This window comes from Streptomyces sp. NPDC031049 (assembly GCF_055571015.1).
In genome coordinates, this window is record NZ_JBVIGC010000006.1 from 19,764 (window position 1) to 76,392 (window position 56,629).

The following is a 56,629-nucleotide window of genomic DNA, read 5'->3' on the forward strand; positions in this document are numbered from 1 at the left end:
CTCATGGATACCGCCCCCCTACCAGAATTCTCTCCCCTCCATCGGGTTGCTCCGTTCAGGGCGCAACACCGTGCGCCGCCTCCCACCCCCCCTCCCCCCCCCCCCCCCAGCGCCGTGTGCGGTGGTGTCCGTTCGGGTGGTGCCGGGTGGCGGGTCAGCGCGCCGCGCCGGCCGCGGCCGGCGCCGCGGTCAGCGCGGCGGCGACGCGGGCGACCCGCGCCCCGAGGTGGAGGGCGGTCTGCGCGTCGGCCTTGGACACCTCCTCCGGGCCGCGGTCGGTGTCCACCTGGGCACCGGTGCCGAGGGTGATGCCGAGCCGGTTCAGATCGTGGACGGAGGCGGTGCTGGAACTCCAGCCGGGCAGCAGGTCGAGGCTGACCCAGTGCATGCCGTGCTGCGCGGCGAAGACCGAGAAGTACTGCAAGGTGTGCAGCTTGTCCCCGCTCATCGACCCGGAGACGGTGAACCCGGAGGCCACCTTCCCGGTCCAGGCCCGCCTGGCCCAGCGGCCCGACGTCGACTCGGCGAACACGTGGAACGCCGCCGACGCGGTGCCCAGGTAGGTCGGGGCGCCGAAGACGATGGCGTCCGCGGCGTCGAGGGCGGCCCACTGCTCGTCCGTGATCGTGTCGACGCGGACCGGCACGGCCGTGGCACCCGCCTCGGCCACTCCGTCGCCCACGGCCTCGGCGAGCACGGCGGTGTGTCCATAGCCGGAGTGGTAGGCGACGGCCACGGTCGTGTCGGTGGTCATGACTCTCCTCCCGAGGAGCGGTGTCGGCGCCGCGGGCCGGTCAGGGCCGGGCCGGCAGCACCTCGTCCAGTTCGGACTCCAGGCGGTCCAGGTCGCGTTCGTGTCCGTGGGCGGCGATGTGCCCGTCCGGCCGGACCAGGTGGTAGTGGGCCTCCGGGCAGGCACCGAAGGGCGCCAGTTCCCGACGGCTCAGCCGCAGCACCCGCAACCGCCCGCGGCGCGCCGCGATCCGCTCGACCTCCTCCAGCCACGCCGCGTGCCGTCCGGTGGGCGGGGTGACCACCACCAGCGTCCACGCGGACGGGTCGGCCGCCGGGCCGCTCATGGTGTGCGCCAGCGCGACCTGCCGGGGGAAGACCGAGCCGACGCGCAGGCCGCCGGGGAGCCGGCCGCGCAGCGCGCACCGGTGCCGCCGGGAGGGGAGCTGGGTGGCGCGGACCACCTCGTAGGCGAGCCGGCGGCCCGCGAGCACGGGTGCGTAGAACCGGGTGACGGCGCCGGTGCGGTCGGCGAGGCGGAACAGGGCGTCACGGGTGATCACTTTGGCTCGGCTTCCCGCCATCCAGGCACGCGTCTGCATGTCGGTGTCGCGCACGATGCGCCGGGTGATGTGGGTGCGCTCGGCGCCGTAGTCGCGCAGCAGCGAGGACGGCGAGTCGCCGTGGATCACCGCGGCGAGCTTCCAGGCCAGGTTGTGGGCGTCCTGGAGGCCGTTGTTCATGCCCTGGCCGCCCGCGGGGCTGTGCACGTGCGCCGCGTCGCCCATGAGGAAGATCCGGCCGCGCTGGAAGTCGGTGGCGCGCCGGGCGTGCACCCGGAAGACGGTCTGCCAGACCGGGTCGGTGAGCCTGATGCCGCGCGGGCCGCGCTCGTCGACCAGCTTCTGCATCATCCCGACGCCGACCTCCTGGCCCGCGCTGGGCAGCACGCACAGGAAGCGGAAGACGCCGTCCGGCATCGGCACGATGACCAGCGTGCCCGACGGGGCCTGGTAGTAGCGGATCTCGTTGGCCGGCAGATGCCCCTCGATCCGGGTGTCGACCAGGGCGAACGCCATCTCGTAGGTGCTGCCCTCGAACCCGGTGCCCAGCTGGCCGCGCACCGCGCTGCCCGCTCCGTCGGCGCCGATGAGGAAGGGCACGCGGACGCGTTCGACGACGCCGTCCTGGTGCTCGAGGACGGCGGTGACCCCGTCGGTGGCGTCGATGCGGCCGGAGTAGTCGACGTCGTCGACGGCGAGCAGCCGCACGCCGCGCTCGACCTTCCCGCCCAGCGCGTGGAAGCGCTCGGTCAGCAGCCGCTCGGTCTCGTACTGGGGCAGGCTGAGGGCCGCGTACTCGGCGGGGATCGGGAAGGAGGCGAGCGGGCGGCGGTCGGAGAAGTAGCTCCAGGTGTCGACGCGGACGGAGGCCGCGCGCAGCCCGTCACCGACGCCCAGGTCGTCGAGCACGTCGACGGCGCGGGGCCACAGCGACAGCGCCTTGGGGACCGCCATCGGTTCCAGGTCGCGGTCGATCACCCGGATCTTGACGCCGCGGCGCAGCAGTTCGCAGCCGGCGAGCAGACCGGTGGGCCCGGCGCCGACGACGAGGACGTCCACGTCGCCCGCCGAACGGGCCCGGTCCGTCGTGGCGGTCATGCGGCACGCTCCGCGCGTTCGCTGAGCCGGCGGGCGAGCTCGATCCGCTGCACCTTCATCGTGGCGGTGCGCGGCAGTTCGCTCAGCGGCAGCTGGACGGGGTCGGCGAGCTGCGGGAAGTCGGCCACGGCGGAGCGCCAGCGCTCCGGGTCCAGCGGCTCGTTGCGCCGGGTGCACACCACCGGCAGCGGCTCCTTGTCGGGGCCGGGCACCAGGACCAGCTCGGAGAGTTCCTCCAGTCGGCCGAGGACGGTGTCCTCCACCTCCAGGGTGCTGTCGATGCCGGGGATGACGTCGACCTCGCGGTCCAGGAGGTGGACGCAGCCCAGGGAGGTGCGGTAGCCGACGTCGCCGGTGCGCCACCAGTCGCCGTGGCACTCCTTGGCGTAGCGCTCCTCCTCCGCGTAGTAGCTCACCGCGCGCCCGTCGCTCTGCACCTCGATGAGGCCGGGGTTCTTCTTGGTGGGGCGCCTGCCGTCGCGGCTGACGATCCGCAGCCGGGTGATGCCGGGGATGGTGAAGCCCAGGCAGCGGCCGTCGGCCTTGTGGATGTTCTTGCGGGTGTACCAGCGGCCCACCAGCGGCCCGCACTCGCTCTGCCCGTAGAACTGGAAGAACAGCGGGTTGGAGCGCCGGGAGGCGGACAGCAGCTTGCCTATGGTCGGCGGGTGGAGGGCGTCGAACGTGCCGTTGAAGTACTTCACGTTGGACAGCGGTCCGCGCGGGTCGTCGGCCAGTTCCTCCCACTCCATGAAGGAGTTGGGGTGCGTCTCCACGAAGCCGGGCCGGGTGCGGACGAACACGTCGGCGGCGTGCTCGGGCGAGCCGTCGTCCAGGACGACCACCGGCATGCCCTTGGACAGGGCGACGGCGAGCGCCATGTACATCCGGGAGTGGACGTAGGAGAGGTGCACCGCGTACGTCTCGCGGGTGCGGATGAGGGAGGCGAGGCCCGTCTGGGGGCGCAGGCGGCCCTGGAGCGAGCGGGCGGTGTGCACGACCAGCTTGGGCACGCCGGTGGTGCCGGAGGTGTGGGTCATCAGCGCCGGGTGGTCGGCGTGCAGCAGCACCGGTTCGCGGCGCGGGGAGCCGGCGAGGTCGGCGAGGCAGATGCCGCCCTCGCCGCCGCGGTCGACGGTGACGACCCGGCCGGCCGTCTCGTACAGGGGCAGTCCGGCGAGGTCACCGCTCAGCTTGTCGTCGTCGGTGATCAGGTGGGGCCGGTCCAGCCGGCGCAGCAGCGCGTCCACGGTGGCGCCGTCCAGCGCCGGGGAGAGCAGGGCCGGGACGGCGCCGATGCGGGAGGCGGCGCACGCCAGCAGGTAGATGTCGAAGTTCTGCGCCTTGTAGAGGGCGACGTGCTCGCTGGGGCGGACGCCCGCGGCCCACAGCCGGGCCGCCAGGTCGTCGACGAAGCCGGCGAGTTCGGTGACGGTGAACCGGCGCCCGGCCTCCGGCAGGGCGTGCAGGTCGTGGTCGAGGGTGATGGGCGTGTCGGGGTGGGCGGAGGCGGCCTGCTGGGGAACGCTCCCCAGGTACAGGCCCTTGCGCGGGGCCGGGGTGCGGAACATCGCTGACGTCTCCTTGGCGTCAAAGGGTGACGGGGTCCTTGGGACGTGCTTCGGCGCCGGCCGCGGCGAGCGCCGCCAGCAGCAGCGGCTCCTCGTGCTCGCGGACCGTGATTCCGAAGACGTCGCGCAGCACGGGCCCCAGTTCCTCGGGGGCCAGCCGCCGCTGCTCGTGGCGGCCGTCGGGATGCTGCGTGGTCAGATCCAGGTTGTACAGGGCGTGGCGCAGGTGCTCGTCGCCGCGCTGGGCGAGCAGCTTGCCGACGAACGCGGACCTGGGGTGGCTCGCCGTGTAGTGGTTGGAGGTCTCGAAGTCGATCGGGAAGTGGCGTTCCAGGCGCAGCGAGAAGACGTCGAACCAGCCGTCGGGGCGGCGGGAGCGCAGCACCCACTCGTCGTCCTCGGCGTCGACCCGCCAGGTCCAGTCGCCGACGGTCAGCCGGGCCCCGTCCTCCAGGGGGATGGGTTCGATGAGTCCCTCGTCGCCGAATCCGGCGTCGGCGAGCAGACGCCGGCCGTCGACGTCGACCAGCACGACCGCGTGGCTGCGCGCCCGCACCCGGTCGCTGCCGCGGCGGATCCGGGCCAGGTGCCGGGTGACGGTGAAGCCGAGGCGCTCCAGGGCCGCGGCGAACAGCAGGTTCTGCTCGAAGCAGTAGCCGCCGCGGCGCTCGTCGACGAGCTTGCGTTGCAGGCTGGGCAGGTCGAGGCGGACGCCGCGGCCGAGGAAGAGGTCGAGGTTGGTGAAGCAGATCGTCGACATGTGCGCGCGGTGCAGGCGGCGCAGGACGTCCGTGCCGGCGGTGCGGGGGCCGTGGTGGCCGACGCGCCGCAGGTAGGCGTCGAGGTCGAGGGAGGCGACGTCCCAGTCGGCGGCGCCTGCCGCGGTGCGCTCGGCGGGCGGGGCCTGGTGCATGAGTTCACCTTTCATCGGCGTGCTCCGGTGCCGGTCGGCGGTGTGCGGCGGCGTGGTCCGCGCCGCGGGTGAGGGCGTGCCGCCGGGCCGCGTGGTCGGCCCGGAGCACCAGGCCGACACAGACCGCGAGGGCGGCGGCGGTGACCAGGGCGACGGAGGGCAGGTCGCCCACGGCGAGCGGCAGTTGGGCCCCGGCGCCGGCGCCCAGGTTCAGGACGAACCCGTAGACGGCGATCGCGGTCGCCCGGGCGCCCTGGGCGCTCGCGCCGATGGCCTGCACGACGGCGGGGCCGACGGTGGAGATGGCCAGGACGAACACGAACAGGGCGGCGCCCAGGCCGACGGTGTTGTCACCGGCGAACGCGGCGGCGACCAGTCCGGCCGCGGCGACGACGAGGGAGCCGGCGGCCCGGTGCAGGGCGGGGACGCGGCCCAGCGCCGGGGCGATCAGCACGGCGATGATCATGGCGGGCAGTGCGCTGGCGCGCAGGGCGAGCAGCGCGCCGGGGTCGCCGACGAGGTCGTCCGGTCCGTAGAGCTGGACCCCGGAGTAGACCGTGGTGAGGCTGCCCACCAGGGGCACGGTGACGACGAACAGCGGCAGCAGGCGGGCCGACTTCAGCACGCCGAGGCCGGCGCCGGCGGCCGCGCCGTCCCGGCGGGCGCGGTACGGCGGGTCGGGCAGCATGACCCGGCGGATCGCGAAGGCTCCGGCGGCGAGCAGCGGCGCGGAGACGAGGAACACCGCTTCCCAGCCGAGGGCGGAGCCGATGAGCTGGCCCTGGACCTGGCCGAGGACCACGGTGGCGCCGGAGGCGCAGTTGACGGTCGTCAGGGCCAGGGGCAGCCGGTGCGGCGGCACGTGCTCGCCCAGGTAGGCGTACGACATCGGGACGAAGGAACCGGCCACGGCGCCCTGCACGGCCCGCAGCGCGGCGCCCCAGGCCAGGTCGGGGGCGAGCGGCACGAGGGCGGTCGCGACGGCCATGGCGGCGACGCAGCCGGCCAGGAGGGTGCGGCGGCCGAAGCGGTCGGACAACGGGCCGCTGGCCAGGGAGCCGCAGGCGTAGGCGACGGCGAAGGCCGAGGTGGCCCAGGTCGCCGACTCCTGCGGCACGCCCCAGGCCCGGCCCAGCTCGGGCAGCAGCGGGATGGTGACGAAGGTCTGGCCGACGACCAGGACCGCGACCACCGACATCATGGCGACGGTGGCGGCGAACGGCGCCTGCGCGCCCTTGGTGTGGTGAGCGTGGGACATGGACCGCTACGCCTCTCTCCTCCGTGCGCGGGGCACGTCCGGGCGGAAGTGGGACGGTGCCGCGCCGCCCGGCCACGGGGGGGGACCGGGCGGCACGGCGGGCTGTGCGGACGACGCGCCCGAAGGGACCGGCCGGAGCACCGGCCGGGGTCAGGCGGAGCACCGGCCGGGACCAGGCGGAGGACCGGCCGGGGTCGGGCGGAGGTCAGGCCGCGGCGAAGCCGCGCTTGAGGGCGTCGGCGACGGCCACGGTCCGGCGGGCCTGGAACTCGATCGCCGCCAGGTTGTTCGGGTCGACGTTGTCGGGCTGGTTGCCGGAGACGCTGCTCGCCCCGTACGGGTTGCCGTTGGCCGGCTCGAACTGGACCGGGTCGGCGAAGCCGGGGGGAACGATGATCGCGCCCCAGTGGTAGAAGGTGTTGTTCAGGGCGAGCAGGGTGCTCTCCTGCCCTCCGTGGTCGCTGGACGTGGAGGTGAACGAGGACACCACCTTGTTGACCAGCTTGCCCTGGAACCAGATGCCGCCGGTGGTGTCCAGGAACTGCTTGAGCTGGGCCGCGGGCAGGCCGAAGCGGGTCGGGGTGCCGAACAGCACGGCGTCGGCCCACTCCAGGTCCTCCAGGGCGGCCTCGGGGACGTTCCGGGTGGCGGCGGCGTGCGCGGCCCAGAACTCGTTCTGCGCGATGGCCGACTCGGGTGCCAGCTCGGCGACCTTGCGCAGCCGCACGTCCGCGCCGGCCTTCTCGGCGGCGTCGGCAGCGGTCTGGGCGAGCCGGTGCACATTGCCGGTGGACGAGTAGTAGATGACGGCGACATTGGTCATGGTGGGTGAGGCTCCCTCGATGGGTTGACGCCGGCCTCGACGCCGGTGACCGGCGCCCTGAGGGCCGCAGGTGGCCTCATCGTGCGGACGCCGCCGCCGCCCGGCAAAGCGGGTTCCCCGAGTCCGTCAGGTCCCGCGCGCCGGCCCGGCGCGGCCCGCACCGCATGCGCCGAGGCAGCGGGCCGGACCACGAAGTCGCAGGCGGGACCGCGACTTGACGGACGCTTGGCCCGTTCGTTGACCGCCCGGTGGCGGCTCAGCACGCTCGGGCCGAGCCACTCCCCCGCCGGCCGCCCTCGTGTGCGGCCCCGAGGCGTGCGGCTTTGCGCGCCGCTCCCGACGGTCAGTGCCGACCGGACGAGTCGAGCGGCGAGGCGCATGTCCGGATACCGAACGGAGACCCTCGTGAACGGTAGTCATGTCGAACTGTGCATAGTGGGGGCCGGCCCGCGCGGACTCTCCGTCCTCGAACGGCTGCTGGCCAACGAACGGCACGAACGGCGCCACCGCTCCCTCACGGTGCACGTGGTCGACCCGCACGCCCCCGGCGCCGGTGCCGTGTGGCGCTGCGACCAGTCCCGGCAGTTGCTGATGAACACCGTCGCCTCGCAGATCACGGTCTTCACCGACGACAGCTCCCGGATCGACGGGCCGATCGAGCCCGGGCCCAGCCTCCACGAGTGGGCGCAGTCGCTCGCGCTGCTCGCCGGTGCGCGGGAGTACAGCTCCGCGACCCGGCGCGAGGCGGCGTCGCTCGGCCCCGACTCCTATCCCACCCGGGCGCTGTACGGCGAGTACCTGCACGACTGCTTCCGGCGCCTGATCGAGCGGGCACCGGAGCACGTGACGGTCCGGGTGCACCGCTCCCGGGCGGTGGCCATGTCCGACGTGCACGGCGTGCCGGGCGGACCCCAGGGCGTGCGGCTGGAGGACGGCACCCGGCTCAACGCGCTCGACGGGGTGGTCCTGGCGCTCGGGCACGTGCCGGCCCGGCTGTCGGCGCGTGAGGAGCGGGCCGCGTCCCTGGCGCGGATCCACCACCTCACCTACATCACCCCGGTCAACCCCGCCGACGTGGACCTCGGCGGCATCCGGCCGGAGCAGAACGTGCTGCTGCGCGGCCTCGGCCTCAACTTCTTCGACTACATGGCCCTGTTCACCGCCGGCCGCGGCGGCACCTTCGTCCGCGAGGGCGAGCGGCTGGTCTACCGTCCGTCGGGCCGGGAGCCGAAGCTGTACGCGTTCTCCCGGCGCGGCATCCCCTACCACGCGCGCGGCGAGAACGAGAAGGGCCCGCACGGCCGCCACCGGCCCCGGCTGCTCACCCCGGAGTTCATCGCCGGCCTGCGGCGGCGCCGCGACCGGGGCGAGCCGGTGTCGTTCGGCGCCGACCTGTGGCCGCTGATCTCCCGCGAGGTGGAGAGCGTGTACTACGGCACGCTGCTGCGCTCCCGCGGCGACGACGCGCACGCCGCGTTCACCGACCGGTTCCTGGCCCTGCCGCCGGACGCCGACCCGGCCGGGCTGCTCGGGGAGTACGGCATCGCGCCGGACGAGCGCTGGGACTGGGAGCGGCTGTCGCGGCCGTACGGCGGGCGGACGTTCACCGACCGCGCGGACTTCAGGAGCTGGCTGCTCGGCCATCTCGCCGAGGACGTGCGGGCGGCCCGCCAGGGCAACGTCAGCGGTCCGCTGAAGGCGGCGCTCGACGTGCTGCGCGACCTGCGCAACGAGATACGGCTCGCGGTGGACCACGGCGGGCTCGACGGCGAGTCGCACCGCGACGACCTCGAGGGCTGGTACACGCCGCTCAACGCGTTCCTGTCGATCGGCCCGCCCGTCTCGCGCATCGAGGAGATGGCGGCGCTGATCGAGGCCGGTGTGCTCACCCTGACCGGTCCGGGGACGCAGGTGCGCATCGATCCCACCACCCCGCAGTTCGTCGCGCAGTCGCCGGTGGTCCCCGGGGAGCCGGTGCCCGCCACGGTCCTCATCGAGGCCCGGCTGCCCGAGCCGGACCTGCGGCGCACCGCCGACCCGCTGCTCCAGCACCTGCTCAACACCGACCAGGCCGCCCCCTACCGCATCCGCAGCGCGTTCGCCCCCGCCTACGAGACCGGTGGCCTGGCCGTCACGGAGCGGCCCTACCGGCTGCTCGACGGCCGCGGCCAGGCCCACCCGCGCCGCTTCGCCTACGGGGTGCCCACCGAGTCGGTGCACTGGGTCACGGCCGCCGGGATCCGTCCGGGGGTGGACTCCGTGACGCTCGCCGACTCCGACGCCATCGCCCGCGCCGCCCTGCGCCTGCCCCCGGTGGCCCATGTGCCGGCCGGGGTGCGTCCCACGGTGAACGACGCGGAGCTGCCGGGGGTGGTCGTGTGAGCACGCCCACGGGATACGACACGGGGCTGCTGGCGCCGGTGCGCGCGGGCACCGCCGTGGAGGCCGCCGTCCGTGACGAGGCGTGGCTCCAGGCGATGCTGGACGCGGAGGCGGCGCTGGCACGGGCGCAGGCGCGGCTGGGCACGGTGCCCGCCGAGGCCGCGGCCGTGATCACCGAGACGGCGCGTGCCGAGCTGTTCGACGCGCGGGAGCTGGCGCTCGCCTCGCGGGAGACGGCCAATCCGGTGGTGGGCCTGGTGCGGGCGCTGACCGGCCGGGTCGCCGAGCGGGACCCGGCCGCCGCCGAGTACGTGCACCGCGGCTCCACCAGCCAGGACGTCTTCGACACCGGGGCGATGCTGGTCGCCGCGCGGGCCCTGCGGATCGTACGGACCGATCTGGCCGAGGTGGCCGAGGCGCTCGGCGCGCTGGCCGGACACCACCGCCGGACGCCGATGGCCGGTCGCACGCTGGCCCTGCACGCGGTTCCGACGACGTTCGGCCTGAAGGCGGCGGGCTGGCGCGAGCTGGTGCTCGCCGCTCACCGGCGGCTGACCCGCCTCCTGGACGGCGGGCTGCCGGTGTCCCTGGGCGGCGCCGCCGGGACGCTGGCCGGGTATCTGGAGTACGCGGCCCTCGACAGCGACGGCGTGCTGGACCGGGAGGCGTACGCCGACCGGCTCGTGGACGCGTTCGCCGAGGAGACGGGGCTCGCGCGTCCGGTGCTGCCCTGGCACGCCCTGCGCACGCCGATGGCCGACCTCGCGGCGGCGCTCGCCTTCACGGCCGGTGCCCTGGGGAAGATCGCCGTCGACGTGCAGTCGCTGGCCCGCACCGAGACCGCCGAGGTGAGCGAGCCGGGGGCGGCGGGCCGGGGCGGTTCCTCGGCGATGCCCCACAAGCGCAACCCGGTGCTCGCCACGCTGCTGCGGGCCGCCGCCCTCCAGGTGCCGGCGATGTCCGGCGCGCTGACGCAGTGCCTGGTCACCGAGGACGAACGCTCGGCCGGGGTGTGGCACGCGGAGTGGCTGCTGCTGCGCGAGTGCCTGCGGCTGACCGGCGGAGCGGCGCACACCGCGGTGGAGCTCGCCCGCGGGCTGCGGGTGGACGAGGCACGGATGCGGGCCAACCTCGGCATGACGGGCAGTCAGGTGGTGTCGGAGAGGATCGCGGCCGTCCTCACGCCCGAGATCGGCAAGGCGGCCGCCCGGCGGCTGCTCACCGAGGCCTCCCGGCAGGCGCGGCGCACCGCACGGCCGCTGGCCGACGTCCTCGCCGCGACCCCCGCGCTGGCCGGCCGCCTGTGCCCGTCCGAACTGGCCGAGCTGTGCGACCCGGTGGGCTACACCGGGGCCGCGCCGCACCTCACCGACCGCGCGCTGCGCGGCCCCGGCGCGAACGGGGCGTCGTGATGGCGGGCAAGGGTACGGCGGCGTCCGGCGCTCTCTCGCGCGGCGGGCGGTGGATCACGCACTGGGACCCCGAGGACGAGGCGTTCTGGGAGCGCGAGGGCCGCTTCGTGGCCCGGCGCAACCTGCTGTTCTCGGTGCTGTCGGAGCACGTCGGCTTCTCGGTGTGGAGCATGTGGTCGGTGCTGGTGCTCTTCATGTCGCCCGACATCGGTTTCACCTTCACACCGTCCGAGAAGTTCCTGCTCGTGGTGGTGCCGACCCTGGTCGGGGCGGCGCTCAGACTGCCCTACAGCACGGCCGTGGCCCGGTTCGGCGGCCGCAACTGGACGGTGTTCGCCTCGTCCGTGCTGCTGGTGCCCGCGGGGCTGGCGGCGTTCTTCGTGCAGCGCCCCCAGACCCCGCTGTGGGTGTTCCTGCTCATCGGGGCGCTGGCGGGGCTGGGCGGGGGCAACTTCGCGTCGTCCATGACCAACATCACGGCGTTCTACCCGCAGCGGCATCAGGGCTGGGCGCTCGGCGTCAACGCGGGCGGCGGCAACCTGGGGGTGGCCGTGGTGCAGTTGCTCGGCCTGCTGGTCATCGCCACGGCCGGCGACGCCCATCCCTCCTACGTGGCGGCCGTGTACCTGCCGCTGATCGTGCTCGTGTCGCTGGGCGCGGCGCTGCGCATGGACAACCTGCCCATCCCGCCGGCCGCGCCGGGGGTGCTGCGGGAGGCCGCCGCGCACCGGCACACCTGGTGGATCTCGCTGCTGTACGTCGGCACCTTCGGCTCGTTCATCGGATACGGGTTCGCGTTCGGGCTGGTGTTGCAGAGCGAGTTCGGGGCGAGCGCGCTCCAGGCGGCGTCCTACACCTTCCTGGGTCCGCTGCTCGGCTCGCTGGCCCGGCCGTTCGGGGGCAGGATGGCCGACCGCTGGGGCGGCGCGCGGGTGACCTTCGTGACCTTCACGGCCATGGCGGCCGGCACCTCGGTGCTGCTCGTCGCCTCGGCCACCACGTCCTTCCCGCTGTTCGTGGCCGCATTCACGGCGCTGTTCGTGCTCAGCGGGCTCGGCAACGGCTCGACGTACAAGATGATCCCCGCGCAGCACGCCGCCGAGGCCGAGCAGGCCATCGCGGCCGGCGCGGACGCCACGGAGGCGTTCGCCCGGGCCCGCAGGCTCTCCGGCGCGCTGATCGCCGTCGCGGGGGCCGTGGGCGCGCTCGGCGGGGTCGGCATCAACCTCGCGTTCCGCACCGCCTACGGCACCTCCGGCTCGGGGACGGTGGCGTTCGCCGCGTTCCTCGGCTACTACGTGCTCTGCCTCGCCCTGACCTGGCGGGTGTACCTGCGCCGCCGGGACGACGAGAGGGCCGCCGGGGTCGAACCGGTGCGGCCCAAGACCGCTGGACGGGTGTGACATGGAACCCCGACACACCGGCGCCCCCGCCGGCACCGCCACCCACTGCCCGTACTGCGCGCTTCAGTGCGGGACGCGGCTGAGCGGCGTCCGCGGCGCCGTCGAGGTGCGTCCCGACCCGGACTTCCCCGTCAACCGGGGCGGCCTGTGCCAGAAGGGCTGGACCGCGCCGGACGTGCTGGACGTCCCGGACCGTCTCACCTCCCCGCTGGTGCGCGGCGCCGACGGTCGGCTCGCCCCGGCCGGCTGGGACGAGGCGCTGGACCTGGTCGCGCGGCGGCTGCGGGAGATCCGTGCCGCCCACGGACCCGACGCGCTCGCGGTCTTCGGCGGTGGCGGGCTCACCAACGAGAAGGCCTACACCCTGGGCAAGTTCGCCCGGCTGGCGCTCGGCACCAGCCAGATCGACTACAACGGCCGCTTCTGCATGGCCTCGGCCGCGGCGGCGCAGATCGCCGCCTTCGGCGTGGACCGCGGCCTGCCGTTCCCGGTCACGGACCTCGGCGACGCCGACGTGGTGCTGCTCGCCGGAGCCAACCCGGCCGAGACGATGCCGCCGCTGCTGCGCCACCTGGACCGGCCGGACCTGATCGTCGCCGACCCCCGGCGCACCCGTACCGCCGCCCGCGCGGCGCTGCACCTCCAGCCGACGCCGGGCACGGACCTCGCCCTGGCCCTGGGGCTGCTGCACATCGCGGTCACCGACGGTGTCGTCGACAAGGCGTACGTCGACGGGCGCACCACCGGGTTCGACGCCGCCTGGGCCCGTGCGGTCGCCTGGTGGCCGGAGCGCGTGGAGGCCGTGACCGGGGTCGCGGTGTCCGAGCTGCGCGCCGCCGTCCGGATGCTGGCGGGCGCCGAGCGCGCCTACGTCCTGACCGGGCGGGGCGCCGAGCAGCACAGCAAGGGCAGCGACACGGTGGCGGCGTTCATCAATCTGTCCCTCGCCCTGGGGCTGCCGGGACGCGTCGGCAGCGGCTTCGGCACCCTGACCGGCCAGGGCAACGGCCAGGGCGGACGGGAACTGGGGCAGAAGGCCGACCAGTTGCCCGGCTACCGCTCGCTGACCGACCCGGCGGCCAGGGAGCACCTGGCCCGGGTGTGGGGCGTGCCCCCCGGCCGGCTGCCCGGTCCCGGGCGCAGCGCCTACGAACTGCTCGACGCGATCGGCGAGGACGACGGCCCGCGGGCGCTGCTGGTCGCCGGCTCCAACCCGGTGGTGTCCGCGCCCGACGCGGGCCGGGTGACCGAGCGCCTCGGCCGGCTCGACCTGCTGGTGGTGGCCGACTTCGTGCCGTCCGAGACGGCCCGGATGGCCGACGTGGTGCTGCCCGTGACGCAGTGGGCGGAGGAGGAGGGCACCCTCACCAGCCTGGAGGGGCGGGTGCTGCGCCGCCGCAGGCTGCTCGACCCGCCGCCGGGCGTGCGCAGCGACCTGGAGGTGCTGCACGGGCTGGCGGTCCGCCTGGGCGAGCCCGCGGCACGCTATCCGCGCGCGCCCCGGGAGGTCTTCGAGGAGCTGCGCGAGGCGACCCGGGGCGGACCCGCCGACTACTCGGGCGTCAGCTACGAACGCCTCGACTCCGGCGCGCGGTTGTACTGGCCCTGCCCCGAGGGGAGCGACGGCACGCCGCGGATGTTCCTGGACCGGTTCGCGCACCCCGACGGCAGGGCGCGGTTCGCGCCGGTGGAGCACCGGGACTCGGCGGAGCTGCCGGGTCCCGGCTTTCCGCTGTACGCGACGACCGGGCGAGTGCTCGCCCAGTACCAGTCCGGGGCGCAGACCCGCAGGGTGGCCCGGCTGGCCGAGGCCGCCCCGGAGCCGTTCGTCGAGATGCACCCCGACACCGCGGCCCGGTGCGGGCTCGCCGACGGGCAGCCGGCCGTGGTGCGTTCGGCGCGCGGCGCGATGGTCGCGCGGGTGCGCCTCGACCCCTCGCTGCGCACGGACACCGTCTTCGTGCCGTTCCACTTCCCGGGCGCGGGGCGCGCCAACCTGGTCACGCACCCGGCGCTCGACCCGCGCAGCCGCATGCCGGAGTTCAAGGTGTGCGCGGTCCGCGTGGAGGCGGCGTCGTGAGCGCCCCGGAGGCCGGGCGGATCGTCGTCGTCGGCTACGGACCGGCCGCCCACCGGCTGGTGGAACGGCTCGGCCGGCACGGTCACCGCGGTCGGGTCACCGTCCTCGGCGACGAACCGACGGGAGCCTACAGCCGGCCGCTGCTGACCTCGGTGCTGGACGGCACCCTCACCGCCGGGGCGCTCGCCCTGCCGGCCCCGCCCGACGGCACGCGTCTGCGCCTCGGGGTCACGGCCACGGCCGTCGACCGGCGCCGGCGCCTGGTGTACGGCAGCGACGGGCACCGCTATCCCTACGACCGTCTCGTCCTGGCCACGGGCGCCGCTCCCCTGGTGCCCGACCTGCCCTGGGCACGCGGCGGTGACGGGCGGCTCGCCCCCGGCGTCCGCACGCTCCGGACGCCGGCCCAGTGCGCGGACCTGGCGTCGGATGACCCGGTCGCGGTGGTGGGCGGGGGGCCGCTGGCCCTGGAAGCCGCGCTCGCCCTGCGCCGCCGCGGCCGGGACGTCACCCTCGTGCACCGGGGCCCCCACCCGCTGGACCGCCGGCTGGAGCCCCGGGCGGGCGAACTGCTGTCGGCGCGGCTGCGGGCGCTGGACGTGGATCTGTGCACCGGCCGGACGGCCGAGGCCTACCGCGGCGGCAAGCTCCGCCTCGACGACGGCCGCCGGGTCGCCGCCGGTGACGTCCTGCTGTGCACCGGCGTGGCGCCGCGCACCGCGCTCGCCCGGTCCGCGGGACTCCTGGTGCGCAGGGGCGTCGTGGTCGACGAGGAACTGCGCACCAGCGACCCGCGCATCCACGCGCTCGGCGACTGCGCCGAACCGCCCGGCGGGGCCGGGCCGCACGGCGGGGCCGGGCCGCACGGCGGGGCCGGGCCGCACGGCGGGCACACCGCCGCCTGGGAACAGGCCGAGGTGCTGGCCGTGCTGCTGACCGGCGGGCGGGCCCGCTACACCGCCACCGGGCCCGTCGTACGTCTGAAGGCGCCCGAGCTGGACCTGGTGTGGCTCGGCACGGCGGACGGGGCCGAGGAGACGGTGGTGTTCGGTGACGCCGCACGCCGCCGCTACGGCCGTCTTTCGCTGTGCGACGGCCGCGTCCGAGGTGCGGTGCTGCTGGGGCTCGGGCGCGCCATCGCGACGGTGGTGCGGCTGTACCGGCGCGCCGAGCCGGTACCCGCCGACCGGCTGGCCCTGCTGCTCGGCGCACCGCCCGAGTACGCCGGCGAACGGCTGCCCGGCGATGCCGTCGTGTGTCACTGCAACAACGTCACGGGCGCGGGCCTGGCCGCCGCCTGGCGGGCGGGTGCCCGCACCGTGGCCGAGCTGGCCGCCGCCACCCGGGCGACCACCGGCTGCGGCGGCTGCGCCGGCGAGGTGCGCGGCTGGTGTTCGGCGTACGCGCGCCGTGAGGAGCTGCGAGAGGTGTCCCGATGAGCGGCGTTCTGGTCGTGGTCGGCCACGGTATGGCGGGCCACCGGCTGGTGCGGGAGGTACGCGCCCGTGATCCGCGGGGCGCCTGGCGGGTGGTGGTCCTGGCGGAGGAGCCGGTGGCCGCCTACGACCGCGTCGCCCTGTCCGCCCACGCGCGCGGCACGCCGGCCGCCCGGCTGGCGCTGCCCGGCTCCGACTTCGCCGACGACGAGCGGGTGGAGCTGCGGCTGTCCACGCCGGTCGTGCACATCGACCGGGCCGCCGCCACGGTGCGGTGCGCCGACGGCACACGGGTGGACTACGACGCGCTGGTGCTCGCCACCGGGTCGCGGCCGTTCGTCCCGCCGGTGCCCGGCCACGGCCTGCCCGGCTGCCACGTGTACCGCACCCTGGACGACGTCACCGCGATCCGCGCCGCCGCCCGGCCGGGACGCACGGCCGTGGTCGTCGGCGGCGGTCTGCTCGGCCTGGAGGCCGCGGGCGCGCTGGACGCGCTGGGGATGCGGGCGCACGTGGTGGAGGCGGCGCCGTGGCTGATGCCGCTCCAGCTGGACGAGGGCGGCGGTGCCGTGCTCGGGCGGCTGCTGGCCCGGCGCGGGGTGCGGGCCCACTGCGGTGCCGGGCTGCGGTCGGTCGACGCGGGCGCGGACGGCTCGGTGCGGTCGGTGACGCTCGCCGACGGCAGGGTCGTCGGCACGGACCTGGTGGTGTTCGCCGCCGGGGTGCGTCCGCGGGACGAGCTGGCGGCCGGCGCCGATCTGGCCACCGGTGACCGGGGCGGCTTCCTGGTCGACGCCCGCTGCCGTACGGCGGACGGGCGGATCTGGGCCGTCGGCGAGTGCGCCGCCGTCGAGGGCCGGTGCCACGGCCTGGTGGCGCCGGGGTACCGGATGGCCGAGGCCGTGGCCCGGCAGCTGACCGGGGAGCGCGACGCGGCGTTCGCCGGTGCCGACCTGTCCACCCGGCTCAAGCTCGTGGGCGTCGAGGTGGCCAGCTTCGGGGACGCGCACGCGCGCGGCGAGGGTGCCGTCGAGTTCGTCCGGGGCGACCGGGGTGGCGACCGCTACGCCAAGCTGGTCCTGGACGGCTCGGCGACCACCCTGGTCGGTGGCGTCCTGGCCGGGGACACCAGCGCCTACGCCGTTCTGCGCCCGCTGCTCGGCCGGCCGCTGCCCGCCGCGCCGGACGAGCTGCTCACCACCGCCTGACCCGAGCCCCGGTCACACCGACGTCCCGCCCACCGGCCTCCGGTGGGCGGGACGTCGTTTCCTCCTTCGGTGCCCCGCACGACGTGCCACATGACGAGCCCCCACATGACGAGCCCCGCACGACGTGCCCCCGGTACGGCTGTCCGCCGTACCGGGGGCACGTGGTGACGTGACCGTCCGCGGTTCAGGCGCCCAGGGAGGCGCCGCCGTCGACCGTCAGGACGTGCAGGGTGATCTGGGCGGCCTCGTCGGACAGCAGGAAGGCGACCGCCGCGGCGATGTCCGAGGGCAGGGAGATCCGGCCGAGCGGGATGCCCACCCGGTACTTCACCGGGTCGCCCGCCAGCGTCCGCCGCGCCCCCGACTCGTCGGCCCACATGGACCGCAGCATCGGGGTGTCGGTGGAGCCCGGCGCGACGACGTTGCACCGTACGCCGTAGCGGGCCACCTCCAGGCCCAGGGACTTGGTGAACATGGTGGCGGCCGCCTTGGAGGCGGCGTACGCGGCCATGTCGGCGCGCGGCGTGACCGCGGCGTTGGAGGCCACGGTCACCACGGCGCCCCTGGAGCGCGTCACCATCCGGCCGACCACGGCCCGGGACAGGAAGAAGACACCGTTGACGTTGACGTCGAAGGTCGTCCGCCAGTCGGCCTCCCGGTAGGAGACGACCTCGCCGAGCCGCAGCACACCGGCCGCGTTGACGAGCATGTCGACGGGGCCGAGTTCGTCCTCGACCCGTGCGACGGTCTCCTCCACCTCGTCGCTGTCGGTGACGTCGGTGGGGAACGCGGTGACCTCCAGGCCCTCCGCCATGAGCTTCCCGGCCTTCTCCCAGAGCTGCTCGCCGTCGCGGTCGAGGGCCGCGACGACGGCGCCGCGGCCGGCCAGCTCCCTGACGACGGCCTCTCCGATCCCTCCGGCGGCACCGGTGACCAGGGCCACTCGTCCTTCCATGTCTGCGACCTCCATCGGCGCTCAGTCGGTCCAGGCCGTCACGACGGAAATCGCCTGATCCGGGGTCAGACGCGGGTCGCAGTGGCTGGTGTAGACGTCCCCGACCCGTCCGACGTCACCGGCGTGGCGCGCGCACTCGGTGACGTCGTCGGGCGTGGTCTCCAGGTGAAGGCCGCCGGCCACGCCGCCGGCCGACTCCACGGCCTGCTTGAAGGCCCGCACCTCGCGCTCGACGGTGGTGACCAGGCGGGTCTTGTGCCCCGACGGCGTGCGGACGGTGTTGCCGTGCATCGGGTCGGTGAGCCAGATGACGGGGTGACCCGCCCGGCGGACCGCGCCGACCAGGGCCGGCAGCCGTTCGGCGACGGTGTCGGCACCCATGCGCGCGATCAGCGTGAGCCGGCCGGGCTCCCGGTCGGGGTCGAGGCGCTTGCACAGGGCGAGCAGTTCCGGTTCGGTCATCGACGGGCCCACCTTGCAGGCGACCGGGTTGCCGACCTTGGCGAGCAGCATGACGTGCGCGCCGTCGACCTGGCGGGTGCGCTCCCCGATCCACGGGAAGTGGGTGGAGGTGAGCAGCAGCTCGCCGGACGACTGCTCACGCACCATGGGCACCTCGTAGTCGAGGAGCAGTGCCTCGTGGCTGGTCCACACGGTGGACTCCGCGTGCGGGCGGCGGGCGCCGTGCCAGCCGAGGTTGCGGGTGATCTCGTTGGCCGCCATGTAGCCGGTGAGCAGCCGCAGCGGGTCGGGCCTGCGGCTCTCCGGGTCCGGTTCGGGCGAGTTGACCATGTGCCCGCGGTAGACCGGCAGTTCGACGCCGTCGACGGTCTCGGTGTCGCTGGTGCGCGGCTTGCCGAACTGCCCCGCGATGCGGCCGACGCGGACCACGGGCCGCCGGGTGATCAGTTTCAGGGCCCCGGCGAGCAGGTCGAGCACCGCGGCCTTGCGGTGGACGTGCTCGGGGGTGCTTTCGTCGGGGTCCTCGGAACAGTCGCCGGACTGCACGATGTGCGCCTCGCCCGCGGCGACGCGGGCGAGCTGTTTGCGCAGGACCCGCACGTCGTCCGCGTGGACCAGCGGCGCCCGCACGGACAGTTCCTTGCGGACCAGTTCGGCCTGCTCGAGGTCGTCCCATCTGGGCTGCTGCAACGCGGAGGTGAGGCGTATGTCGTCCAGAGTGTTGTCCACTGAAGATCTCCGAAGGGTGCGAGGCGGGTACAGCCGGACGTGGTGCGGAACGGTCTGGCGGTCGTTCATCACACGGGGAAGCCGCCGACGCCCGCGGTTCCCGGCGTGGACGGTGCGAGGGTGCGGGCGGGAACGAGGGGGCCGTCGGCCCCGCGTTCCGCCGGACGGGCCGGGCCCCGCGGCGGCAGCCGGAAGTCACCGCCGTGCAGCCAGCCGACCTGGTCGTACAGCTCGTCCGAGGTCAGGGACGAGAGCATCGCGTTGCGCGCCACGGCCGCCTCGCCGGCGGGGTGGTAGAGGCGGCGCCCCATCTCCCGGGCGACGGTCTGAGTCCTGGCGGTGCGGGCGCGCCGTGCGGCGTTGTACTCGGCCAGGCGCAGGGGGACGTCGTCGGCGGTCATGCCGGCCGTCACCTCGCCGAGGACGACGGCGTCCTCCAGTGCCATGCAGGCGCCCTGGGCGGCGTACTGGAGCATGGGGTGGGCGGCGTCGCCGAGCAGGGTGACGCGGCCGGTGCACCAGTCGTCGACCGGGTCCCGGTCGCACAGCACCCAGGCCCGCCACTGCTCCCCCAGCTCCAGCAGGGAGCGGGCGGTGTCGCACACCTCCGGGAAGACGTCCAGGACGCGTTCCTTGCGGACCGGTTCGGCGACCAGGGCCGTGCTCGCGCCGTCGTCGCGCGTGGCGGCGAGGTTGAGGTAGGCGCCGCCGCCGATGGCGTAGTGGACGAAGTGCCACTTGGGGCCCGCCCACAGGGTGACGGAGTTGAAGCGCAGTTCCTCGGGGACGCGCTCCATCGGGATCACGGATCGGTAGATGGTGTGGCCCGAGACCTTCGGCGGTCCGTCCCCGAGCAGCTGGGCCCGGACGGCGGAGCGGATGCCGTCCGCGCCGATCAGGGCGACGCCGGAGAACCGCTCGCCGGCCCGGGTGACGGCCGTGGCCCGGCCGCCGGTCCACTCGTAGGCCCGTACGTCCTTGCCGGCGAGGAGTTCGATGCGGTCCGAGGCGCGGCAGGCGTCCAGCAGCGGCTGGTAGAGGTCGGCGCGGTGCACCACGGCGTAGGGGCCGGCGAACCGCTCGCGGTAGGCGTCGGTGAGCGGCATCCGGGCGACCGTCCGCCCGGTCGTGCCGTCCATGAAGCACAGGGCGTCGATGAACACGGCGCGGCTGCGCACCGCTTCACCGACCCCGAGCCGGTCGAGCGCGCGGAAGCCGTTCGGGGCGATCTGGATTCCGGCCCCGTACTCGGTGAAGGCGTCCCTGCGTTCGAGGACGGTGACCTCGTGGCCGTGCGCGGCCAGGCTCACCGCCGCGGCCAGCCCGCCGATGCCGCCACCGGCGACGACTATCTTCGACATCGCTCTTCGTCTCCTCGGTATCTGTCCAGGTGGGCACTTGAGCTGTGACGCCCTGTCACTCGGGGGCCGCGGCGGATCTCGGCTGCCGCGACCCGCGGCACGGCGGTGCGGCGCGGCGGCCGGTGGCGGGGGGCGGACGGCCTGTCGTCCCTCGGAGAGGAAGGCCCTGGCGGGACGGCGGCTCAGGAACGTCGGTGAAGACGCTTCCATGCTGTGGATTCAAGACAAACGCAGCAACGCGTGCCCGACCACTTCGTCATGTCGGAGCCTCGGCGCAGGTGGCCCGCCGGGGCGGCCGGGATGGCGCGATCCGCCGCCCCGCCGGGCGCACGGACCGGACGGTTGCCGTCCGCCGAAGCGACCGCGCCCCTCGGCCGAGGGGGCCGAGGGGCGCGGTCGCGGAGGGTGGGAGGGCGGTCGACGGCCCCTCGCGGCGGGCGCGGGAGCGGTCGGCGCGCGGCGGCGGGGGTGTCCGGATCAGGCCGGGCGGCCCTTGAGGAACTCGGCGTACGGATCGTCACCGCGGCGCATCTTTTCCGCCAGACGCTCGAGGACCATCAGCGTCGCCATGTGCGGTCCGGGCCCGAACGTGACGCGGGCGACACCGAGTTCGCCGAGCCGGGGCAGCGAAGGGGTCTGCGGCAGGTACATGATGTTGACCGGCCCGGGGATGCGCTCGACGAGGGCGGCGATCGTCTCCTCCTCGGCCGCGAAGACGGGGAACACCGAGTCGGCACCGGCCTCCAGATAGGCCCGGCCCCGCCGGACGGCCTCCTCGATCCGCTCCGGCTCGGGCGTCTCGGGCGGGAACGCCCCCGGCTCCCACACGTCCACCCGGGCGTTGACCCAGAGCGGGACGCCCGCCTCGTCGGCGGCCTGCCGGACCTCGGCCAGCAGAGCGGCCTGGGTGTCGACGCCGACCAGGTCGGTGCCCGGGTGGGCGGTGTCCTCGATGTTGCAGCCGGCCGCTCCGGCCGCGAGCAGCCGCGCCACGATGTCCTTGCCCGGCAGGCCGTAGCCGGCCTCCACGTCCACGGTCACCGGGACCTCGACGGCGCGGGTGATACGTGCGGCCGCCGCCAGCATCTCCTCGGCCGGGGCGCCCTGGTGGTCGGTGAAGCCGAGGCTCTCCGCGACGGCCTTGCTGCCCGTGGCGAGCGCCGGGAAGCCCGCCTTGGCCAGCACCTGGGCGCTGGCCGCGTCCCAGGCGTTGGGCAGCACCAGCGGCCTGTCGGCGTGCAGTGCCCGCAGCTTCTCCGCCTTGGCGGCGAGCGCCGCCGCGTCAACCGTTGCCATGGGGTTCTCCTCGATGCGGTTCGTCGGCACGGGCGCACACCCCACCGGACGGGCCGGCCGCGGGCCAGCCGCGCGGCGGCAGTCCGTCATGTCGGCGGGCCGGGCGAGTTGACAGATTCGCCCCCGGCCGGGGCGCCCGCCGGGGCCCCGCTGCCACACTTCAGCACCGTGCGACGTCCGAGTCGTCCGCGGTCGCCCGCGAACGCCCCCCACGGGCCCGCTTCCGGCCCGTCCGGAACAGCAGACCTCCTCCCACCAGGCCCGGGCCCTCCCCCGTCTCACCCGGGCCTTTCCTCTTGAAAGGGCAGTGCCGTTGACTATCACGAGCGTGGACAACTCCGGCCCGGACCCGATCTGGGGCAGCGACCAGCTGGACCTGGACGCCTATCTGCGGCGCATCGGCTACGACGGGCCGCGCACCGCCACCCCGGAGACGCTGCGGGCCGTGCACCGCGGCCATCTGGCGACCATCGGGTTCCTGGCCGACGGCATCGAGCGGGAGCAGCTGCCGCTCGACATCAAGTCCCTCCAGGACAAGCTGGTGCACGGCGGTGAGGGCGGTTCGTGCTACGAGCACAACCTGCTGTTCGCCGCGGTGCTGACCCGGCTGGGCTTCCGGATGGCCTGCCATCTGGCCCGCGTCCGCCGCGGCAACACCACCGACATCCGCTTCCGGTCGCACACGACGCTGGTGGCCGAGGCCGCCGGCGAGCGGTGGCTCGTCGACGTCGGATTCGGGGACGAGGGTCCCCTGGAGCCGATACCGTTCGTCAGCGGCGCCACCCTGGCGGTGGGCGGCTGGCGCTGGCGGCTGGACGACGACGGCGGAGAGTGGGTGCTCCGTTCGCTGCACGCGGACGGCTGGTTCGACGTGTACGCCTTCACCACGGAGGCGCAGTACCCGATCGACCTCGAGGTCGCCGCCCACTTCTCGATGACGAGCCCGCGGTCGGTGTTCCGCGGTCACATCGTCGCCATGCGGGTCGGTCCCGAGGTCCGCCATGTGCTGCGCGACCGTGTCCTGGAGACGCGTTACCCGCACTTCGACGACGAGCGCAGGATCATCGCGGCCGAGGACGTCGTGCCGACGCTGCGTGACGTGCTCGGCATGAACATCCCCGACGACCAGGCGGCCAAGGTGACGGCCCATCTGACCCGGAACCGCTCCGCGGCCCGGTAGCGACCCGCCCAGCATCCCCCGAGGAACCCAAGAGGACATGGCATGAGGATTCTAGTAGCCGGCGTCACCGGAGCGATCGGACGGCAGCTCGCGGGCCAGTTGCTCGCCGCGGGCCACGAGGTGGTGGGTCTGGCCCGCTCCCGGGGCCGGGCCGCCGACCTGGAGAGCGCCGGGGTGCGGATGGTCTACGGCGACGCCCTGGACCGTGACTGGGTGCGCGGCACGACGCGGCAGACGGCGCCGGACGCGGTGGTGCACCTGCTCACCGCCATCCCGGCGAGCCCCGACCCCAAGCGGGTGGACAAGGAGTTCGCGCTCACCAACCGGCTGCGCACCGAGGGGACCCGCAACCTCGTGGACGCCGCCGCCGAGGCGGGCGTCAAGCGCGTCATCGCCCAGAGCATCGCGTTCGTCAACGAGCCGGGCCAGGGCCCCGCCGACGAGGACGTGCCGTTCCTGAGCAACCCGCCGCAGGCCTACCGGCCGGTGCTGGAGGCGGTGCGGGAGCTGGAGCGCGTCACGACCGCGGCCGGGGGCCTGGTGCTGCGCTTCGGTCACCTGTACGGACCGGGCACCGGCTTCGCGCAGGACGGCCCGTTCGTGGCGCAGGTGCGGGCCGGGAAGGTGCCGGTGGTCAGCGGCGGGCGCTCGGTCTTCTCCTTCACGCACACGACCGACGCGGCCTCCGCGATCGTCGCCGCGCTGAGCGTCGACACCGACGCCTCCGTGCTCAACGTCGTCGACGACGACCCGGCGCCCGTGCACGTGTGGCTTCCCGAGCTGGCCGGGATCCTGGGCGCCCCGAAGCCCAAGTCGGCGCCCGCCTTCCTGGCCAGGCTGGCGGTCGGCGGCTGGGGCGTGCTCTACCTGACGGGGCTGCGCGGCGCCTCCAACGCCCGCGCCCGCCGGGTCCTGTCCTGGGAGCCGCGCTACCCGTCGTGGCGCGACGGATTCGCGGCGGACCTCGGCGCGCGGGCCGGCGCCTGACGGCCGGCGGCAGAGCGGCGTGAACGACGGCCGGGCGACCAGGTGGTCGCCCGGCCGCACACGTGCGCCCGGAGTCCGCCGGCCGCCCCGGCGGGAACGCCGCCGCCCGCTCCCCCGCTCCCCCGTCTTCGCGTCCGCGACGGCGCACACGCGGGTGCGGTGCCCGGCGTCGGGACCCGTGGCTGCCGTCAGAACGGGTGTCTGTCGCCGGGGCCCGTGGCCGTCGCCGGGACTCGGGGCTGTCGCCGGGACCCGTGGCCGTCGTCCTGGCGCGTGGCCGTCGTCGGGACTCTGGGCTGTCGTCAGGGCGCGTGGCCGTCGTCGGGACTCTGGGCTGTCGTCAGGGCGCGTGGCCGTCGTCGGGCCCTGGCCGGCGTCAGGGCTCGTGGCCGCCGTGGTGGGGCTCCGGCACCGGACGGGCGAGCCAGGGGGCGTGGTAGTCGCGCACCCACCCCGCGCAGCTGCGGCGCAGCCGGCTGACGGACGTGCCCGGCTCCCGCAGCAACCGGCCCTCGGAGGCGGTGGTGCGCAGCCCGAGCACCCGCGCCGCCTGCGCGGCGACCTGGCGGTGGCCGGCCGGGGACAGACGCGGCTCGCCCCCCTCCCAGGCACGCCGGTCCTGGAGCGCGGGCAGCGACCACAGGTCCACCACCGGGCAGTCGTACCGGTCGGCGATGGCCCGTACGTGCGCGGTGTACGTGGCGGTCCTGCCGCGCAGATGGCGCAGCCCGGGCAGCGGACGGGGGTCGACGCCGGTGAAGAGCAGCACGGTGCGGGCGTGGGCGGACAGGTCCGCCACCGCCTCCTCGGTGCGTTCCGCGACGACGTCGGGGTCGCCCTCGAGGAGCAGCAGGTCGGCGTTGCCCGCGCTGAAGCTGACCAGGTCGGGCGGGAACCGCCGGACGACGGCCAGCTGTTCGGCACCGGTCCGGTCCAGGAACCGTCCGCGTGCCGGCTTGCGGTAGCGCAGCACACCGTCGGGCCGCTCCTCGGCGAGCAGCACGGCGAGCCGGTCGGCCCAGTCGGCCGACGCGCCCTCGGCCGCGGAGACCTCGCGGTCCGCGTCCGGAGCGTCACCGACGGCCGTGTAGGACTCGACACGGCGCCTGTCACCCGTTCTGGATGGTGTGGTCACGTCGAGACTTCTCACCTCTCGGGCCCCGGGGGGACGTGTCCGCCTCCTCGGCGGCCAGGGGGAGCGGAGCCGCTGAGACTCCGGCGGCGGCCGGCGTCCCGCGCTCCGCGAATCCGTCAGGCGATGGTCCGGCTCCTCGCCGGCGAACGGTAGAAGGCCCGGTCCGAGTCTGTCACCTAGCGGCATCCGTACAGGCGCTTTCCTGCCGTTTCCCGACGCACAGGTGATCCGGCCACACCCCTCACCGCCGGGCCGGCGGGCCGCCGTCGCCCGGAACGGGGCCCGCCGGGCCCGTTGGTGGCCGGGGCACCGCGGGGCCCCGCAACGAGGTGTCCGGCGCACCTCGTCCCGGAGCGGGTCCGCAGCCGACGGTGGTCGTGCAGCCGCAGGGCTGTCCGACCGGATGGAGAGCGTTGTGAATACGTCTGATGTCAGGCGGCAGACTTTCGCCGAACCGGGCCCCGAGCGCCTTCGTGTCCACGAACTCACCGACGACGCGATCTGCGACGACGTCGTCACCGAACTGAGCGCCACGCTGTTCTCCGCGTTCCGCAGGAAGGACCAGCGGCAGAAGGCCGAGCAGTATCTGCGGGGGCTGCTGTTCGCCAAGGGGCGCAAGTCGATCCGCAACATCGCCGCGCACGTCGGCGGCGCCGCCGCCGAGCAGAGCCTGCACCACTTCATCTCCAGCTCGACGTGGGACTGGCGCCCGATCCGGGCCGAGCTGGCCGCATACCTGGAGCGGACCGGTGCGCCGCGGGCGTGGGTGGTGGGGTCGCTGCACATCCCGAAGGCCGGGGAGCACTCGGTGGGTGTGGACCGGCTGTTCGCCCCGCAGTTGGGCCACATGTTCCGCGGGCAGCAGGCGTTCGGCCTGTGGTTCGCCTCCGAGGAGATGAGCGTGCCGGTCAACTGGCGTCTGCTCCTGCCCGAGCAGTGGGTCAAGGACCACGAGCGGCGCGCCCGCGCGGAGGTGCCCCAGGAGGCCGGGCGGGAGACCCCGGAGGAGTGTGCCGTCGCCGTGGCCCTGGACACCGCGCGGAACTGGCCCGTCACCCGCCGGCCGGTCCTGCTGGACCTGCGCGGCAGCGCGGTCCGCCCGACGCTGGCACGGCTCGCCCGGGCCCGGGTGCCCGTGGTCGGCCGGATCGGGCCGGCGTGCCGGCTGACGGTGTCCGACCAGGCGCTGCCCGGCTTCGGCGCGGGCCCGCTGCCCGCCCAGCAGATCATGGAGTCGACGAAGGGGCTGCGCCGCCCGGTGCACTGGCTCGACCCGGCACGGCAGCACGCCACGCACACCTCCCTCGCCTCCGTGGTGCGGGTGTCGCTGCTGGACCCGCAGGCGGGCCGGCAGCGCCCGATGCTGCTCCTCGGCGAGTGGCGCGACCCGCAGCGCCCGCCGGCCCAGCTGTGGCTGACGGACCTGATGAGCGCGCCCGTCGCACCGCTGCTGAGGCTGACGAAGCTGACCCGCCGGGTGGACCGGGACTTCACCGAGACCGGTGAGGAGGTCGGGCTGCGGGACTTCGTGGGGCGCTCCTACCGGGGCTGGCACCGGCACATCACCCTCGCCTCGGCGGCGCACGCGGCGGCCGTGCTGTCCACCGGCAGTCTGGGCCTGGAGTACGCCGCCTGACGGCACGGTCGGCGGCCGGACCGCCCGCGGCGGTCCGGGCGGTCGCCGGGCGCCCCCGTACGGACACCGGTCGTCCGTCGGGGGCACCGGTCGGTCAGTTCGTCTCGGCGGCCGCCGGGGACCCGCCGCGCTCGTGCAGCACCCCCCGGGTCCGCTGGAGCCGCAGGGCCAGCTGCACCTCCAGGGCCTGGCCCGGCTTCTGCCAGTCGGCGCCCAGGAGTTCGGTGATGCGCTCCAGGCGGCGCGAGACGGTGTTGGGGTGCACGTGCAGCGCCTCGGCGGCGTTGGTGGGGCTGCTGCCGGAGGCGAAGTACGCCTCGAGCGTCCGGGTGAGGTCGGTCAGCCGCTCCGCGTCGTACTCGAGGACGGGTCCGATGGCCGAGTCGATGAAGCCGTCCACGTCGTAGTCGTCGGACAGCAACAGGCCGAGGAAGCCCAGGTCGTGGGCGGAGGCGGCGCAGCCCACGCCGTCGAGGGCGGTGAGCGCGTCCAGGCAGCGCATGGCCTCGCGGTGCATCCGGGCGACCGACGCGGCTCCCCAGTCCGGCCCCGCCGCGCCCACGGACACCGGGTGGCCGAGCAGCGGGGTGAGTTCGCCGGCGACGGCGCGGGCGGCGGCGGAGGCGTCCGTGCCGGGCAGCAGCAGCACGATGCAGCCGCCCTGCACGGTCTTCAGGCCGGACATCCGGTAGGCGTAGGAGGAGGCCCACACCACGGCCCGGCCCTGCTCGCCGCCCTCGGGCCGGGCGACGACCACGACGTGCGGCTGGTCCAGGTCCATGTCGAATCTGCGGGCGCGCTGGGCCGTCTGGTGCGGCGGGTGCGCGGAGGGTGCCACGGCCAGCAGTTCGTCGAGGAGTTCGTCGCGCACCGGGCCCTCGGCCGCGGCGGCGCTGCGCTGCATCAGCAGGTGCACCGCGAAGGCCTGCGCGGTGGTCTGGAGCAGCCAGCTGTCCTGCCCGACCAGCTGGGCCATCGGCCGCAGCACCACGACGCCGAGGTCCTCCGTGCCCGCGGTCACCGGAGCGACCCAGGTGCGGTCGTCGGCCTCGACGGGCCCGCGCCGGGCGTGCGCGGCCAGGACGGCCCTGGCCACCGCCTCCTCGTCAAGGTCGGGCAGTTCCCCGCCGGCGGCCAGGACCCGGCCGGCCGGGTCGCGCATCTGCAGGGTGCCGTCCAGGGCGTCGCCGGCGGCCTTGGCCACGGTGGCCAGGTCGGCGCCGGCGACGAGCAGGCTCATGATCCGGCCGTAGGACTCGCCGAGCTGCTCCATGCGCGCGAGGCTCGAGCGCGCCCGGAATCCGTCGAGTTCCAGTTCGGCCACCTGTGCCCGGGCCTGTTGCAGCAGGCCGGTCTTCTCGATGGCGACGGCCGCGAGGTCGGCGAGGGAGCAGATCAGGCCTATCTCGTCGGGCGTGTAGTGGCGCACCTTGCGGTCGGCGCCGTAGAGCACGCCGACCGAGCTGTCGCCGCAGCGCAGCGGGACCGCCATCAGGGCGTGCAGCCCCTCGGCCTCGACCACCTGGTCGATGCTGTCGGCGTGCGCTATGGAGTCGTCGTTGAGGTAGTCGGCCGTCCACAGCGGGGCGCCGGAGACCAGGGCCTGATGGCCGAGTCCGCTGCCGCCCTCGATCCTCAGTCCGGTGTTGAGGGCGGTGGTGGAGCCCTCCGAGGTGTGGATGACCATCTCGCCGTCGTCGTCCCGCAGGGCGACGTAGGTCATGTCGAAGTGGAGCAGCAGCCTGACCCTCCGGGTGATCACGCTCAGCAGCGTGTCCAGGTCGTACGGGAAGGTCAGGTCGCGGGCGGTGTCGACGAGCGCGGCGAACCCGGCCTCGCGCTGCTGTCTGCGTTCCAGGGAGGCGTGGACGTCCCGGGCGAGCTGCACCGCCCGTTCGGCGCGGGCGACCCGGCCGGGGTCGGGCTCGGTGCGGCGCACGCGTTGCAGCAGCGCCTCTAAACGGCCGGGCGGCGCCTCTTCCGCCAGGAGGGAGAGTACGGCGAGCACGGCGTCGTCGTCCTCGGGTGCGTGAAAGCCCGACATGTTCCATCCCCCGTTCATCGGGCCGAGCACGGCTCGGCGCGGCCGAACCTAGTTCGCGTGTCTTCGGCGCGTCAACGTTGAGCTGCGCCGCTTCGGCAGCGCTGTGCCGGGAGCACCGCATGGGCCCTCTCGTGGTGTTCCGGGACCACCTTCCTGCCGGGCACCACTCTGCCCGAGGCTCGTGCCGCCGGAGCGGGGCCGAGCGGCTCCGCCACTGGAAGGGGGCTCATGATGCAGATCCGAAGCCACGTACGTTCGCTGGAGCGCAGCCGCATGGCGCGCACCGACCGCAACCGGCCGCGGTACTTCACCCTGCGGGGCCGTGAGTGGGACCTGCTGCCGGACGTGTTCGCGCCGCCGTACTCGGCGTCGTCGGACGCGGCCATGGAGCTGCTCGGTTTCATGGAGGGGACCCACGTCCCGCGGCACGGCTCGTTCCTGGACATCGGCTGCGGCACGGGGATCGTCGCGGTGAGCGCGGCCCTGGCGGGCTGCGACCGGGTGCTCGCCACCGACATCAACCCGCGGGCGGTGGAGAACGCGGCGCTCAACGCCCGCCGGCACGGCGTCGCCGACCGGGTGTCGGTGCTGCACAGCGACCTGTTCGACGCGCTCGACCCGGGACTGCGCTTCGACACCGTCTACTGGCACTCCAACTTCGTCCTGGCCCCGGCCGACCACCGCTACGAGTCGGTCCACGACCGCGCCTACGTGGACCCGGGCTACGCCGCCCACCGCCGCTACCTCCGGGACGCGCCCCGGTGGACGACCGCGGGCGGCTCGGTCCTGCTGCACTTCAGCGACCGGGGGGACCTGCCCCGGCTGTACGACCTCGCCGACGCGTCGGGCCGGGAGCTGGACGTGCTGCGCAGCATGCGCGTCCGGGAGGGCGCCGACATGGTCGAGCACATGCTGATCAAGGTGTCCCCGGTCCGGGCCGGCTCCGAGGCGCTCCCGGCCCGCCCGCGTCCCGAGGCCGCGCCGCCGGTCCGGGCCGCGAGCTGAGCGCGGCGGGCTCCGTCCGCGCGGGCACCGCGTCCGCCCCTGTCGACCTCTGACGAAGAACGGGACAGACCATGCGCATCCTGCTAGTCGACAACTACGACTCGTTCACCCACAACCTCGTCCACTACCTGGCCCGTATCACCGGGCAGGAGCCGGTCGTCGTCCGCAACGACGACCCCCGGTGGCACATCGGGCGCCTCGCCGAGGTCGACGCCGTCGTGCTGTCGCCGGGCCCCGGAACTCCGGAGCGCGCCGCCGACTTCGGGATCTGCCGGGAGCTGGTGGAGGCGTGCGAACTCCCGCTCCTCGGCATCTGCCTGGGCCACCAGGGGGTGGGGCTGGCGCACGGGGCGTCCGTCGTGCGGGCGCCGGAGCCCCGCCACGGGCGTCTGTCACCGGTGCTGCACCACGGCGACGAGCTGTTCGCCGGCATTCCCTCGCCGTTCGAGGTGGTGCGCTACCACTCGCTGGCCGTGACCGACCTGCCCGAGAGCCTCCAGGGCACGGCGTGGACGCCGGACGGTGTCCTGATGGGGCTGCGGCACCGCAGCCGGCCGATGTGGGGGGTGCAGTTCCACCCCGAGTCGATCCTGACCCGGCACGGCAAGAAGCTGCTGCACAACTTCGTCGAGCTGGCCCGCCGGTGGCACGAGCGGCACCCCGCGCGCCCGGCGGCACCGGCGGTCGCGGAGCCGGTGCCGTCGGCGGCCACCGCGGCCGAGGACCGCCGCCCGGTGCGGGAACTGCGCCTCCTGGTGGACCGGCTGGACACCCGGTGGAGCGACGAGGCGGTCTTCGCGGAGCTGTTCGGCGCGAGCGAGCACGCGTTCTGGCTGGACAGCAGCACGGGCCGGGCGACCCGCGGGGCACTGGGCCGCTTCTCCTTCATGGGCGACGCGTCGGGGCCGCTGGCCCGGATCGCCGAGGCCGACGTGTGGACCAACACCACCACGGTGCGCTCCGCGGCGGGCACCGAGGTGGTCTCCGGTGACTTCCTGACGTGGCTGGACCGCGACCTGGCCGCCCTGCGGACGACGCTGCCGGAGCTGCCCTTCGACTTCGCGCTCGGCTGGGTGGGGTATCTGGGTTACGAGCTGAAGGCCGAGTGCGGCGGCCGTGCGGTGCACCGGGCGACGGAGCCGGACGCCGTCATGGTGTTCGCCGACCGTGGCGTGGTGTTCGACCACGCCACCCGGACCACGTACCTCCTGGCGCTGGCGGAGGGGGACGACCGGGCGGACGCGCGCCGCTGGATACGGCGGACCGCGCGCCGTCTGGAGCGCCTGTCCGGGCGTCCGCTGCCGGCGGCGCCCGGTCCCGTGCCCGGGGCCGAGCTGACCCTGCGTCACGACCGGGAGGAGTACCTGCGCCTGGTCGAGGCGGCGCAGCGGGAGATCGCCGCGGGCGAGAGCTACGAGGTGTGCCTGACCAACATGGCCGAGGCGCGGGGCGCCTTCGACCCGTGGTCGAGCTACCGGCTGCTGCGCCGCATCAGCCCCGCGCCGTACGGTGCGCTGCTCGCCTTCGGGGAGCTGTCGGTGCTCAGCACCTCCCCCGAGAGGTTCCTGCGGGTCGGCGCGGACCGCCGGGTCGAGTCGAAGCCGATCAAGGGGACCCGGCCGCGCGGTGCCACGCCGGAGCAGGACGCGGCGCTGGTGGCGGAGCTGCTGGCGGACGAGAAGGACCGCGCGGAGAACCTCATGATCGTGGACCTGGTCCGCAACGACCTCGGCCGGTGCGCGGAGATCGGTTCGGTGGAGGCCGACGAGATCTTCCGGGTCGAGACCTACGAGACCGTGCACCAGCTGGTCAGCACGGTCCGCGCCCGGCTGCGCGAGGACCGCTCCCCCGTGGACTGCGTACGGGCCGCCTTCCCGCCGGGTTCGATGACGGGGGCGCCGAAGATCCGGACCATGGAGATCATCGACGAGCTGGAGGCCGGACCGCGCGGGGTGTACTCGGGGGCGATCGGCTACTTCTCGCTGTCGGGCGCGGCCGACCTCAGCGTGGTGATCCGTACGGCGGTGATCGGTCCGGGACGGCTCCGCTACGGCGTGGGGGGCGCGGTGATCGCCCTGTCCTCGCCGGAGGGCGAGTTCGAGGAGACGGCGGTCAAGTCCCGGCCGCTGCTCGCGCTGACGGGGGGCGCCTTCCCCGGGAACGGAGCGCCGCTCGCCGACCGGGAGCCGGCCGCCCGGGCCGGTGCGGTGACGCGTTGACCTTCCCCACCCGCCGGTGGTCCGGGGGCGCGGTCGCCGTGGGCGGCCTCGCCCTCGCCCGCGGGCGAGGGCGAGTGCCGTACGGCGGTGCACTGCGGGCGCCCGGTCGCTCAGCGTCCCCCGCGCAGCCGGGCCCGCGCGGCGGCGGCGACCCGCTCGGCGGTGAAGCCGGGCTGCTGCCGCAGCGACCCGTAGGCGGCACGGTCCCCGAACTGCCCGAGGCCGACGGTCTCACCGCACTCGGCCAGCAGCGCGTACCAGCCCAGTGCGAGCCCTGCCGACACGGAGACGCGGGCCCGCACGCCGGGCGGCAGCACCGCGTCGCGGTACTCCCGGTCCTGCGCGTGGAAGACCTCGGCGCACGGCATCGACACCACGCGGGTCGCGATGCCCTCCCGCTGGAGGATCTCCCGGGCCGCCAGCGCGATGCGGACCTCGCTCCCGGTGGCGACGAGGACGACCTCGGGGCTTCCGCCGTCGGCCTCGGCGAGGACGTGGCCGCCACGTGCTACGGCACCGGGCGGCGCGGGGGTGCCGACCGGTGCGAGGGTGCCGACCGGCGCTGGAGTACCAGCCGGTGCGGGAGTACCAGCCGGTGCGGAGGTGCCCGCCGGTGCGGGGGTGCCCGCCGGTGCGGGGGTGCCGCCGTCGCGCGGCGGGACGGGCCGGTCCGGGCGGCGCGGACCGGCTCCGGCGCCGGCTCCCGGGACGAGCGCCGGGAGGGCGCCGCTCCAGGTCCGGTCCGCGGCGGTCTCCCGACCGCCGGTGCGGACGGCGGTCCGGCCGGCCGCCGTGCTGCTCCGCTGGGTGTCCATGGGCGCTCAGAGCTCCTCGTCGAAGGAAGCCGGCGGGGCGGACCGTTCCCGTGGTGGAACGGCCGCCGTCGCCGAGGGCCGGGCGGGGACGGTGCCGTACCCGCCCGGACGGTGCCCGGCGCGTGGTCGTCACACGACGAGCATCCCCTTGGCGAGTTCGGTCAGCCGGGCTGCCACGATGCGCGGACCGCCTCGGGTGAGGACGGACTCCGCGTGGAACTGCATGGAGCTGAAGTTCGGTGCGCGCAGGGCGTGCACCTCGCCCGTCCGCGCGTCGCGGCTGACCTCCACGACCGTGCCGTCGGGGGTGTGGAACTCGTCGGTGGGGCAGTGCGCGGCGAACGTGTTGTAGAAGCCCACGTGTTCGCGCGCGCCGAACAGGTCGATCTCCCGCTGCACACCCTGGTTGGGCACCTCCCGGCGGCGCAGGCCGAGGCCCAGCCGGCTGCTGAGCACCTGGTGGCTCAGGCACACGGCGAGGAACGGCCGCCGTTCGTCGAGGAGCGTGGCGATCGCCGAGTGCAGGTGGGCGATCTTGGGGTCGGAGGTGTCGCGCGGGTCGCCGGGGCCGGGCCCCATCACGACGAAGTCATGGCCGTCGAAGGAGTGCGGCTCGTCGAAGCGGCGCACCGTCACCGTCAGGTCCAGCGACCGCAGTTGCTGCTCGATCATGGCGGTGAAGGTGTCCTCGGCGTCCACGACGAGCACGCTCCGGCCGCCCAGCTCGGTGCCCGGCCGCACCGGTCCGGCGCGGTCGGCGAGCCAGAAGTCGGCGATCGGGGCGTTGCGTTCGGCGAGCGCGGCGCGCACCCGGGGATGGTCGGCGAAGCGGGACGGGCCGCCGTCCTCCAGGGCGCCGACGAGTGCCGCCGCCTTGGCGCGGGTCTCGGCCACCTCGGAGCCGGGGTCGGAGTGGCGCACGAGGGTCGCGCCGACGCCGATGCGCAGCCGTCCGTCGCCCTCGATCTCGGCGGTGCGGATCAGGATGGCGGAGTCCATGGTCCGCCGGCCGTGCGCGTCCCGGCCGATCAGGGCGGCGACACCGCTGTAGTAGCCGCGGCCGTGCGGTTCGTACTCGGCGATGACGCGGCAGGCGCTCTCCAGCGGGCTGCCGGTGACGGTGGGCGCGAACATGGTCTCGCGCAGGATCTCGCGCGGGTCGCGGTCGGTGCGTCCCTCGATGAAGTACTCGGTGTGGGCGAGGCGCGCCATCTCCTTGAGGTACGGTCCCACGACCCGGCCGCCCCGGTCGCAGATCCGCGCCATCATCTTCAGCTCCTCGTCGACCACCATGTACAGCTCCTCGGCCTCCTTGCGGTCGGCGAGGAAGGACATGACGCCGTCCAGGGTGGGGCCGGAGGCCGGGTAGCGGTAGGTGCCGCTGATGGGGTTCATGACGGCCGTGCCGGCGGCCAGGCTGACGTGCCGCTCGGGGGAGGCGCCGACGAAGGTGCGGTCGCCGGTGTGCACGATGAACGTCCAGTAGGCGCCCTGCTCCCGCTCCAGCAGGCGGCGGAAGAAGACCAGGGCCCGGTGCACCCCGTAGTCGGTGATCTCGGCGGTGAAGGAGCGCTTGACGACGAAGTTGGCGCCCTTGCCGGTGCCGATCTCGTCGGTGACGACCTTGCGGACGATCTCCGCGTAGGCGTCGTCGTCCACGTCGAAGCGGCTGCCGCGCAGTTCGATGGGCGCGTCGGGGACGCGCCGCAGCACCTCGGCGAGCGGGACCCGCTGCTGCCCGGTGACGGTCAGGGCGAGCAGCGGGGCGTCGTCGTCGGCGCAGTCGAAGCCGCGTTCGGCGATCTGCCGGTACGGCAGGAGGGCCAGGACCTCCTGGTGCGGGACGCCGGTCGCGGCGCCACCCGGCTCGGGCACCGGGAGGTCGTCGAGGGTGCGGGGCTGCGAGACCGTGCCGAGCAGCACGTCGAGGGCGCCCTCGCCGGTGGTCCCGGGGCGGTACAGCAGGGCGAAGGCCGGGGGGTGCGGGGCCAGGACACGGCCGAGGAGGTCGGCGGCGGTGGATGCGCCGGCCGTGTTCCCGTCGTTTCCGGTCATCCGATGATCTCCTTGGTGGTGGTGACGACGGCACAGCGCCGGGCCGCGTAGTGGACGGCCAGCCAGTGGTCGTCCTCGGTGAAGTCCGCGACGGCGTCGGCGACCAGGAAGGTCTCGATGTCGTTGGTGAACGCGTCGACCGCGGTCATCAGCACGCCCACGTGCGCGTACACGCCGCAGACGATCAGCTGGTCCCGCCGGTGCTCACGCATCCGCCGGAGCAGTTCCGTCCTGAAGAAGGCGCTGTAGCGCCACTTGGTGAACCGCCAGTCGCCGGGCGCGGGGGCGACCTCGTCGACCACCTCCCGGTCCTCGGGGGTGGTGCGCATCCCGGGACCCCACACGTCGGCCAGCAGGCCGCGCTGTTCCGGCGTCATGCCGCCGGGCTGCGCCGTGTACGCGACGGGGATGCCCCGCGCGGCGCAGTGCTCGCGCAGGGCGGCGGCGTTCGCCACGAGTTCGTCGCGCAGTTGCCCGGCGAAGGGCCTGAGGAAGTAGCGCTGCATGTCGTGGACGAGCAGCACCGCCCTGGCGGGGTCGACGGACCACTGCGGCACACTGGCCGGCAGGGCGGAGCCGAGCGGCATCGGGTAACTGTCGATGGACGGCAGACCGGCCATGGAGATCCTCTCGTCAGACGTGGACCGGGCACCCCGGGCGTGGGGCGGGAGCCGGCGCCGGGACCCGCCGAGCGGCCCGGGTGGAGCCGTTCGGGGACGGGCAGCGGGCGGGCGTGGGGGTCTTGGCGGTGCGTCTCCCGCGACGGCAGGCTGTTGCGCCGATTCTGTGGACCGCCTCCCGGCACGCCCAACGCGTCGCCCCGGACTACGTCAAGTGGCGCGGAGTTCATCAAGTTCCCTGCACAGCGGGACGGTCGACGCTCGGTGCGGCCCGGTTTCCCGGGGGCGACCGCCTGATTCCCTCACGGGCACTGCCGGAGCCGCACACTCCGCACGGGCCGTCCCGCACACTCCGCACGGGTCCTCCCCTGCGCGGGGCCGGTCGATTCCCCCTGCCGGGACGGTCGGTCGGCCGGCCGGGACACCTCCGGCGAGGGGCGCCGCGATGCGGCCGAGGGGGCCCGACGGTGGTCGTCGGGCCCCCTCGGGGCGGATCGGCGGGCGGCGCGCACCGGCGCCGGACACCGGGTCGGAGACACGGGGTCAGGGGCGGCCGAGCGGCACGGAGCGCGGCTTCCCCGCCCCCGTGCCGTACCGCGCGGCGGCGGACGGACGGCCGCGGGGTCCCGGCACGGCGAGTCCGTGCGGACGCGGCACCGGCCCCGGAATCCGCGCGGTGACGACGGGACGGGGCGCCGAGGACGGCTGGATCAACTGCTGGTAGGCCGCGAGCGCCTCGCTCTGGTCCGCGCACCGCTCCAGGGCGGCGGGGAGCAGGTCGCGCACCCGTCCGGGCACCTGCACCGCGGGCAGGTCGGCGGCCAGCTCCCGGTGGCGGCCCAGGCGGAGTTCCGCCTCGACCCACTGCCCGAACGCCCGGTCCCGGGACTGCCGCAGCCGGTCGATCTGGGCGGCGAGGTGCGGCCCGGGCATGACGTCGGCGAACGGCTCGCCCCGCCACAGCGCGAGCGCCTCCCGCAGGCGCCGTGCCGCCGTGGCCAGGTCCCCGGCGGCCAGGGCCCGGTAACCGGCGCCGGCGGCCCGCTCGAACTCCCAGGAGTCGCTGGTGACCCCGTCGCCGCGGAGTTGGTAGCCACCGGGCATGTCGGCGAGGATCCCGGCGGCCAGCCGGTCGCAGCGGCCCCGCGCCGACGCGCTCCGCTCGCTGCCGCGCAGGGCGCCGGCGATCAGCTCGCGCAGCTCGCCGACGTAGGACTGGAGCATCGCCTTGGCCTGGTGGGGCGGCCGGTCGGGCCAGAGGTCCTCGACCAGCAGCCCGCTCGGGACGACGCGGCCGGCGAGCACCGCCAGCAGCGCCAGTACCTTCCTCGGCTCGGCTGCCGCGGGGGCGACGGGCGTTCCGCCCTCCGTGACGACCAGCACCCCCAGAACCTTGATGTCCATGTCCCCCCCTTGCTCGGTGACCGTCGAGTCCGACCGCACCGGCTCCATGACCAACGACTGGCAAAATAGTAGTGTGTTTTTTGTTTTTTTGTAAGTCCGGCCCGCGACCGCACCGCCGCCGCTCCGTAGAGTGAGGGTGACTACGGGGGGTGTGGCACACCGGCAGCGACGGACGGCTGTCGTAGTTGGGTAAGGAAGGGTCCTCGGTGAAACAGGCACGAGCCGCCCGGACGCGTCAAGCCCTGGTGCAGGCCGCCGCGGCGGAGTTCGACCGCAACGGATACGACGGCGCGTCCCTCACCCGGATCAGCCGTACCGCGGGCGTCTCCATGGGCGCCCTCACCTTCCACTTCGCCAGCAAGCGGCAACTGGCCGAGGCGGTGCGGGCGGAGGGCGAGGAGATCACCCGGGCGGTCGTGGAGCGGGTGGCCGGGGACCGGGAGCCGACGCTCCAGGTCGCCGTCGCGCTCACGCTGGCTCTCGTCGGTCTCCTGGAGGACGAGGCGCGGGTCCGGGCCGCCGCCCGCCTGGCGCGCGAACGCCAGGGGGAGACGCCGGACGGCTGGACCGCCCTGTGGGCGCCCGCCCTGCACGAACGACTGCGGGCCACGCCGGACCACGAGCTGCGCGGCGGCGTGGACCCGGCGGCCGTCGCCACGCTGTGCCTGCTGCTGGTGCGCGGAGCCGAGACCTCCGTCAGGGAGTACGTCCACGCCTCCGGCGCCCCGTCGCAGGACGTCGTCGGGCAGCTCACCGACGTGTGGCGGCTGGTCCTGAACGGTGTGAGCGCGGCCCCCGGCACCGGCCCCGACGCGGCCGGTGCACACGCGGACGCACCCCGCCCCAGGGCGTCCGGCTGACCGGACGAGGGGCGGGGGGAGCCGGAGGCACCGGCCCCGTCGGCCGGGCGTCACACGGCGCTGCACCCGCCGTCCACGGGAACCGCGCCGCCGGTGACGAAGGACGACTGGTCGCTGCACAGCCAGCCGGCGGCGTACGCCACCTCCAGCGGGTCGGCCATGCGTTTCATGACGGCCCGCGATCCCGCGGCGGCCTTGAGTTCCGGGACCTTCTCCACCGCCTGTTCGATCAGCTCGGTGCGGGTGGTGCCCACCATCAGGGCGTTGACCCGGATCCCGTGCGCGCCGTACTCGGCGGCGGCGGCGCGGGTCAGCCCGAGCACCGCGTGCTTGGCGGCCACGTACGGGGCCAGCACGCCCGTGGCGAACGCCCCCGCGGTGCTACAGGTGTTGACGATCGAGCCGCCCGCCTCCTGCTCCAGCATGACCGGGATCTGATGCTTGAGGCAGTTCCACACCCCCCGCACGTTGACGTCCATGATCTGGTCGTAGAGGGCGTCGTCGGTCTCGTGCAGCGCGATCCCGAGCGTGCCCCAGCCGGCGTTGTTGAAGGCGGCGTCCAGGCCGCCGAAGGCGTCGACGGCCGTGTCGACGGCCCGCCGGACGTCGTCCGGGCGGGTCACGTCGCCCACCGCCACCGCCGCCCGGCCGCCGTCGTCCCTGATGTCGGTGGCCAGCGCCGTCAGCCGCGCCTCGCGCCGCGCCATGAGCACCACCGCCGCGCCCTGGGCGGCGAAGAGCCGTGCGGCGGCCCTGCCGATGCCGCTGGACGCACCGGTCACCATGACGGTCTTGCCTCGTAACATCCCCCGGCTGTCCGCGCCGTCCACCATGTGTCCCCCTGTTGTCGTGTTGTCGGCCGCCAAGACCCCGGCGGTGCCGTGCCCGGCACCGGTCCGGCGCGGCCGGTGGCACGGTACCGCCCGGCGCGCCGGCGGTCAGCCGAACGCCGCCGCGTGGTCGGCCGCCCAGGACGCGAACGTCGTGGGCGGTCTTCCGATCAGCCGTCCGAGGTCGTCCCCGACCCCGGCGGAGTCTCCGGCCCGCCGTCGCCGCGCGGCCTCGAGCAGCGCCTCGGCCACGGCACCGGGCAGACGCGCGGACCAGCGCTCCAGCGCCTGCTCCGCGGTGAGTTCCTCGAACGCCAACGGCCTCCCCAGTACCCGGGCGAGGATCCCGGTCTGCTCCCGCGCGGACAGTGGCTCGGGGCCGGTCAGCGCGTAGATGGCCCCCTCGTGCCCGGGCTCGGTGAGGGCCCGCGCGGCGGCCTCGGCGACGTCCCGGGGGTCGACGCACGCGGTGCGCGCGTCCCCGGCCAGGGCGCGGACGAGCGACTCCGTGCGGATCGACGACGCCCAGGACAGGGTGTTGGACATCGGTGTGCGCATCCGCAGCACCGTCCAGTCCAGGCCCGAGGAGCGCAGCAGTTCCTCGCTCCCCCGGTTCCAGCGGGCGACGAGGTCGTTCGCGGACGGGTCGGCCACCGCGGTCCAGGACAGCTTGACCGCCCTGCGCACCCCGGCGGCCCGGGCGGCGTCGAGGATGTCCGCGTCGTCCTGGGGGCGCAGCGGGTCGGCCGTGACCACGAACACCGCCTCGGCACCGGCGAACGCCCGCTTCAGCGCCGACCCGTCGCGGTAGTCGCCGGCCACCAGTTCGCCGGGCAGGTCCAGTCGCCGGGCCTTGGCCGCGTCGCGCACCAGCGACCGCACCGGGCCGCGCCGGGCCAGCGCACGGGTCAGGTGCCGCCCCACCGCGCCGGTGGCGCCCGTCACCACGAACCGGGGCCCTGCGGTGTCGCGCGCGCTCACTGCGGCTTCCCTCTCGCCTCGCCGAACTCCACCCGCTTCGCGGCGCTGGGGGTGGCCACCGAGGGCAGCAGGAACCGCCAGATCTCCTCCACCCGGTCGGGCAGGTCCCGGTGGTCGCTCTCCAGCCGGGCGTGCATCTGGGCACCCGTGCACGCGTTGACCAGCAGCCTGGCCAGGCCCTCCGGGTCCGCCCCGGCCCGCAGTTCACGCCGGCGCCGGGCGACCTCGAACTCCTCCTTGAGCACCTTCGTCCACTGCTCGTGGGAGTTCTCGCTCCGGTCCAGGAAGAGGTCCTGGTCCATGACCAGGCGCGCCCCGGCGAGCAGGACGGGGTCGTCGCGCAGCCGGTAGGCCCAGGTGAGGGTCAGGTCGACGGCGCGCTGGAGCCCCTCGGACTCCAACGGCGGCACAACCAGCTCGGGTTGGCTGGCGACGATCTCACGCGCCAGCATCTCCTTCGACCGGAAGTGGAAGTACATGGCGCCGAGCGTCAGCCCGGCCCGCTCGGCGATCTGCGTGACGCTGGCCCCGGCGAAGCCGGACTGCGCGAAGACCTCCGCAGCCGCGTGTACCAGAGCCGCACGTGTGCGGACAGCCCTCTCCTGCTTGACAGCCCGGGGTCCCATACATCGCCTCGTCAACCCTCGACAAAAAGAATTCGGTTCTTTATTTTATGCACGCACCACAGCGGTTCCCGCAAGACTTCACAGCATGTCACCTGCCCAGCACGTCGTTCCGGGGGAGCGCAGACGTATGGCAACTGACACGACCATCAAGACCGACCTGGTCACCGGCACATCCGAGGAGCTGACCGGGTTGCTGGTACGCAAGGCGGTGCGGACCGAGGCGATGATCGCCTCGTGGGACGAGGTCTGCTACGCCAGCCAGGAGGTCACCGGGCGCTGGCCGGTCCAGCACCACTTCTACGTCAGGGGCGGGCACTACTCGCCGCTCCTGGTCACGGAGACCATCCGCCAGGCACTCGCCTTGCTGACCCACACCACGCACGACATACCGCTGAACCACCGGCTCGGCTGGGAGCGCGTCCGCTGCGACATCGACCCCCGCGGCCTGGAGGTGGGCCCCGAGCCGGCCGAGATCGAGCTGCTGATCACGCACACCGGCGTGACCAGGCGCCGGCTCGGCTCCGTCCACCTGTCCGCGCGGGTGGGGGTCCTGCGCGACGGCGCGCACCTCGCCACCGCCGAACTGACGTACACCACCCACCCTCCGGCGATCTACGACCGGCTGCGCGGCGCATACGCCGACGCCCGCGAGGCCTTCGCCCGCGCACTGCCGCTCACCCCGCCGGTGCCGCCCTCGCGGGTCGGCGTCAAGGCGGTGAAGGACGTCGTCCTGACGCCGACGGGCACACCCCACACGTGGCTGCTCCGGCTCGACACCGGTCACAGCGTACTGTTCGACCACCCGCACGACCACGTGCCGGGCATGGTGCTCCTCGAGGCGGCCGGCCAGGCCGCGCACGCGGAGTTCATGCCCAGGTCGTCCACGGCCGTCTGCTACGACACGACCTTCCTGCGCTACGTCGAGTTCGACCAGCCCTGTCTGATCACGGCGGAGCCCGTGGAACCGGACGCGTGGGGCAGGCACCGCGTCAAGGTCGGCGCCGTCCAGGCCGGCCGGCTCGCGTTCACCTCCACGGTGACCTCCGAGCCGACCGCCGCACGCCGGTGAACCGCGCGGCCGTGCAGCACCCCTGACGGCGGGCCGGCCGGTCCGCCCGCCTCCGACCGTCGTTCCCGTCGGAACCGGCCCGTCACGCGGCGGGCCGGTGCCCGGTCCTGCCGGGCGGTCAGAAGTCGCCCGGCAGGCCCACACCGGTCAGGGCGCCGACCGGAGCGAGGTCGGGGGTGCCCCGGGGCCACCAGTCCTCGCGTCCCGGCTCGGACTCGTAGGCGTACCACAGCCAGTCACGGCCGAGGCGGAGCTGGAGGTGGCCTTGAGGGTGGGTGAGGCGGTTGCGCCAGGGGCGGAACGCGGGGAGGTCGGCGGCGAGCAGTTGGGGCCGGGCCCGGTCGAAACGCCCCGCCGGCGGGTCCCACGCCTCCTCCAGGACGGCGAGGCCCGCCAGGCCGCCCTGGCGCCAGGCGGCCACCGCGCGTGCCAGGTCGGCCGTGCTGCGGCCGGTGGCCGTGGCCAAAGCGGCGTACAGGGCGCGGGTGCCGGCGGTGAGGCCCGAGCCGGGGCGGGCGGCGGCCAGGCGGACGGCGTCCTGCCACAGGGTGAACCCGCCGACCGGGTCCCGCCCGCTGGTCAGCAGGGCGTGGGCGCGGGCGGCGGCGTCGGTGGCCAACTGGTCCAGCGCGAAGGCGTCGGGCCCGCCGGGTGCGCTCGGGTACGCGGGCGGCTGCCCGGGATGCGGCGGAGCCGGCAACGGCGGCGGCAGGGGCGGCGGTCGGCCGGAGTCGGCGGCGGCGAGGACCTCGCTCGCCCGGACGCCGGGCAAGGGTGCCGACGGCCGGTCCTGGGCGGCGCGGGCCGCGCGGGCGGCGCTCGACCGGGAGAGGGCGTCGAGCAGTTCGCGTTCGCCGCGGCCACGCAGCAGGAGCAGCACGAAGGGGTCGGCGTCCAGCAGCCGTGCCGTCTGGTAGCAGAGGGCGGCGGCGTGTTTGCAGGGGTGCCCGGAGTCGGGGCAGCTGCACCGGGGAGCGAGGTCCCCCGGGCCGGGGAGCAGGGGGACGCCGCAGTCGGCGAGGGAGTGCGGCAGCTCCTTGTCGAGGAGGGCGGCGATGTGTCCCGGCCGCTCCGCCGCGGCGTCCAGGAAGCGGTCCCAGTCGGCGTCGCCGAGCGTGCGCAGCCGGACCTGCACGCGGTACGGCCGGGGGCGGCTGCCCTGCACGTAGGCGAGGACGAGGCCGGGCGTCACGGTGATGGCGTCGACGTGTCCCCGCGCCGCGTACGCCCGGCCGCGGGCCAGCCGTTCGCGGTCCAGGGCGCCGTCCTCCAGCGCCGTGACCCAGGCGTTGCCCCACCAGGTCTCGGCGAGCTGCTCGTCCGTCGCCGCCCGTGGCGGGAAGGCCGGGAAGGTGCGCCGCAACTCGCCGTCCCGTCCGGGGGCGGCCATGGAACGCGGGGCGCGCGGCGGGGCGGGCGCCGGGCGCGCCCGGCCCCCACCCCTGTCGTCGCCGCGGCCCGAGGAGACGGAGGGCGAGGGGACGGAGGGCGGGGGGACGGCGTGCGGTGGGACGGGGGGCGGTGGGACGGGGGGCGGGAGCGGGTCCGGCGGGGCGTCGGCCGCGTCCGCAGCGCGGCCGGAAGCGGTGCCGGGCTCGGCAACTCCCGGCGTACGGGCACCGGTCCGGCGCGGGGCCGCCTCGGCGCAGTCGGTGCCGGGGGGCGTGACGGGAGCCGCGTCCGGGTCGGAGGGCAGCCGGAACGCGCCCTTCACCATCTCCCGCAGAGCGCGGGCCCGGGAGTCCGCAACCGTGCGCGGGCCGTCGGAGCCCCGCCGGCCGACACCACCGCCCTGTCCGTCGGAGCCCCGCCGGCCGGCACGTCCGCCCTGTCCGTCGGAGCCCCGCCGAGCGGCACGTCCGCCCTGTCCGTCGGAGCTTGGCCGGGCGGCACGTCCGCCCGGGCCACCCGGGCCACCCGGGCCGTCCGGATCGCTGTCGGCGCTGGCAGAACGGGTGGAACGGTCGGAAGGGGCGGGATCGGCGACGTGGGCTGGACGGCCGGGCCGGGGGGCGGCACCGGTGTCCGGCTGGGGGGCGGCACCGGCGGCCGGTCGGGGGGCGGCGTCGGTGCCCGGCCGGGGGGCGGCGTCGGTGCCGGTCCCCGATGGGTCCGCTTGCGCCGCGCGTGCCGCTCGGCGGGCCGCCCTCAGCGCCTCCCGGGCCACGTCACCGGGGCGTGCCGCGCGGTGGTCGCGCTCGCCGGACGCCCCGTCGGGCGCGGGCGCCCCCGCCGTCCCCTCGGTGCCGGCGTCGCGCGGGGCGGCGCAAGCGGCGGAGCCGGAACCCGAGCCCTCCGTACGGTCCCCGGCGGGTTCCGTCGGCAGGCCGGGTCCCGTGGGTCCGCCGTCGGCCCGTCCGCGGGCGGCGCGCAGGGCGCGGCGGGCGGCGTCGGCCGGGCGCTCGGTCATGACGGCCTCCGCAGGGACACCAGGTCGGACAGCTCGCGGTCGGTCAGTTCGGTCAGGGCGGACTCGCCCGAGCCGAGGACCGCGTCGGCCAGGGCACGCTTGGCCTGGAGCATCTCGGCGATGCGGTCCTCGACCGTGCCCTCCGTGATGAGGCGGTGGACCTGCACCGGCTGGGTCTGGCCGATCCGGTAGGCACGGTCGGTGGCCTGTTCCTCGACGGCCGGGTTCCACCAGCGGTCGAAGTGGACGACGTGCCCGGCGCGCGTCAGGTTCAGGCCGGTGCCGGCGGCCTTCAGGGAGAGGACCAGCACCGGGGTGGCGCCGCTCTGGAAGCGGTCCACCATGCGCTCGCGCTCGGGCACTGGCGTGCCGCCGTGCAGCAGGTCCACGGGGACGGCGCGGGCGGTCAGGTGAGCGGTGATCAGGCGGGCCATTCCCACGTACTGCGTGAAGACCAGGGCCGAGCCGTCCTCCGCCAGCAGCGTGTCCAACAGCTCGTCCAGCAGGGCGAGTTTGCCGGACCGGGCGGTCAGGCGGTCGCCCTCCCCCGCCCGGCCGGGCCGTGAGTGGTCCTCCTTCAGGAACAGCGCGGGGTGGTCGCAGATCTGCTTCAGGGAGGTCAGGAGCTTCAGGACCAGCCCCCGCCGCGCCATGCCCTCGGCCGACTCGATCGCGAGCATCGACTCGCGCACCACCGCCTCGTACAGCGCGGCCTGTTCCCGGGTGAGCGGTACCGGGTGGTCCGTCTCGGTCTTCGGCGGCAGTTCGGGGACGATGCCGGGGTCGGACTTGCGGCGGCGCAGCAGGAAGGGCCGGACCAGGCGGGCCAGTCGCTCCGCGGCCTCCTCGTCCTCGCCGCTCTCCACGGCACGCGCGTGCCGGGCGCGGAAGGACTTCAGCGGGCCGAGGAGGCCCGGGGTCGTCCAGTCCAGCAGTGCCCACAGCTCGGAGAGGTTGTTCTCGACGGGGGTGCCGGTCAGCGCGACGCGGGCGGGGGCCGGGATGGTGCGCAGCGCCTTCGCCGTCGCCGAGAACGGGTTCTTCACGTGCTGGGCCTCGTCGGCGACGACCATGCCCCACTGCTGCCCGGCCAGCGTCGGTGCCGCCGACCGCATGGTGCCGTACGTGGTGAGGACGAAGCCGCCGGTCAGGCCGTCGAGGGTGCGGTCGGGGCCGTGGAAACGGCGGACGGGGACGCCGGGCGCGAAGCGTTCGATCTCCCGCTGCCAGTTGCCCAGCAGGGAGGCCGGGCAGACCACGAGGGTGGCCTCGCGGCGGGCCCGCTTCAGGTGCAGGGCGATGACGGTGACGGTCTTGCCGAGGCCCATGTCGTCGGCGAGGCAGCCGCCGAGGCCGAGCGAGGTCATCAGGTCCAGCCAGGCCAGGCCCCGCCGCTGGTAGTCCCGCAGCGTGGCGTGCAGGCCCGGGGGCGGCTCGGCGGTGCCCGGGCCCGCCGTGAGCCGGTCGCGGAGCGCGGCCAGTGCCCCGGCCGGCACCGCCTCGACCGTCTCGCCGTCGACCTCCGCGCTGCCGGTGAGGGCGACGCCCAGCGCGTCGACCGGGTCGAGCAGGCCGAGGTCGCGCTTGCGGGCCCGGCGCACGAGGGCGGGGTCGACCAGCACCCACCGGTCGCGCAGCCGGACCACCGGGCGGTGGGCCTCGGCGAGCGTGTCCATCTCGGCCTCGGTGAGCGGTTCGCCGCCGAGGGCGAGCTGCCAGTGGAAGCGGAGCAGTTCCTCGCCCTCGAAGAAGCCCGTGCCGTCGGTCGCGGAGCCGGGCGCCGGGCGGACCACGGCGCTCGCGGTGAGGTCCTGCGCCAGGTCGCGGGGCCAGTGCACGGCGACGCCGGCGGCGGCGAGCCGGGTGGCCGCCACGCCCAGCAGGTCGGTCAGCTCGTCCTCGGACAGGGCCAGGACGTCGGGGACGTCCTGCTCGGTGAGCCGGTCCAGCGGCGGCCAGATCCGGGCCGCCCGGCGCACCGCGAGGGCGGTGTCCACCCGCGCGCGGGGGCCGAACGCCGGGCCGGCCGCGCCCGACCACAGGTCCGCGGCGTCGGCGACGAGCGTGGGGTCGGCGAGGCTGTGCACCTGGAGGACCGCCGCGCCCGCGCGCCGCCCGCCGCCGTCCGCGTCCGGCTCACCGTCGAACAGGTCGTGGGCCGACAGGTCCAGGCGGAGCGAGATCCGCACGCCCGCGTCCATGCCGGCGGCGACCTCGGCGGCCCAGTCGTGGGCGGCGTCGGGCAGCGGCTGGGCGGTGCGGGCGGCGAAGGGCCTGCCGGAGACGTGGGGTGCCGCCGGGGTGCGGGGCAGGGTGTCGGCGACGGCGTCCAGGAAGGAGCGGATCAGGGCCCGCGGTTCGGGCAGGCGGACGGGGCCCGGGCCGTCCAGCGGGACCGCGTGCCCTTCCGGGGGCAGGGCGGCGGCCACCGCCCGCAGATGGGCCACGTCCTCGGGGTCGAGCGGGCCGGCCCGCCAGGCGTCGTGGCCGTCGGGTGTCAGTCCGGGCAGCAGCCGGCCGCGGGCGGCGAGCCGCAGGGCGTGCAGGGCGGCGGCGCCCCAGCAGGCGGTGGCGGGGTGGGCCGCCGGATCGTGCCGGGCGCGCACCAGCAGGGGGAGGGCGTCGTCGAGCGGGAGGGACAGCGCGGGTGCCGTCCGGCGGCGGACGCCCGCGCCGTGGCGTCGTACGACGGTCAGCCGGGTGTCGGCGGAGGGCGGCGGAGTGTCCGAACCGGGGTCCCAGAAGGCCACGCGGCCCTCGCGCGGGAGCGGGGCGGGCAGGAAGACGGCGGCCAGGTGGAGCGGCACCGCCCTCGCCGCCCCCTCCGGCGCGCCGGTGCGCCCGGCCGTCGCGACGGCCTCGCTCATACGTCCTGTCACCTCCCGCCCGTCTCGTCGGACCAGTCGTCTTCGACTCTACGGGCGGGGTCTGACAACCGGCCCCGGCGGCGGTCCCGACGGCGACCCGGGCGGCGGTTCCGGCGGCCACCCGGGCGGCGGTTCCGGCGGCCACCCGGGCGCCCGGTCAGGGAACGGTGCGGGAGACGACGTACACCATCGGATAGTCGGGGTCGGCCAGGTCGACGACGATGTCCCGGGTCGGGGCGGGGTTCTCCTGCTCGTGGGAGACGCCCCACCACTGTCCGCCCTCGCCGAAGTGCCAGTCGGTGACGCGCTGGGCCCGGTCGCCGATGGGGATCTCTCCCCGCTCCAGATCGTCCCGGGCGACGCCGATGCCCGCCAGGAAGGCGTCGAGGCCGACGCGGGAGGTCTCGAACCGGACGTAGAGACGGCTGGTCTTCCAGTTGTTCGTCTCGTAGTACGCCACGTGCCAGGCGGGGTGCGGGAGGGGTACCTCGTACAGCCGGCGCTGGAGCTTCGACGGCCAGCCGGCGGTCATGCCGGTCGCCGAGTACTTCTCCTCCTTGTCCCGGCCGCTGGCGCGGCTCTGCTCGGCGGAGATCACGAGGTAGCCGGCCGGGATGCCGATGAGCAGCACGATGATGAGCAGGGTGAGCGCCCGGCGGCGGACGACGTGGCGGCGGTCCTCGGCCGGGCCCCGCTGCCCGTCCGGGGGTTCGGCCTGGTGCGGGAAGGTGGTGGTCACAGCGTCTCCCGGGTGGCGCGGCGGGCCTCTGCGTACCGTTCGTAGCGCTCGTACCGCTCCACCCGGCGGCGCTTGGCGCGGCGGAAGCGGCGGGCGACCAGGCGGGCGAGGTCGGCGGCGCCGACCATGCCGGCCTCGGGCCCGAGCTGGGCGCGGACCACACGGGCCTCGGGGCGGTAGCCCCGGCCGGTGAGGTGGCGTTTGAAGGCGTCGCGGGCCGGGCCGATCAGCAGGTCGTCGGCCGCGCTGACCCCGCCGCCGATCACGAAGCAGGACGGGTCGAGGGCGGCGGCGAGGTTGGCGATGCCGACGCCGAGCCACTGGCCGATGTCCTGGAGCAGCTCGATGCACATGGCGTCGCCCTCGCGCGCCAGCTCGGTGATCATCGGCCCGGTGATGTCGGAGACCTGGCCCTTGACGTGCTCGATGATCCCGTAGGCCACCGGCGAGTCCGCGGCGGCCAGTTCTCGCGCCTCACGGACCAGGGCGTTCCCGGAGCTGTACTGCTCCCAGCAGCCGCGGTTGCCGCACGGGCAGCGGTGACCGCCGGGCACGACCTGCATGTGGCCGAACTCGCCGGCGACGCCGTACTTGCCGCGCTTGACCTGGCCGTCCTGGAGGATGGCGCCGCCGATGCCGGTGCCGAGGGTGATCATGACCAGGTGGTCCTCGCCGCGGCCGGCGCCGAAGCGCCACTCGGCCCAGGCGGCGGTGTTGGCGTCGTTGTCCACCAGGACGGGCACGGAGAGCCGGCCGGAGATGCGGTCCCTGAGGGGCTCGTTGCGCCAGGACAGGTGAGGCGCGAACAGCACGCGGTTGCGGTCGGCGTCGACCCAGCCGGCCGCGCCGATGCCGACGGCGTGCACGTCGTGCCGGTCGGACAGGTCCAGCACCAGTTCGACGATGGTGTCCTCGACGACCTTGGGGCTCTTGGACTTGTCCGGGGTCTCCGTGCGGACCTTCTCCAGGATGTTGCCGTCGGCGTCGACGACGCCCGCCATGACTTTCGTGCCGCCGATGTCGATGCCCACCGTCGGGACGCGGGGCGCCGTCAGGTGCGAGCGGCGTTCCCGCGTGCCGACCGTGCGCAACGCCGTGGCGCGGCGGGAGCCGATGGGGGCGGTGAGGTCGCGGTAGGTGCTCATCGGCGTCGATTCTGCCGCACGGTGCCTGCGGGTGCCGAACGGCGGAGCGGTGGGGTGGTGCGGATCATTCGGTGCGTGCGGGTGCGTGGTGGCCGGTCGCGCAGTTCCCTGCGCCCCGGGAAGGTGGTGCGGATCATGGCCGGGCGCGGGTCCGTCGTGGCTCGTCGCGCAGTTCCCCGCGCCCCTCAGGGGCGCTGGAGTTCGTGGCGGAGGTCGTCCAGGTCGCTTCCGCCGGCCATCTGGCGGGTGAGGTCGTCCAGGGTGACGTCGTCCCGCTCGTGGTTTCCGGCCATCGTGCCGCGCCTGAGCAGCACGAACCTGTCCCCCACCAGGTACGCGTGGTGCGGGTTGTGGGTGATCAGCACGACGCCCAGCCCCTGGTCGCGTGCCGCCGCCACATATTTGAGGACCACACCGGACTGCTTCACACCGAGGGCCGCCGTGGGCTCGTCGAGGATCAGCACCTTCGCGCCGAAGTACACGGCACGGGCGATCGCCACGCACTGGCGTTCGCCGCCGGAGAGGGTGCCGATGGGCTGGTCCACGTCGCGCAGGTCGATGCCCATGCGGAGGAGTTCCGCGCGGGTGGTCCGCCGCATGAAGTCGACGTCCATGCGCTTGAAGGGGCCGACGCCCTTGCACGGCTCGGAGCCGAGGAAGAAGTTCCGCCAGACCGGCATCAGGGGGACGACGGCCAGGTCCTGGTAGACCGTGGCGATACCGCGGTCGAGGGCCTCGCGCGGGGAGCCGAGCCGGGCCTCCTCCCCGTCGAGGAGGAGCCGGCCGCCGTCGTGCTGGTGCAGCCCGGAGATGATCTTGATGAGGGTGGACTTGCCGGCGCCGTTGTCGCCGAGGACGCAGGTGATCTCCCCGGCGTGAACCCGGAGGGAGACGCCCGTGAGGGCCCGGACGTTGCCGTAGTGCTTGCTGACGTCGGAGAGCTCCACGAGTGCCGTACGGGGCGTGGTCTGCGTCACTTGGTGGCCTCCGCGCGCTTGCGGACCCAGGCGTTGAGCAGGGTCGCGAGGAGCAGCATCGCTCCCAGGAAGAACTTGAACCAGTCGGGGTTCCACTCGGCGAAGACGATGCCCTTGCTGGTCATGCCGAAGATGAGCGCGCCGACCGCCGAGCCGACGGCGCTGCCGTAGCCGCCGGTGATCAGGCAGCCGCCGATGACGGCGGCGATGATGTAGATCAGCTCGTTGCCGACGCCCTCACCGGACTGGACGACGTCGTAGCTGAAGAGCAGGTGCTGGCCGGCGATCCAGGCGCCGGCGGAGACGCCCATGTAGAGGCCGATCCTGGTCCGGGTGACCGGGACGCCGACCGCGCGGGCCGCGTCCTTGTTGCCGCCGACGGCGAAGATCCAGTTGCCGGCGCGGGTGCGCAGCAGAATCCAGCTGGCGACGGCGACCAGGGCGAGCCACCACAGGATGGTGATCTTGATGCCGACGCCGCCGACGGTGAGGGTCGAGGCGAAGACGGCGCGGGCGCTGGGGAAGCCCTCCATGTCGGCGATCGTCTTGGTGGAGACTGTGCCGCCGATCAGCTTGGTGACGCCGAGGTTCAGGCCGGTCAGCATCAGGAAGGTGCCCAGCGTGATGATGAAGCTCGGCAGTCTCGTGCGGGTCAGCAGGAAGCCGTTGAAGACGCCGATCGCCAGCGTGACCAGCAGCGAGACGCCGACCCCCACCCAGACGTTGGCGGTCATCTGGTAGCTGAACATGGACGACACCAGGGCCGAGGTGGTGACCAGGACGCCGGCGGACAGGTCGAACTCGCCGCCGATCATCAGCAGGGCCACCGGGACGGCCATGATGCCGATGGTGGAGGCGGCGTACAGGACCGTGCTGAGGCTGGAGGCGCGCAGGAAGCTGTCGGCGGTCAGGGCGAAGAAGGCGAAGACCGCGATCGCGCCGACGACCGAGCCGAGCTCGGGGCGGCCGAGGAGCCTGCGCAGCACCGAGGTCCGCAGAATCCTTTCATCCGAGGTCACCGCGGCGTCGCCCGGCTTCTCGGCACGGGGGTCGGCGGCCGGTGTGGCGCTCATCGCGTGCCCCGCTTCGTGTAGTCCTCGAGCCGGGCGGCTTCGTCCTCGGTGACGATCTGCGGCCCGGTGAGCACCGGCCGGCCGCCGCCGAGCACGTCGGCGTTGTACTTGTACAGCCACAGCAGGTCGACGGCCTCGTAGCCCTGGAGGTAGGGCTGCTGGTCGACGGCGAACCCGAGGGTGCCGTCCTTCAGGCCGGCGGCCACCTTGGCGTTCAGGTCGAAGGTGTCGATCTCGGCGTCGCTGCCCGCGCTCCGCTTGGCCTTGACGGCGGTGTCGGCGTACGGGGCGCCGAGTGTGACGACCGCGTCCACGGACCGGTCGGTCTGGAGCTTGGCCTCCAGGGCCGACTGCACGTCCGGCATGCTGGTGCCGTTGACGTACAGGCGCTGCACCGTGCCGTCGAAGGTCTCCTCGACGCCGTCGCAGCGCTGCTCGTGCCCCACGTTGCCCTGCTCGTGCAGGACGCAGAGCGCCTTCCTTCGGCCCCGCTCGTTCAGTTCCTCGCCGACGGCCCGGCCGGCGATCGTCTCGTCCTGGCCGACGTGCGTGAGGGCGCCGAACTCCTTGGACTCGGCCGACCCGGAGTTCACCGTGATCACCGGGATGCCGGCCCGCACCGCCCGGGCCACGGCGGACTTCATCGCGGCGGGCTTGGCGAGCGTGACGATGATCCCGTCGACCTTCTTGTCCACGGCCGCGTTCACGAGCTGCGCCTGCTGCTGGGCCTCGTCGTCGTGGGAGTAGAGGAACTTGATGTTGTCCTTGGCGGCGGCCTGCTCGGCGCCGTTCTGGACGATGTCCCAGAACGTGTCGCCATCACCCGAGTGGGTGATCATCGCGAAGGTCCAGCGGGGTGTGTCCACCGCCGCCCCGCCCCGGGCCGCCGCGGCCTTGCGGGCGTCCTCGGCGCGTTTGCCGCCGGTGCTGCTGCATCCGGCGAGGGAGAGTGACAGCGCTCCCGCCAGCGCGATGCCCACCCATGTCCGAAACCGTGCCACGAGGCCGTGCCCTTCTTGCCGTGCTGTGCCGTACGCGGGGGCCGGGATGACTCACCGGCCCCAAACGCCACATTCTCCGTCATGACGACGGGAGGGCGCACCACCGGTCGGCATATGCCCTCCCGCTTGTCCGGACATGCAGCGGGGCAGCCGGCGGCCGCGGGCGGCGTTCAGGCCCTGACGAGCAGCTGGAACTCGAAGGAGTACCGGGACGGCCGGTAGGTGTGCGTACCGAACTCGACCGCGCGCCCGGTGTCGTCGAAGGTGGTGCGCTCCATGGTCAGCAGGGGGGCGCCCTCCTCCTCGCCGAGGCGCTCGGCCTCGGCGGCGGTGGCGGCGCGGGCGCCGATGGTCTGGCGGGCGCTGTGCAGGGTGATCCCGGCGGTGCGCATCAGCCGGTACAGGCCGGTGGCCCGGAGCTGCTCGGTGTCCAGGTCGATCAGGCCGGGCGGCAGGAAGTTGCAGAGGTACGCCATCGGCTCCCCGTGCGCGAGCCGCAGCCGCTCCACCCGGTGCACCTCGCCCCCCTCGGTCACCCCCAGTGCGGCGGCGACCTCGGCGCTCGCCGGCACCACCGTGTTGACCAGGACCTTCGTGGCCGGGCGCTGCCCTGCCGCCTCCAGGTCGTCGTAGAGGCTGCTCAGCTCCAGCGGGCGCTTGACCTGGCTGTGCACGACCTGGGTGCCGACGCCGCGGCGGCGCACCAGCAGTCCCTTGTCGACCAGCGACTGGATGGCCTGGCGCACGGTGGGCCGGGACAGACCGAGCCGCGCGGCCAGCTCGATCTCGTTGCCCAGCAGGCTGCCGGGGGTCAGCTGTCCGCGCTCGATCGCCGTCTCCAGCTGCTGCGACAGCTGGAAGTACAGCGGCACCGGGCTGCTCCGGTCCACACTCAGGTCGAGCGCCAGGGTCGGGTCCACGTCTGGTTTCGGCACGGCCCGAGCGTAGCTCCGTGCGCTGTTGACGGGAAGTTGTGAAGTTCGGTTGTCCGGACATGCGGATTGACAGGGTGCGGGTGGTGGCTCACCTTGATGGCATGCGCATCGGGGTCATCGGTACGGGCCGGATCGGCACCGTGCACGCGAACACGCTCAGCCGCCATCGCGACGTGGGGTCCCTGATCCTCACGGACACCGATGCCTCGCGCGCCCAGGAGCTGGCCCACCGGCTGGGCGAGACGGCCGCCCCGGGCGTGGACGAGATCTTCCGGTGGGGCGTGGACGCCGTGGTGATCACGACGGACACCTCGTCCCACGCCGATCTGATCGGCCGGGCGGCGCGCTCGGGGCTGCCGGTGTTCTGCGAGAAGCCCATCGCCCCGGACCTGCCCGGCACACTCCAGGCGATCGCCGAGGTCGAGGCCGCGGGAACGATCCTTCAGATGGGCTTCCAGCGCCGTTTCGACGCCGGGTACCGCGGTGCCAGGGAGGCGGTACGGTCCGGGCGGCTCGGGCGGCTGCACACCGTGCGGGCGGTGACGAGCGACCAGGAGCCGCCGCCGGAGGAGTATCTGCCGCTCTCCGGAGGGCTGTACCGGGACACGCTCATCCACGACTTCGACATGCTGCGCTGGGTCACCGGCCGCGAGGTCGTCGACGTCTACGCCGCCGGTTCCGACGCCGGCCCGCCGGTGTTCCGGGCCACCGGTGACGTCGACACCGGCGCGGCGCTGCTGACCCTGGACGACGGCACGCTGGCCACGGTGACCGCCACCCGGCTCAACGGCGCCGGGTACGACGTGCGCATGGAGCTGGCCGGGGAGCGGGACCAGATCGTCGTCGGCCTGGACGACCGTACGCCGATCGCCTCCACCGAGCCGACCGGGCCGCCGGCGGCGGACAAGCCGTGGACGGGGTTCGTGGAGCGCTTCGGCCCCGCCTACGAGACGGAGCTGTCGGCGTTCGTCGAGGTGGTGCGCGGTGAGCGGGCCAACCCGTGCGACGGGCTGGAGGCGCTGCGGGCCCTGCGGATCGCCGAGGCCTGCGAGGCCTCCCGGCGCGAGCGGCGCCCGGTGCGGCTGGGCGAGATCCCGGGGGCGGCGGAGGCCGTCGCCGGGTGAGGGCGGCCGGCCCCTACTCCCCCGCCGCTTCCCTGCGGAGAAGTTCCGCCCGGCGGCGCGGGTCGTATCCGGGACCCACACCCTCGGCCAGCACCACGTCGCCCGCGATGTGGTCGGTGCGCAGCCGCAGGATCTCCTGGTACGCGCGGGACGTGTACCAGGCGCGGGCCTCGGCCAGGCCCGGGAACTCGATCAGCACCATGCTGCCCGGCCACTCCCCCTCGAGCACCTCGGCGGGCGGACCGTGGACGAGGAAGCGGCCGTGGAACGGGGCGAGCGTGTCCTGGATGCGCTCCAGGTACTCCAGGACGTCGGGGTGGTGTCGCCGGTCGCGCAGGTGGGCGAAGCCATAGGCGGGCATGTGCGGCTCCCTCGTTCCCTCCGGGGCTGGAATGGGACACCCCGACCGTGCCACCCCCGCGCGCCGGCCGCGATTACCCGGGACGTAAGGGCCCGGCCGTCCGCAGGTGCGGGCGTCGGTGCGGCCGGGCGCTACGGCGCCCCGTCTCCGTCCGCTTCCTCCAGCAGACCCGCGTCATAGGCCAACAGGGCGATCTGGACTCGGTTGTTGAGGTCCAGCTTGGCCAGGATGCGGGAGACGTGGGTCTTGACGGTCGCCACGCTCATGTACAGCCGCGCCGCGATCTCGGCGTTGGCCAGCCCCCGGCCGACCGCGACTGCGACCTCGCGCTCGCGGTCGTTGAGCAGGGCCATGCGCTCGCGCGCGCGGGTGTGCCGGAGGTCGGCGGCGGTTCCGGCCGCGTGGTCCATCAGCCGCCGGGTCACGGCGGGCGACAGGACGGGGTCGCCGGCCGCGACCTTGCGCACGGCGTCCAGGATCTCGGCGGGCGGGGTGTCCTTCAGGACGAAGCCCGCGGCGCCCGCGCGCAGGGCCCGCAGCACCTGCTCGTCGGCGTGGAAGGTGGTGAGCACCACGACCTGCGGCGCGTCCGCGCGGGTGCGCAGCCGCTCGGTGGCGGTCAGGCCGTCCACCGCCGGCATCCGGATGTCCATGAGGACGACGTCCGGGCGGGTGCGGTCGACGAGCGTCTCGGCCTCGCCCCCGTCGGCGGCCTCACCGACGATCTCGACGTCCTGCGCGCCGCCCAGCATCAGGGACAGCCCGGCCCGGACCAGCGGGTCGTCGTCGACGAGCAGCACTCTGATCGCAGTCATGGCTCCTACGAAACCACGGCGGCCGGACCGCCCGCGGGGCCGGTCGCCGCGCGGCTCGGGTCCGTGCGGGGGCCGGTCGGGTCCGTGCGGGCGCCACTCGTTCCCATGCGGGCGCCGCTCGCGTCCATGCGGGCGCCACTCGTTCCCATGCGGGCGCCGGCCGTGCCCATGCGGGCGCGGATCGGGTCCGTGCGGATGCCGGACGCGCGGGCCGGTCCGGCGGCGAAGGACCCGTGCCGGGGTGCCGACGCGCCGCCGCTCACGTCCACGGCAGCCACGCCCGCACCTCGAATCCGCCGTCGGCCGTCGGGCCGTGGGCGAGGGTGCCGCCCGCGAGGCCGGCGCGCTCGGTGAGCCCGATCAGGCCCTGCCCGGAGCCGGGCACAGGGGGCGCGTCGGCCCGCGGCGGCGCGTTGCGGACGGCCAGCGTGAGCCCGTCGCCCGCGCCCCCGGTGACGGACACCGAGACCTCCGTGCCGGGGGCGTGCTTGCGGGCGTTGGTCAGCGCCTCCTGGGCGATGCGGTAGGCGGTGCGCCCGACGGAGGCGGGGACGGCGGCGGGGTCGGCGACCCGGCGGTCGAGGTCGACCTTCATGCCGGCCTCCCGGGACTCGGCGACCAGCGCGTCGAGCGCAGCCAGGGTGGGCTGCGGGCGTCCCTCGTCGTCGGAGTCGCCGGCCCGCAGCACGCCGATGATCTCCCGCAGGTCCTGGAGCGCCTCGTGCGCGCTCTCCCGGATGACGCCCGCCGCGCGGGCCACCTCCTCGCGGGGCGCGTCCGGCCGGAACTCCAGGGCACCGGCGTGCACGCTGAGCAGCGTCAGCCGGTGCGCGAGGACGTCGTGCATCTCCCGGGCGATGGCCTCCCGGGCGAGCCGCTGGGCCTGCTCGGCCCGCAGCCGTGCCTCGGCCTCCGCGTGCCGGGCCCGGTCGCGCAGGCTCAGCAGCAGCTGCCGCTTCGCACGGGCGAGCAGCCCCCAGCCGACCACCGCGCCGAGCATCACGGCGGCGATCAGGACGGAGGCCAGGTAGGGAAGCCCGGGTTCCGGGCGCAGCCAGTAGTAGAGGGGCTGGAGTGCCAGGTGGGCGCCGCCCACCCAGGCCACGTACCGGAAGGGCCGGTGCACGGCGAGGGTGAACAGCGAGACCAGGGCGGCGCCGCCCGCGGTGACCGAGACGAAGGCGACGGGGACCATCGCCACCGCGAGCCCGACCGGCCGGCGCCGTCGCAGCCAGACCGCGGCACAGGCGAGCGCCCCGATCACCTGGTCGGCGACGCGCATGGCCGGCGAGAGTCCGGGTTCCTCGGGCAGGGCGTCGGCACCCAGCAGACCGATGACGACGGCCAGCAGGAAGCAGGCGAAGTCGACGAGCCAGTCGCGCGCGGTGCGCCGGGGGCGCCGCCCGCCGGGCCGGGCGCCGTCCGGGTCCAGCTCCTCCGCCAGCGCCGACGGCAGCAGCCAGCGCCGCACCGGCGACGCCGGGGTCGTCAGCGCCGGCTCGTGTGTCCTCACGGTCGACAAATCTACGCAGCGCGGGCCGCGCCGGCCGTCCGCCGGGGCGGATCGGCGACCAAAGTCGCACGGCCGCAGACTTTCGGCGCACCGCGCGTGGTGGCGGAGGGTCTTCCGACGGGCAGGGCTCGCCCCGCGGCCGATGTGGGCGGGGGGTCCGCGGGGCGAGAGTCGGGGGCATGAAGCAGTTGCTGGAGTTTCTCGGTTTCCTCGCCGTGGTGCAGGGCGTGGCGGGACTGGTGCACGAGTTCACCGACTGGCACTGGGGGCTGGTGCAGCGGATCGGGGTGTTCGACGGCTACGAGGTGTACGTGAGCGTCGCGCTGCTGGTGCTGGGCTGCGCGCTGTTCGCCGCGGCGGGCCGCAGGTCCGGCTGAGCGCCGGACCACCGGTACCGGTGCCTCGGCCAACGGCGCCCCGGCGCCGGTGCTTCGGCAGCCGGTGCTTCGGCGGACAGCGCCCGGCAGAGGGGTCAGCAGCCGTGGTCGACCAGGTCGAACGATGCGTAGTGGTCGGCGGTG

47 protein-coding genes (1 of these 47 running past the window's edge) are annotated in these 56,629 nt (G+C 74.8%); 15 read left to right on the forward strand and 32 right to left on the reverse strand.

The window, feature by feature from the left end; all coding sequences use genetic code 11:
• Positions 1–154: 154 nt before the first annotated feature.
• The 6 genes from ACZ45Q_RS12010 to wrbA all read right to left on the reverse strand — a co-directional run bounded on the left by ACZ45Q_RS12010 (position 155) and on the right by wrbA (position 6,958).
• Positions 155–754, reverse strand: a complete 600-nt coding sequence (locus ACZ45Q_RS12010; protein WP_468258653.1) for a flavodoxin family protein — start codon at positions 752–754, stop codon at positions 155–157.
• A gap of 40 nt (positions 755–794) precedes the next feature.
• Positions 795–2,393 (reverse strand): FAD-dependent monooxygenase, encoded by a 1,599-nt coding sequence (locus ACZ45Q_RS12015; protein ID WP_468258656.1) that lies wholly within the window; start codon positions 2,391–2,393, stop codon positions 795–797.
• Entirely contained in the window at positions 2,390–3,964 is a 1,575-nt protein-coding gene (locus ACZ45Q_RS12020; protein WP_468258659.1) for a class I adenylate-forming enzyme family protein, read from the reverse strand. The genes ACZ45Q_RS12015 and ACZ45Q_RS12020 overlap by 4 nt, the downstream gene beginning before the upstream one ends.
• A 19-nt stretch (positions 3,965–3,983) precedes the next feature.
• Positions 3,984–4,877: an arylamine N-acetyltransferase family protein gene (locus ACZ45Q_RS12025; protein WP_468258662.1), complete on the reverse strand. Its 894-nt coding sequence runs from the start codon at positions 4,875–4,877 to the stop codon at positions 3,984–3,986.
• A gap of 4 nt (positions 4,878–4,881) precedes the next feature.
• Positions 4,882–6,135: an MFS transporter gene (locus ACZ45Q_RS12030; protein ID WP_468258665.1), complete on the reverse strand. Its 1,254-nt coding sequence runs from the start codon at positions 6,133–6,135 to the stop codon at positions 4,882–4,884.
• A gap of 205 nt (positions 6,136–6,340) precedes the next feature.
• Entirely contained in the window at positions 6,341–6,958 is a 618-nt protein-coding gene (wrbA, locus tag ACZ45Q_RS12035; protein WP_468258668.1) for an NAD(P)H:quinone oxidoreductase, read from the reverse strand.
• 405 nt (positions 6,959–7,363) lie between these two features.
• Here wrbA and ACZ45Q_RS12040 point away from each other — a divergent pair, with 405 nt between their 5' ends.
• The 6 genes from ACZ45Q_RS12040 to ACZ45Q_RS12065 are packed head-to-tail and all read left to right on the forward strand — an operon-like array spanning position 7,364 to position 16,879.
• Positions 7,364–9,340, forward strand: coding sequence for an FAD/NAD(P)-binding protein (locus ACZ45Q_RS12040; protein WP_468258671.1), 1,977 nt, complete (start codon positions 7,364–7,366; stop codon positions 9,338–9,340).
• The gene (locus tag ACZ45Q_RS12045; protein ID WP_468258674.1) at positions 9,337–10,752 is read left to right on the forward strand and encodes a nitrosuccinate lyase; all 1,416 of its coding nucleotides are present in this window, start codon (positions 9,337–9,339) and stop codon (positions 10,750–10,752) included. The genes ACZ45Q_RS12040 and ACZ45Q_RS12045 overlap by 4 nt, the downstream gene beginning before the upstream one ends.
• A complete protein-coding gene (locus tag ACZ45Q_RS12050) occupies positions 10,752–12,155 on the forward strand; it encodes an MFS transporter (RefSeq protein WP_468258677.1) in 1,404 nt (467 codons plus the stop codon). Before ACZ45Q_RS12045 ends, ACZ45Q_RS12050 begins: the two co-directional genes overlap by 1 nt.
• Position 12,156: 1 nt before the next feature.
• Positions 12,157–14,235, forward strand: a complete 2,079-nt coding sequence (locus tag ACZ45Q_RS12055; protein WP_468258680.1) for a molybdopterin oxidoreductase family protein — start codon at positions 12,157–12,159, stop codon at positions 14,233–14,235.
• On the forward strand, positions 14,232–15,674 hold the full coding sequence (locus ACZ45Q_RS12060) for an FAD-dependent oxidoreductase (RefSeq protein WP_468258683.1): 1,443 nt from the start codon (positions 14,232–14,234) through the stop codon (positions 15,672–15,674). Before ACZ45Q_RS12055 ends, ACZ45Q_RS12060 begins: the two co-directional genes overlap by 4 nt.
• Positions 15,671–16,879: an NAD(P)/FAD-dependent oxidoreductase gene (locus ACZ45Q_RS12065; RefSeq protein ID WP_468258686.1), complete on the forward strand. Its 1,209-nt coding sequence runs from the start codon at positions 15,671–15,673 to the stop codon at positions 16,877–16,879. The genes ACZ45Q_RS12060 and ACZ45Q_RS12065 overlap by 4 nt, the downstream gene beginning before the upstream one ends.
• Before the next feature lie 184 nt (positions 16,880–17,063).
• Here the strand turns inward: ACZ45Q_RS12065 and ACZ45Q_RS12070 are convergent, their stop codons facing one another.
• From ACZ45Q_RS12070 to ACZ45Q_RS12085, 4 genes are all read right to left on the reverse strand, one after another.
• Positions 17,064–17,834, reverse strand: coding sequence for a 2,3-dihydro-2,3-dihydroxybenzoate dehydrogenase (locus tag ACZ45Q_RS12070; protein ID WP_468258688.1), 771 nt, complete (start codon positions 17,832–17,834; stop codon positions 17,064–17,066).
• 21 nt (positions 17,835–17,855) lie between these two features.
• Positions 17,856–19,025 (reverse strand): 3-deoxy-7-phosphoheptulonate synthase, encoded by a 1,170-nt coding sequence (locus ACZ45Q_RS12075; protein WP_468258691.1) that lies wholly within the window; start codon positions 19,023–19,025, stop codon positions 17,856–17,858.
• A gap of 68 nt (positions 19,026–19,093) precedes the next feature.
• Positions 19,094–20,386 (reverse strand): 3-hydroxybenzoate 6-monooxygenase, encoded by a 1,293-nt coding sequence (locus ACZ45Q_RS12080; RefSeq protein WP_468258694.1) that lies wholly within the window; start codon positions 20,384–20,386, stop codon positions 19,094–19,096.
• Between the two features lie 477 nt (positions 20,387–20,863).
• Positions 20,864–21,682: an isocitrate lyase/PEP mutase family protein gene (locus ACZ45Q_RS12085; RefSeq protein ID WP_468258696.1), complete on the reverse strand. Its 819-nt coding sequence runs from the start codon at positions 21,680–21,682 to the stop codon at positions 20,864–20,866.
• A gap of 313 nt (positions 21,683–21,995) precedes the next feature.
• Here ACZ45Q_RS12085 and ACZ45Q_RS12090 point away from each other — a divergent pair, with 313 nt between their 5' ends.
• Together ACZ45Q_RS12090 and ACZ45Q_RS12095 are read left to right on the forward strand one after the other, a co-directional pair.
• Positions 21,996–22,862: an arylamine N-acetyltransferase family protein gene (locus ACZ45Q_RS12090; protein ID WP_468258699.1), complete on the forward strand. Its 867-nt coding sequence runs from the start codon at positions 21,996–21,998 to the stop codon at positions 22,860–22,862.
• Between the two features lie 42 nt (positions 22,863–22,904).
• The gene (locus tag ACZ45Q_RS12095) at positions 22,905–23,849 is read left to right on the forward strand and encodes an NAD-dependent epimerase/dehydratase family protein (protein WP_468258702.1); all 945 of its coding nucleotides are present in this window, start codon (positions 22,905–22,907) and stop codon (positions 23,847–23,849) included.
• 376 nt (positions 23,850–24,225) lie between these two features.
• Here ACZ45Q_RS12095 and ACZ45Q_RS12100 read toward each other — a convergent pair whose 3' ends face one another.
• Entirely contained in the window at positions 24,226–24,984 is a 759-nt protein-coding gene (locus ACZ45Q_RS12100; RefSeq protein WP_468258705.1) for an SGNH/GDSL hydrolase family protein, read from the reverse strand.
• A gap of 415 nt (positions 24,985–25,399) precedes the next feature.
• Between ACZ45Q_RS12100 and ACZ45Q_RS12105 the strand changes: the two genes are divergently transcribed.
• Positions 25,400–26,620 (forward strand): IS701 family transposase, encoded by a 1,221-nt coding sequence (locus ACZ45Q_RS12105; RefSeq protein ID WP_468258708.1) that lies wholly within the window; start codon positions 25,400–25,402, stop codon positions 26,618–26,620.
• Positions 26,621–26,714: 94 nt separating this feature from the next.
• On the opposite strand, the gene ACZ45Q_RS12110 is transcribed toward ACZ45Q_RS12105, so the two are convergent.
• On the reverse strand, positions 26,715–28,664 hold the full coding sequence (locus ACZ45Q_RS12110) for a helix-turn-helix domain-containing protein (protein ID WP_468258711.1): 1,950 nt from the start codon (positions 28,662–28,664) through the stop codon (positions 26,715–26,717).
• A gap of 228 nt (positions 28,665–28,892) precedes the next feature.
• On the opposite strand from ACZ45Q_RS12110, the gene ACZ45Q_RS12115 reads away from it, so the two are divergent.
• Together ACZ45Q_RS12115 and pabB are read left to right on the forward strand one after the other, a co-directional pair.
• The gene (locus ACZ45Q_RS12115) at positions 28,893–29,669 is read left to right on the forward strand and encodes a 50S ribosomal protein L11 methyltransferase (RefSeq protein ID WP_468258713.1); all 777 of its coding nucleotides are present in this window, start codon (positions 28,893–28,895) and stop codon (positions 29,667–29,669) included.
• Positions 29,670–29,740: 71 nt separating this feature from the next.
• On the forward strand, positions 29,741–31,888 hold the full coding sequence (gene pabB, locus ACZ45Q_RS12120; protein ID WP_468258716.1) for an aminodeoxychorismate synthase component I: 2,148 nt from the start codon (positions 29,741–29,743) through the stop codon (positions 31,886–31,888).
• Between the two features lie 110 nt (positions 31,889–31,998).
• Here the strand turns inward: pabB and ACZ45Q_RS12125 are convergent, their stop codons facing one another.
• From ACZ45Q_RS12125 to ACZ45Q_RS12140, 4 genes are all read right to left on the reverse strand, one after another.
• Complete coding sequence (locus ACZ45Q_RS12125; RefSeq protein WP_468258719.1) at positions 31,999–32,703, reverse strand: transketolase-like TK C-terminal-containing protein; 705 nt, start codon at positions 32,701–32,703, stop codon at positions 31,999–32,001.
• Between the two features lie 129 nt (positions 32,704–32,832).
• Complete coding sequence (locus ACZ45Q_RS12130; protein ID WP_468258722.1) at positions 32,833–34,758, reverse strand: anthranilate synthase family protein; 1,926 nt, start codon at positions 34,756–34,758, stop codon at positions 32,833–32,835.
• Positions 34,755–35,378, reverse strand: a complete 624-nt coding sequence (locus ACZ45Q_RS12135; protein ID WP_468258725.1) for an isochorismatase family protein — start codon at positions 35,376–35,378, stop codon at positions 34,755–34,757. Before ACZ45Q_RS12135 ends, ACZ45Q_RS12130 begins: the two co-directional genes overlap by 4 nt.
• Positions 35,379–35,921: 543 nt before the next feature.
• Positions 35,922–36,782, reverse strand: coding sequence for an AfsR/SARP family transcriptional regulator (locus tag ACZ45Q_RS12140; RefSeq protein WP_468258729.1), 861 nt, complete (start codon positions 36,780–36,782; stop codon positions 35,922–35,924).
• Between the two features lie 206 nt (positions 36,783–36,988).
• Here ACZ45Q_RS12140 and ACZ45Q_RS12145 point away from each other — a divergent pair, with 206 nt between their 5' ends.
• Positions 36,989–37,642 carry a TetR family transcriptional regulator gene (locus tag ACZ45Q_RS12145; protein WP_468258732.1) on the forward strand — a complete coding sequence of 218 codons (654 nt, stop codon included), beginning with the start codon at positions 36,989–36,991 and terminating at the stop codon, positions 37,640–37,642.
• A 50-nt stretch (positions 37,643–37,692) separates the two neighbouring features.
• On the opposite strand, the gene ACZ45Q_RS12150 is transcribed toward ACZ45Q_RS12145, so the two are convergent.
• The 3 genes from ACZ45Q_RS12150 to ACZ45Q_RS12160 form a co-directional block, all read right to left on the reverse strand.
• Entirely contained in the window at positions 37,693–38,475 is a 783-nt protein-coding gene (locus tag ACZ45Q_RS12150; RefSeq protein WP_468258735.1) for an SDR family NAD(P)-dependent oxidoreductase, read from the reverse strand.
• Between the two features lie 105 nt (positions 38,476–38,580).
• Positions 38,581–39,453: an NAD(P)H-binding protein gene (locus tag ACZ45Q_RS12155; RefSeq protein ID WP_468258738.1), complete on the reverse strand. Its 873-nt coding sequence runs from the start codon at positions 39,451–39,453 to the stop codon at positions 38,581–38,583.
• Positions 39,450–40,079, reverse strand: a complete 630-nt coding sequence (locus tag ACZ45Q_RS12160; protein ID WP_468258741.1) for a ScbR family autoregulator-binding transcription factor — start codon at positions 40,077–40,079, stop codon at positions 39,450–39,452. Before ACZ45Q_RS12160 ends, ACZ45Q_RS12155 begins: the two co-directional genes overlap by 4 nt.
• Before the next feature lie 127 nt (positions 40,080–40,206).
• On the opposite strand from ACZ45Q_RS12160, the gene ACZ45Q_RS12165 reads away from it, so the two are divergent.
• Positions 40,207–41,148: a ScbA/BarX family gamma-butyrolactone biosynthesis protein gene (locus ACZ45Q_RS12165; protein ID WP_468258744.1), complete on the forward strand. Its 942-nt coding sequence runs from the start codon at positions 40,207–40,209 to the stop codon at positions 41,146–41,148.
• 118 nt (positions 41,149–41,266) lie between these two features.
• Here ACZ45Q_RS12165 and ACZ45Q_RS12170 read toward each other — a convergent pair whose 3' ends face one another.
• From ACZ45Q_RS12170 to ACZ45Q_RS12205, 8 genes are all read right to left on the reverse strand, one after another.
• The gene (locus ACZ45Q_RS12170; RefSeq protein ID WP_468258747.1) at positions 41,267–43,558 is read right to left on the reverse strand and encodes an SWIM zinc finger family protein; all 2,292 of its coding nucleotides are present in this window, start codon (positions 43,556–43,558) and stop codon (positions 41,267–41,269) included.
• Positions 43,555–46,425, reverse strand: a complete 2,871-nt coding sequence (locus tag ACZ45Q_RS12175) for a DEAD/DEAH box helicase (protein WP_468258749.1) — start codon at positions 46,423–46,425, stop codon at positions 43,555–43,557. Before ACZ45Q_RS12175 ends, ACZ45Q_RS12170 begins: the two co-directional genes overlap by 4 nt.
• A 157-nt stretch (positions 46,426–46,582) precedes the next feature.
• The gene (locus tag ACZ45Q_RS12180) at positions 46,583–47,164 is read right to left on the reverse strand and encodes a sugar kinase (RefSeq protein WP_468258752.1); all 582 of its coding nucleotides are present in this window, start codon (positions 47,162–47,164) and stop codon (positions 46,583–46,585) included.
• Positions 47,161–48,309 (reverse strand): ROK family glucokinase, encoded by a 1,149-nt coding sequence (locus tag ACZ45Q_RS12185; protein WP_468258755.1) that lies wholly within the window; start codon positions 48,307–48,309, stop codon positions 47,161–47,163. The genes ACZ45Q_RS12180 and ACZ45Q_RS12185 overlap by 4 nt, the downstream gene beginning before the upstream one ends.
• A 185-nt stretch (positions 48,310–48,494) precedes the next feature.
• On the reverse strand, positions 48,495–49,286 hold the full coding sequence (locus ACZ45Q_RS12190) for an ATP-binding cassette domain-containing protein (RefSeq protein ID WP_468258758.1): 792 nt from the start codon (positions 49,284–49,286) through the stop codon (positions 48,495–48,497).
• Complete coding sequence (locus ACZ45Q_RS12195) at positions 49,283–50,359, reverse strand: ABC transporter permease (RefSeq protein WP_468258760.1); 1,077 nt, start codon at positions 50,357–50,359, stop codon at positions 49,283–49,285. The genes ACZ45Q_RS12190 and ACZ45Q_RS12195 overlap by 4 nt, the downstream gene beginning before the upstream one ends.
• Positions 50,356–51,360, reverse strand: coding sequence for a sugar ABC transporter substrate-binding protein (locus ACZ45Q_RS12200; RefSeq protein WP_468258763.1), 1,005 nt, complete (start codon positions 51,358–51,360; stop codon positions 50,356–50,358). Before ACZ45Q_RS12200 ends, ACZ45Q_RS12195 begins: the two co-directional genes overlap by 4 nt.
• 170 nt (positions 51,361–51,530) lie before the next feature.
• Entirely contained in the window at positions 51,531–52,268 is a 738-nt protein-coding gene (locus tag ACZ45Q_RS12205; RefSeq protein ID WP_468259492.1) for a GntR family transcriptional regulator, read from the reverse strand.
• A gap of 128 nt (positions 52,269–52,396) precedes the next feature.
• Here ACZ45Q_RS12205 and ACZ45Q_RS12210 point away from each other — a divergent pair, with 128 nt between their 5' ends.
• Entirely contained in the window at positions 52,397–53,419 is a 1,023-nt protein-coding gene (locus tag ACZ45Q_RS12210; RefSeq protein WP_468258766.1) for a Gfo/Idh/MocA family protein, read from the forward strand.
• 13 nt (positions 53,420–53,432) lie between these two features.
• Here the strand turns inward: ACZ45Q_RS12210 and ACZ45Q_RS12215 are convergent, their stop codons facing one another.
• The 4 genes from ACZ45Q_RS12215 to ACZ45Q_RS12230 all read right to left on the reverse strand — a co-directional run bounded on the left by ACZ45Q_RS12215 (position 53,433) and on the right by ACZ45Q_RS12230 (position 56,117).
• Entirely contained in the window at positions 53,433–53,780 is a 348-nt protein-coding gene (locus ACZ45Q_RS12215) for a DUF1330 domain-containing protein (RefSeq protein WP_468258770.1), read from the reverse strand.
• A gap of 131 nt (positions 53,781–53,911) precedes the next feature.
• Positions 53,912–54,595, reverse strand: coding sequence for a response regulator (locus ACZ45Q_RS12220; protein ID WP_468258773.1), 684 nt, complete (start codon positions 54,593–54,595; stop codon positions 53,912–53,914).
• A 5-nt stretch (positions 54,596–54,600) separates the two neighbouring features.
• Complete coding sequence (locus ACZ45Q_RS12225) at positions 54,601–54,873, reverse strand: hypothetical protein (protein WP_468258776.1); 273 nt, start codon at positions 54,871–54,873, stop codon at positions 54,601–54,603.
• On the reverse strand, positions 54,855–56,117 hold the full coding sequence (locus ACZ45Q_RS12230; RefSeq protein ID WP_468258777.1) for a sensor histidine kinase: 1,263 nt from the start codon (positions 56,115–56,117) through the stop codon (positions 54,855–54,857). The genes ACZ45Q_RS12225 and ACZ45Q_RS12230 overlap by 19 nt, the downstream gene beginning before the upstream one ends.
• A 170-nt stretch (positions 56,118–56,287) precedes the next feature.
• Here ACZ45Q_RS12230 and ACZ45Q_RS12235 point away from each other — a divergent pair, with 170 nt between their 5' ends.
• Positions 56,288–56,485, forward strand: a complete 198-nt coding sequence (locus ACZ45Q_RS12235) for a hypothetical protein (protein WP_468258779.1) — start codon at positions 56,288–56,290, stop codon at positions 56,483–56,485.
• A 95-nt stretch (positions 56,486–56,580) separates the two neighbouring features.
• Here ACZ45Q_RS12235 and ACZ45Q_RS12240 read toward each other — a convergent pair whose 3' ends face one another.
• Positions 56,581–56,629 carry the final stretch of a guanyl-specific ribonuclease gene (locus ACZ45Q_RS12240; RefSeq protein WP_468258781.1) on the reverse strand. It continues 347 nt past the right edge of the window, so 49 of the gene's 396 nt are visible here — the last part of the coding sequence; its start codon lies beyond the right edge, outside the window — the gene reads right to left on this strand; the stop codon is at positions 56,581–56,583.

Coding starts and splice junctions, on each gene's coding strand:
- ACZ45Q_RS12010 (WP_468258653.1), bottom strand. CDS start 754: ATGACCACCGACACGACCGTGGCCGTCGCCTACCACTCCGGCTATGGA.
- ACZ45Q_RS12015 (WP_468258656.1), bottom strand. CDS start 2,393: ATGACCGCCACGACGGACCGGGCCCGTTCGGCGGGCGACGTGGACGTC.
- ACZ45Q_RS12020 (WP_468258659.1), bottom strand. CDS start 3,964: ATGTTCCGCACCCCGGCCCCGCGCAAGGGCCTGTACCTGGGGAGCGTT.
- ACZ45Q_RS12025 (WP_468258662.1), bottom strand. CDS start 4,877: ATGCACCAGGCCCCGCCCGCCGAGCGCACCGCGGCAGGCGCCGCCGAC.
- ACZ45Q_RS12030 (WP_468258665.1), bottom strand. CDS start 6,135: ATGTCCCACGCTCACCACACCAAGGGCGCGCAGGCGCCGTTCGCCGCC.
- wrbA (WP_468258668.1), bottom strand. CDS start 6,958: ATGACCAATGTCGCCGTCATCTACTACTCGTCCACCGGCAATGTGCAC.
- ACZ45Q_RS12050 (WP_468258677.1), top strand. CDS start 10,752: ATGGCGGGCAAGGGTACGGCGGCGTCCGGCGCTCTCTCGCGCGGCGGG.
- ACZ45Q_RS12055 (WP_468258680.1), top strand. CDS start 12,157: ATGGAACCCCGACACACCGGCGCCCCCGCCGGCACCGCCACCCACTGC.
- ACZ45Q_RS12065 (WP_468258686.1), top strand. CDS start 15,671: ATGAGCGGCGTTCTGGTCGTGGTCGGCCACGGTATGGCGGGCCACCGG.
- ACZ45Q_RS12070 (WP_468258688.1), bottom strand. CDS start 17,834: ATGGAAGGACGAGTGGCCCTGGTCACCGGTGCCGCCGGAGGGATCGGA.
- ACZ45Q_RS12080 (WP_468258694.1), bottom strand. CDS start 20,386: ATGTCGAAGATAGTCGTCGCCGGTGGCGGCATCGGCGGGCTGGCCGCG.
- ACZ45Q_RS12085 (WP_468258696.1), bottom strand. CDS start 21,682: ATGGCAACGGTTGACGCGGCGGCGCTCGCCGCCAAGGCGGAGAAGCTG.
- ACZ45Q_RS12095 (WP_468258702.1), top strand. CDS start 22,905: ATGAGGATTCTAGTAGCCGGCGTCACCGGAGCGATCGGACGGCAGCTC.
- ACZ45Q_RS12110 (WP_468258711.1), bottom strand. CDS start 28,664: ATGTCGGGCTTTCACGCACCCGAGGACGACGACGCCGTGCTCGCCGTA.
- ACZ45Q_RS12115 (WP_468258713.1), top strand. CDS start 28,893: ATGATGCAGATCCGAAGCCACGTACGTTCGCTGGAGCGCAGCCGCATG.
- pabB (WP_468258716.1), top strand. CDS start 29,741: ATGCGCATCCTGCTAGTCGACAACTACGACTCGTTCACCCACAACCTC.
- ACZ45Q_RS12125 (WP_468258719.1), bottom strand. CDS start 32,703: ATGGACACCCAGCGGAGCAGCACGGCGGCCGGCCGGACCGCCGTCCGC.
- ACZ45Q_RS12130 (WP_468258722.1), bottom strand. CDS start 34,758: ATGACCGGAAACGACGGGAACACGGCCGGCGCATCCACCGCCGCCGAC.
- ACZ45Q_RS12135 (WP_468258725.1), bottom strand. CDS start 35,378: ATGGCCGGTCTGCCGTCCATCGACAGTTACCCGATGCCGCTCGGCTCC.
- ACZ45Q_RS12140 (WP_468258729.1), bottom strand. CDS start 36,782: ATGGACATCAAGGTTCTGGGGGTGCTGGTCGTCACGGAGGGCGGAACG.
- ACZ45Q_RS12150 (WP_468258735.1), bottom strand. CDS start 38,475: ATGGTGGACGGCGCGGACAGCCGGGGGATGTTACGAGGCAAGACCGTC.
- ACZ45Q_RS12160 (WP_468258741.1), bottom strand. CDS start 40,079: ATGGGACCCCGGGCTGTCAAGCAGGAGAGGGCTGTCCGCACACGTGCG.
- ACZ45Q_RS12165 (WP_468258744.1), top strand. CDS start 40,207: ATGGCAACTGACACGACCATCAAGACCGACCTGGTCACCGGCACATCC.
- ACZ45Q_RS12170 (WP_468258747.1), bottom strand. CDS start 43,558: ATGACCGAGCGCCCGGCCGACGCCGCCCGCCGCGCCCTGCGCGCCGCC.
- ACZ45Q_RS12175 (WP_468258749.1), bottom strand. CDS start 46,425: ATGAGCGAGGCCGTCGCGACGGCCGGGCGCACCGGCGCGCCGGAGGGG.
- ACZ45Q_RS12185 (WP_468258755.1), bottom strand. CDS start 48,309: ATGAGCACCTACCGCGACCTCACCGCCCCCATCGGCTCCCGCCGCGCC.
- ACZ45Q_RS12195 (WP_468258760.1), bottom strand. CDS start 50,359: ATGAGCGCCACACCGGCCGCCGACCCCCGTGCCGAGAAGCCGGGCGAC.
- ACZ45Q_RS12210 (WP_468258766.1), top strand. CDS start 52,397: ATGCGCATCGGGGTCATCGGTACGGGCCGGATCGGCACCGTGCACGCG.
- ACZ45Q_RS12215 (WP_468258770.1), bottom strand. CDS start 53,780: ATGCCCGCCTATGGCTTCGCCCACCTGCGCGACCGGCGACACCACCCC.
- ACZ45Q_RS12220 (WP_468258773.1), bottom strand. CDS start 54,595: ATGACTGCGATCAGAGTGCTGCTCGTCGACGACGACCCGCTGGTCCGG.
- ACZ45Q_RS12235 (WP_468258779.1), top strand. CDS start 56,288: ATGAAGCAGTTGCTGGAGTTTCTCGGTTTCCTCGCCGTGGTGCAGGGC.